This window comes from Microbacterium sp. SL75, from assembly GCF_026625865.1.
Classification (GTDB): domain Bacteria; phylum Actinomycetota; class Actinomycetes; order Actinomycetales; family Microbacteriaceae; genus Microbacterium.
In genome coordinates this window covers 1363397-1420152 of record NZ_CP113067.1, presented here as the reverse complement: position 1 = coordinate 1420152, position 56756 = coordinate 1363397, and the positions used below count along the sequence as shown (strand labels likewise).

The following is a 56756-nucleotide window of genomic DNA, read 5'->3' as shown; positions in this document are numbered from 1 at the left end:
CCACGACCACTCCGGCCTCCCCGCCGTCCACGAAGAAACCACCACGAAGGAGATCCGCTGATGAGCCTGTCCGAGCTGACCCCGATGACCAAGATCGAGGTGGTCGTCGCGAGCGACGACGTCGCCGAGGTGTCCGCCCTCATGCAGTCGTTGGGTGCCCGCGGCTACACCGCGATCACCGGCGTGGCCGGCGTGGGCCACCACGGCCCCCGCGGCGGCCGCCTGCTCTTCAACGACCACGACACCCTGACGCTGCTCGTCACCGTCGTGGCACCCGAGAAGGCAGACGCGATCGTCGCCGGCATCCGCCCCGTCCTCGACCACGCCTCCGGCGTGATGTTCGTCTCGCCGACCTCGGTCAGCCGCGCGGACTACTTCGCCTGATGTGCGCCGCGACGAGTCGAGCGGGGTCGCCGTACGTCGGCCACACGACCGCCATGGGAACCCTGCACGGGAAAGAGACCGCGTTCGCCCCGGCCTTCGCCCGGTGGCTCGGCGCGGGTGTCAGCCCGACGGTGCAGCTCGACACAGACTCCCTCGGCACGTTCACCCGAGACGTGCCGAGGGCGGGCACTCCCGAGCAGGCGGCCACGTCTAAGGCGCGGGCCGCCGCTCTCGAGCTCGGTACCTCCACGGGGCTGGCGACCGAAGCCTCGTACGCCCCAGCACTCGGGGGCTTCGGACCCATGGTGCACGAGGAGCTCGCCGTCTTCATCGACATCGAACGCGGCATTCGCGTGCGGCACGGCATCCGCCAGTACACGCACGTCGCCCCGGCACGTGTCGTGCGTACCGAGAGCGAGGTGCGGCGCTACCTCGCTCGCGCGGGCTTTCCCCATCAGGCCGTCGTCGCGCGCACCGACACCGCGATGCATAAAGGGATTCAGGATGCCGCGGTCATCGACGCTCTGCTGCGCCGCGGCCCCGTCGAGCTCGAGCCCGACCTGCGCGCGCACATGAACCCGACCCGGCGACGGGTGCTGCGACGCCTGTCGTGGCTGCTCGCGGCCCGGCTGAACCGCCTGTGTCCGGGGTGCGGATGCCCGGGCTTCGGCACGGTGGGCGTCGTTCGCGGACTGCGGTGCGGCGCGTGCGGCAACGCCACCTCGCAGGTGCGCATCGACGTCGACGGCTGCCCCGCGTGCGACGAGCAGCGCGAGCGCCGGCGACCCCAGCGTGAGGCCGACCCGGCCACGTGCGATAGGTGCAATCCGTGAGGGGGGCTTTGGAGCCGGTGCGGGAGGTGCGGCGCGCGGTTGACTCACCATTTCACCCGACGGTGAGTTGTCGATTTTCGGTCTGCACGGGCCGGACGCACCGAAGGGCGCCTGGCCCGCGATCACCGCCGGCCATTACGCGGCGACGCGCACGAATGGGCAGAGCGTTTTGAGCCGCCATCCTCGCCGAGCAATCAGGGGCTATCGAGCCGCCGCACCGTTCTCCGGGGCGAGCAAGACTCCGCGAGATCTGACCAGCCCACTACACCAAGCACTTGTTCGAGGTCGCCGGCCGCCGGCCGGACCCTCTCCCCCGAAACGCAGAAATGTTCGTTTTGCGAAAAGAACTCGTCGAACGCTACGTTCGCAGTGCCGGGGGGACCGGTGAGGCTCGAACGTTCCGGGGGGAACTTTGATCAGCAAACACTGGACCTGCCGTGCGGCAACTGCGACCATCACGATGATGCTTGCCTTGCTACCGACCGCCGCGAACGCCGATGACGGAGACCCGCCCCCGACGTTGGACACGCTTCAGTCGGTCACAAGCACCGCGGCCGAAACCGGCACTGCCGCGCAAGAGATTTTGAACGATGTTGCGGACGCCAGCACGGTCGAGACCGCCATCGACGGCAGCTTGTCGATGGACAGCGGTGACACAACGACCGTCATACCCGCCACGTCAGACGAACCGATCAAGATCGGCGACGTCGAGATCGAAATGCCGAGCCCTGGTGGCCCGATAGAGGGGGAGCGCGTAGCCGACGCTGTCGTCAGCTTCGAGAGCGACAACGGCTTCACCACCGTGCCGGTTCTGAAGGACGACGGTTCCGTTCAGATCACAACCATCATTAGCGACAAATCGGCACCGTCCAGCTACGCCTATCACCTGACTCTGCCCGCCACCGCGAGGCTCACTCTCGACGCATCGGGCTTTGTCAGCGCGACGATTGGCGACGAGCTTGCGCTCGGCGTCGCGCCGGCGTGGGCGGTCGACGCGGAAGGACGAGCGGTACCCACGCACTACGAGATTGACGGGTCGACGCTGCGTCAGGTGGTCGATCACAGCTCCAGCTCGTTCGCTTACCCGATCGTGGCCGACCCATGGGCTGGGCAACGGCTGTTCGACAGTGTCTGGATTTCCGGATACACGCGGGGCATCGCAAACGTCTCCTTGGTCACATCTCCCTGGGGCCGCATGATCCAGGCTGGGGTCCAGGGTTGGGGCCAGGGGCAGCTGATCCTCAACGGTGCTGGATGGGCCGAAGCCGTCAGTAAGGCGAAAGTCTTGGGCGGTAGGTCGACCTACTATCAGCAGTACCAGTGTCACGTTCTCGGCGCGTACACGCCCGCTAGTGGCGGACCTTCATGGGATCTCGAGGGCTATAGGGCGAACAGACTGAACTGGCGTATCGACGGCGGCGCCTTCCCCTACAAGTGCAACTGGCCGTGAATCGAGTCAGGTCACAGCGCGCCGCGCTGATTGCTACGGGTGTGACTGCTGGCGTAGCGATCACCGCGATGCTGGCCGTTCTCCTCGTCATGATGGCAACCCGGGACACCCGACAAGACATTAACCTCGGCGACTTCGCTCACTCCAGCTCGCAATTTCGCGCGCTGAACGGCTACGAGGAGGCGACCGAGAAGCTCTGCCGTGACGTTGCTGGGTGCGTTCAGGGCTACAGCGCGACGTATGCGTCGTACCGGAAGTTCAGCAGCATTGACGATGCGGTAGCGTTCGCCGCCACGTCGTCTGGCTCCTACCGGTCGAACTGGATCGTGATCGAGTACGTCGGGCATTCCCTCAGCGAAGGCGACAGAGCCGATGTGCAGGAATACTTCGACAGCACCGCTACGTCCGAGTAAGGCGCCTCCAACTTTCGTTGTGGGCAGCATGCCCGGAACTAGCCGACGGGCCGGGCGGAACGGCATCACGGCTCGCCTATACCGCTCCGCGACTCGCCGCACAATGTCCCCCATTCGGGGGACCTGGCCCCGGTTATGCTGGCCCGTATCGAGCGGCGATCGGCGAAGGCGCCGCGTCGATATGCGACACCTCCTCCTCTACGAGAGCCCGAAGGCGAGGCACCGTGCGAACCGATCTGAATCAGCAACCGGTCTGGACGGGTGCCGCAGCGGTGTTCCTCCTGTGGACCTCCGTGTTGGTCCTCGGCTTGTCAGGGCTCGCGATGCTCACCGTTCACGGCGATACCGGCGCCCTGCTCCTCATCGCCGCGCTCATCGCGGCGGCTCCGGCTGCCGCTCTGAGTCAGCGGCGCAGTTCGATCTGAGCAACGCAACGGCCCCTGCGAGACGACCGCAAGAGGCCGACCGCACCATCACGCGGCCGGTCGCCTCACAGGTGCCGCAGGTTCCCCTCTTCGTCCGCGGTGACGAGCACCAGGAAGTCGACGACGAGCTGTGCGACCGCGCCCGTCTCGTCGATCCCCCAGTACACCGGGTACTGACCGTCGCCGTACCCGGACTCCGCGACGATGCCCACGTCGGACGGCCCGAGACCGACCTCCTGGACGCTCGGCGAGGGCGCGTACATGTACTCGGTGAAGGCCGCGGCCTTGGCCCGCCGGCTCATGGTCGCGTACGCGGGAAGATCGACGATGCACGCGCAGCCCGCGTCGACGCCGAAGAAGTGCCCCGGGCCGGACGGCAGATCGGCGGGATGCCAGGTCACCGGCATCCGATCGCTGAAACGCACCCGCAGGGCGGCGTTGCGGCCGAAACCGGTCACTCTTTCGACCGGGTACGCCCCCGGGGCCACGCTGCGGGCCAGGGGTCGCGCGTCGTCGTTGTCGTATCCGAAGTCGAGCACGGCGAGCACACCCGACGTCGTCACCAGGGTTCCCGCGGGCGAGACGCGTACCTCCGACTCCTCTCCGCTGCGCCGGTGCACGACCGAGCGCTCGGTGAAGTTGCGCACCTCGTCGAGGGTTCGCTGTTCGTCGGGCACCTCGTCGAGAGAGGTGTCCGGTGCCGCCTCGGCGGCGAGCGCCCGGGCCTGTGCCGCATCGGCGAAGGGAGTGCGGGGGTCGTCGAAGTGCTGTTCGATGGCGCTGATCTTCCACCCGCGCCCTTCGCGCTCGAGAACGTACTCGTGCTTCTGCCGCGTCGGCGAGTCGATCATCTCGGTCAGGACGAACGCGCGATCGCCCTCGACCTCGGAACGCACGATCCGTTCCACCGCGACCCCGTAGCCCGGCGGCGTACCGAACGAGGAGTCCAAGCGAACGTGCTCCCCCACCACGTGATCACGCGTCAGCGGGACGACGAGTTCTCGCCACTCGGAGAATGCGTTGCGCCGTGTGGACCGATCCTCGAAGGCTGGCGCTGCACGCCGCCACTGCGCGTCGTAATCCTCGAGGAAGCGCTGCACGCGCTTGTCTGCCGCTTTCGCCCCGCGATCGCCCCACATGCCGCCAGCCTAAGTCGCCACCAGCTCCTCGAGAGGCCCGTCCGGCAGCACGACCCACCCCTCGCGCTGAGCGACGGGGAGCATTGCGGATGCCGGGCGCTCGAACGACCCGAGGGCTCCGGCGCGCGTGGCCAGGGCGGCGACGACGGCATCGAAGGCATCGGCCTTCGCGACGGCGAGGGGGCCGAATCCGCCGAGGTCGAGCCACGGGGCGCGCTCGGTCAGCGCGTCGAGCAGGATCGCCCGGCGGGCCGCATCGACTCGGTATCCGCTCGTGTCGAAGCCCCACAGGCGCAGCGATCCGCCGGGATACACCTCGAACAGGCGCCCCTCGGCCGCGCGGTCGACCGGGAACCCGGCCTCGGCCAACCGTCGCAAGAGGCCGGCGCCCCGCAGCGCCGTCACGCCCAGGCGGTCGGTCGAGACGCTCAGCGGCCAGCGCCCGATGCGCTCGCGCACCACGTGGTCGGTGTGGCGGTAGACGAGCGTGCGCCGCCAGTCCGCGCCTCCGTCGACCGGGCCGAGCGTCGGGGCCGCGCCGGCGTGGTGCGCCTGCACGAAGTCGACGAAGGCGTCGGGCCAGCCGAGCGGGCAGTCCACCCCGAGCCACACGTCGCCGGAGCGGACGGATGCCACGATGTCGGCATCCTGGATCCCGATCTCGAGCCGCGTGAGCCGGGCCGCGCCATCGGCCCAGTGCATCTCGGCGAGGGCCGTGCCGGGGGCTCCGGCGGCGAGGTCGACTCCGACGGTTCTCATCCCCTCGAGCCTAGACGCGGTCGCCCGCGGCGAGGCCCGTCAAGACCTCGCCGAAAAGCCTCACGACCTGGGAGGATCGAGACATGGCAGACGACGACCTCCCCGATTCGCTGGAACCGGCCGTCGACATCCCGCCGCGCGACGAGCCGCCCGCCCCTCCTGCGCCGAAGGGTGACCTGCGGGTCGTCTCCGTCGTCGCGATCGTCACCGGCGTGGTCGTCATCGCCTGGTACCTCTTCGTCGCCACGGCGAGCGCGATCGCCGACGTCGACAACCTGATGTGGATCCAGATCGGCATGTGGGTGCTGGCCCTGATCTCGTTCGTGTGCGGCATCTTTAGCCTGAATGCGCGCATGGCGCGCGAGCTCGCCGCGGCGGGGTTCATCGCGGGAGTGGCGGCGGGTCTTCTCTCTGTGACGATCGGGCTGTTCAGCGGGCTCGAACTGTTGGGCTGACGACGCTCGGAATAGCGCCGAGACGAGCGGGGTTGCCGCTCTCATGACCTCGCGTGCCGCGCTCGAGAGCGCTCTGTCGAACATCGACGTGCACCCCGGTCGTGCGTGGCGGCGGTCGTTGTCGATGGGCGAGAGCACGACGCTGGCGCAGGGCGAATCCGCGATCGTCTACGTGCGCTCCGGCGAGCTCACCGGCCTCAGCGCCGCGCGAGCGGGATGCTCGGTCAACGCGCCCTCCGGGGCGGCGACCGCGGTGGAGGGCGGACGTACGCTGCTCACGGGAGACGCCTTCATCTCGCTCGGATGCCACTCGCTCGAGCTGGCTTCGCAGTCCGGCGCCGAGGTGACCGTCGTTCCGCTCGAGGTGGTTCCGACGGTGCACACCCGCGCCCTACCGCCGGTCGTCTTCGTCAGCGGCTTCGCGCGCGCAGAACCCGCGGCTGCCGGCCTCGCCGCCCACCTGGGCATTCCCACCCCCGGTGCCGCGCTCGACCGCCAGGGCGACGAGACCATCTGCAAGCTCATGGTGACCACGGTGCTGTTGTCGGCGCTGCGTGCGTGGGCCGCGTCAGAGCACGAGACCTCGTGGCCGCCGCGCACCGCCGACCCGTTCCTCGCCCGTGTCGCGGCCGCCGTCGACGACGACCCCGGAAAGGAGTGGACGATCGATCAGCTCGCGGCCCTCGGCGCGATGTCGCGGTCGGTGTTCGCCGCCCGCTTCCGGGAGGTGTTCGGCACTTCACCCGCGTCGTATGTGACGGCGGTGCGGATGCGCCGAGCCGAAGACCTCCTCGACGCGGGGACGCCCGTCTCCGAGACCTCGCGCGCCCTGGGGTACGCCTCGGACGAGGGGTTCCGCCGCGCCTTCCGCCGTCACACCGGCGTGGCCCCGTCGGCCTGGCGCAGCGGTCGGCGCTCGCTGACGCCCTGAGGCCCCGCCGCATCTTCGGCGGGGCCGTCGCCGTCATCGCGCGCGAGGGCGCCGCCGCAGCGAGAGGCCGAACAGCACGGCACCGATCACGAGCAGCAGGATGCCGATGGCATCCACCGTCACGACCCCCGCGGCGTCCACGAGCAGGCCGCCGAGGCCGGCCGCGATCGTGATCGCAAGCTGGAAGCCGGTGACGACGAGGCTCCCGCCCGCCTCGAGACGGTCGGGCATGCGGTGACCGACCCAGGTGTTCACGATGATGAGCCACGACGAGAAGAAGAAGCCCCAGACGAGCACGGCGGCCGCGACCACCCCCACCGCCGAGGGGAGCAGGACCACGGTGGCCACGGCGAGCGCGATGACCAGCGGACCGACGACGGCCAGACGCGCGAAGGCGCGGTCGACGACGATGCCGACGAGGATGTTGCCCACGAAACCGCCGACCCCGAACAGGGCGAGCAGCAGCACGACGGTGCCCGCGTCGACGTCGGGGATGCGCTCGAACGACAGGCGCACGTACGTGTACGCGAGAAAGTGGCCGAGCACGACGAGCACGTGACCGACCATGCCGCCCGCCACCCCCCGGCGACGAAGAGTGTCGACCAGGATACCGAGGCTCGACGCCGCGGCCGGCGGAACGGGCGGCAGCACGGCGCGCACCGCGATGCCGACCGCCGCGGTCGCCACGGCGACGAGGAGGAACGCCAGCCGCCAATCGAGCGCTTCGCTGAGGGCGACGCCGAGGGGAACGCCCGCCACCGTCGCCAGCGACAGACCGGCAGAGCCGAACATGACGGCGCGGCCGATGCGTTCGGGGCTCGACAGGCGTGCCGCGACCGTGATCGACATCGACCAGAACGCGCTGATCGCGGCCCCCAGCAGGAACCGGGCGATGAGGATGGCCACCAGGCTCGGCACGATGGCGACGACGAGGCTCGACAGCGCGGCCGCGGCCGCCGCCAGCACGAGCAGCGTGCGGCGGTCGAGCCGGGGAAGCAGCAGCCCGACGGTCGGGGCGACGAGAAGCCCCGCCAGGGCGGTGACCGTGACGGTCTGGCCGGCTTGGCCCGGGGTGATGCCGAGCGAGGCGGCCATCTCGGTGAGCACGCCGTTGGGGAGGAACTCCGCTGTGACGAGCAGGAAGCTCAGCAGCATCACGACGATGAGGCCGCCGTACCGCATCGAGGGCGGGGCGGAGAGCGAGGTCGGAACGGGAGCGGTCGAGGTCATACTTCGATGCTGGTTCGGGGCCGCCGCCTGCGCCCGACCGATCGTCCGCGGCATCCGACCATTCGTCCGGGAGTCGCGTCTCGTGCCGAGGGCGGTCCTGCGAAGTCGAGTCGCGACAGGCCGGGTGCCCGCAGCGGAGTGCGGCGCATCGATCGTGCGACCCGTGGACCGGGATTCAGCCCGCGAGCACCGGCCCCACGTACCGCGCCGTGGGCCGGATGATCTTCGGGTCCCGCGCCTGCTCGAGCACGTGCGCGGTCCAGCCGATCGTGCGGGCGAGAGCGAAGGTGGGCGTGAACATCGCCCGCGGGATGCCGCACTGCTCCATCACCACGGCCGCGTAGAACTCGACGTTGGCGTGCAGCGGTCGCTCGGGCCGGCGCTGCGCGAGCTGCCGCTCGGCCTCTTCTTGGAACGCCAGCGCCTGGGTCACGCGGTCGCCGCCGAGCCCGCGTGCGACCTCGCGCAGCAGCTCCGAGCGCGGATCGGCAGTGCGGTACACCGCGTGCCCGAAGCCCATGAGCCGGCGCCCCGCGTCGAGCTCCCCCGCGATCCAGGCGGTGGGGTCGTCGACCGCGCGGTCGAGGCTGTCGAGGGCGCGGGCCGGAGCTCCCCCGTGCAACGGCCCCGAGAGCGCGCCGAGCGCGCCGGAGAGACAGGATGCCATGTCGGCCCCCGTCGACGCGATGACCCGGGCCGTGAAGGTCGAGGCGTTGAAGCCGTGGTCCATCGCCGCGACCAGGTAGGCCGACAGCGCCCGGACGTGGGCGTCGTCGGGAGCCGCCCCGGTCACGCGCTCGAGGTAGTCGGCCACCACGCCGCGACCGCCCGAGGACCCGGGCGCGAGAGCGAGCGGGGCCATGGCGGCGAAGGCGATCGCCTCGTCGAGCCGCGCGTCGGACTCGAGGTCGTAAAGCGCCGCGGACGAGCGGGCGGATGCCGCGAGCGTCCACACCGCGCGAAGTGCCGCGAGCGGCTGATCGGTGCGGGCCGTGACCGCGGCGATCAGCCCGGGCAGGGCGGGGTCGGCCTGCGCGGCCGAGACGCGCGCGGCGAAGGTGGCTCGGGTCGTGGCATCCGGCAGCTCTCCCGCCACCAGCAGCTGCCAGACGTCTTCGAAGGAACGCGTGCGGGCCAGCTCCACCGCCGAGAAGCCGCGGTAATGGTAGACGCCGGCTTCGCCGTCGACGTCGCTGATGGTCGTCTCGGCCGCGACGACGCCGTTCAGTCCGCGGGGCACATCGATCAGGTCGCTCATGCGCTCAGTGTGCGAACATGACGGTCTCAGCGTCAACGTTGATCGGATCAAGATGACCGCACCCCTCCCCCGTCTTTCCGCGGCCCAGGTCGCCGCGCGCCTCGGCGTGAAAGCCGAGACCGTGTACGCGTATGTCTCGCGCGGACTTCTCCGCCGCGAGCGCGAGGCCCGCGGCTCGACGTTCGACGCGCTCGAGGTGGAGGCCTTCGCCTCGGGCCGCCGACGCACGGCGCCGCGGACGCCGACGCACCCCACGACCGGCATGCCCCTCGGCATCGTGCAGACCGACATCGCCGACATCGAGGACGACGAACTGCTCTACCGCGGACGCCGCGCCCGCGACCTGATGAACCAGCCCTTCGCCGAGGTCGTGGCCTGGCTGTGGGACGCGGAGCGCGTGGACGCCCCCGACCCCGCGATCGGCAGCGCCCGCGCGATGGTCGAGGCCCTCCCCCTGCACGCCGGATCGATGGACCGCCTGCGCGCCGCGGTGACCGGCTTCGCCGCCGACGACCCGCTGCGCTACGACGCCTCGGCGGACACCGCCCACCGCATCGGCTGGTCGCTCATCACCGGGCTGCCCGTCGCCCTCGGCGGCCGCCCGCACGCCGATGTCGCGCGCTCGCTGGTGAGCGCGTGGGGCCCGCCGACCGATGCGGCGACCATCGCCGCCGTCAACGCCGCACTCGTCCTGCTGATCGACCACGACCTGGCGGTGTCGACCTTCGCCGCGCGGGTCGCGGCTTCGGCCCGTGCCGACGGCTACGCCGCTGTCAGTGCCGCCCTCGGCGCTGCCGATTCTCCGCTGCACATCTCGGCCGCGACCCGCACCGCCCGCTTGCTCACCCGCGTGCGGCGTGGCCAGGAACCCGAGAGGGCGCTGACCGACTCACTGCAAGAGGGCAACGGCATCCCGGGCTTCGGTCATCCGCTCTACGCCGGGGGCGACGATCGGGCCACGGCCCTGTTCCCGCTGCTGGCCGCACTGCCCGACGGGGAAGGGACGATGGATGCCGTGCGGCGACTGTCCGACGTCGTCGCCGACCGCGCGGGGTTGCGGCCCAACGTGGATCTGGCGCTCGCGGCGCTGGCATCCGGAGCCCGGCTCCCCGAGGACGCGGCGAGCACGATCTTCGTGCTGGGGCGGGTTGCAGGGTGGATCGCGCACATCGCCGCGGAGTACGCCGAGCCGGCGATGCGGCTGCGTCCCCGCGGGGAGTACGTGGGGCCGTGATCGCTCGCCTCAGCCCGTTTCACCCACCGAACGAAAGTCGATAGATGATGCGTCGATATCTGGCGATCGCTCTTCTCGCGGTCGCGGTCGCGAGCATGACGGGCTGCGCGCCCACCTCACAACACCCCAGGGGGAACGAAATGACGAGCGACTCGGCGGCGAAGCAGGGGGACGGCACCCTGCGCACCGATCTCGCGCCGATCGCGACGCGATACCCGCAGCTCGCGTCGGCGGAGTCGATCGAGTGGATGGGCGGCACGACCGGCACGTCCGACGTGGGGCCGACGACGTACTGGGTCGACGTTGTGGCGGTCATCCCACAGTCCGAGGTCGACGCTCTGCAGGCGGCGGGAGACCTCGGGTCCGTGCACCCGCACGAGGTCGTATCGGGGATGCGCACGAAACTGCCGGCCGGCCCCTTCGAGGGCAGCCCCGCGCTCGACGAGCTGTTCTCCGCCTCGGGCCACAGCGCAACCGTCGCCCTGGATCCTCGCGCGCGCACGATCGTGCTGTCGGGCCTCTTCGAGTGACACCGGCCGGCGACGCTCGCCGGGGTCACTCGGCTGGGCATCCGACCTCAGCGGCTCTCCCACTCGCGTGCCATTCGCACCACCGCCGCCACGGCGGCCTCGGTGTCGGCGGGTGAGCCGCCCGCTCGACCGGCGACGAGACCGGCGACGAATGCGCTGAGCGGCGCCGCCGGCCGGGCGACACCGTTGGCGACGTCGCGCGCGAGATCGAGGATCAGAGAGATGGGGATGTCGCCCTCGGCCAGGCCGAAGCGCTCCGCGAGAGCGGCGCTCCAGTCGTTCAGCGCTTCGGGGGGCAGCGTGCGGGACTCGGTCATGGTTCCTCCTCGGGCCGTGGGGAGATCGTCCCACGAGTACAGCCGATGAAGGTGGCATCCGGGTGCCAGGCGATCCGATCGCGCCGAGCGCCCCGTCGCTATCCGACGACGCGGGCTCCCGTGCGGGGCGCATCGATGCCGCGGCTCGTCACCTGGCGATGCGCGCGCACCACGAGGAGGAGCCCGATCGCCCAGAACGGCACCTGCACGAGCTCCGCCAGACGGAACGCGGCGAGCGAGAACTCTCCCCCACCGGCCTGCAGGGTGAGTACGGCGCCGATCGCCAGGACCACCAGGATGCTCGAGAGGAAACCCGCGCCGTTCACCACCCCTGTCGCCGTGCTCAGCCGCTCGGGCGGGTTGTGGTCGCGCACGATGTCGAACGCGATCATCGACGCGGGCCCCCCGACGCACATGGCGATAGCGAGCACGACGAGAAGGGGCAGCGGCGCCCGGTCGGGAAACACCAGAACCGCCGCCCACGACGCCGCTTGCGCGGCGACGAGAGCGATCACGAGGGCGGTCCGAGCACGGGGGAACCTCCCGGAGACGGCACCCACGAGCGGCCCGAAGACGATACCGCCGACGACGTAGACCGTGAACAGTCCGCCCGCGGTCGCGGCATCCAGGCCCTGACCGGCCACGAGGAAGGGGAAGCCCCAGAGGATCGCGAAGGCGTTGCCCGAGAACGAGGTGACGAAGTGCACCCAGAACGCCAGACGGGTGCCCGCCGCACGCCAGGCCGCGCGCACGGACCGGCCGACCGGCTCCCGTGCGACGGCGATCGACCCGCGCTCGTGGACGACGACCACGACCAGCACGCCCACCAGAGCCGTGACCCCGGCCACCGCGAGGAAGGCCGACGTCCACCCGGACAGACCGACGAGGGCCGCGAGCGGAACGACGCTGATGATCTGACCGAACTGCCCCAGAAGTCCGGTCACTTGCACGGCCGTCGGCGCGAGGCGTCGGGGGAAGCGCATTCCGATGACCCTCAGCAGGCCGGGGAAGATCGCGGCCTCGCCGGCGCCCATGAGCAGACGCGCGGCGATCGCCAGGCCCACGCCCGGGGCGATCGCGAGAAGCACCTGCGCCGCGGCCATCACGAACATGCCGACCGTGAGCACGGTGCGCGCGCCGAACCGGTCGAGGAGCAGCCCGACCGGCAGCTGCAGCGCGCCGTAGATGGCGAGCTGCACGACGGCCAGAAGCGACAGCGTCGCCGCGGTGATCGCGAACCGATCCGCCGCCTCGAGCCCGAGGGCCGACAGGGAGGTGCGATTCACGATGGAGACCACGTACGCGACGACCCCGACGAGCCACACGGCGAGCACGCCGATGCGCTGTCGCCAGGGGGCCGCCGGGGTCGCGCTCCGGGTCATCCGCGGGTCAGCCGCAGCGTCACGACCTGGAACGGCCGCAGCTCGAGCTGGATCTCGTCGCCCTCGTGCGCGAGCTGACGCGAACGCGCCATGTCGGCACCGAGCGGGCGCTCGAGCAGGTCGACCTCGGAGACGGATGCCACGGCGAACCCGGGCACCAGCGTCGTGGCCGCGCGACGACCCAGCGCCTCGTACGCACGCACGATCACATCGCCCGATCGGTCGTCGGCGAGCTTGACGGCTTCGATCCGGATGCCCTCGTTGGTCGAGCGCACGACGCTCCACGGCTGGACGGTGCCCTCCACGACGGGGCGGCGCAGCGGCAGGTTCTGCTCGTAACCGGATGCCACGACCGCGGCGATGTCGGCCCCGGGGTGCACCGCGTAGGCGAACGTGTGGTGGCCGGCATCCTGGATCGGGTCGGGCGAATTCGCCGCACGCACGAGGCTCAGGCGCACCTCGGTCTCGACTTCGCCCGAGGCCCCGACGGTGCGGGTGATGTCGTGGCCGTAGGTGGCGGCGTTGGTCACGCCGATGCCGTAGCCGGGCTCTTCGACGTGCACCCAGCGGTGCGCCATGACCTCGAACTTCGCGTCTTCCCACGAGGTGTTCGTGTGCGTCGCGCGGCGCACGTGCCCGTACTGGATCTCGGCGCTGTGGTGATGCGCGTGCACGACGAACGGCAACGACGCCTTCAGCAGCTTCTCGCGCTCGTTCCAGTCGAGGTCGACGGCGAAGTGCACGCGCACGTCGTCGGCCTGCACGGCGATCGTCTGCGTCAGTCGCGACGTGCCGAACGAGCGGGTCACGACGACCCGGGCCCGCAGGTCGCCGTCGACGACCAGCTCGACCGCGTCAGCGGCATCCAGGTCGTCGAAGGTGTAGCGGTAGTGCGCGTCGATGTCCCACGCGTCCCACGCGTTCGGCAGGTCCTGGTGCAGCTGCAGCAGGTTGGCGACGCGGCCGGCGGGCACGAGCTCGCGGTTCTCGGCGAGGTCGACGATCGAGGTGACGAGGCCGCGGGCGTCGACGGTCACCCGGACGAGACCGTTGTCGAGCACGATGTCCTCGCCGTCGCGGTGCGCGGTCACCGGGTGCGCCGGAACGACGGGAACGAGGGATGCCACGCCCAGCGCCGGCGCCTCCACCAGTGCGAGCGGGGTGCCCTCGGCATCCAGGGTCAGAGACCGACGCGCGTGGTCCGCCGAGTTGACGACCGCGGCCGACAGGCCCGCGGCCGCGAGCGCCTCGGCGATCGAGCGCTCCAGCTCGGCGAGCGCGGCGGCGTAGTCCTCTTCGTTCTGCTCGTGCACCCACTGGATCGACGAGCCGGGCAGGATGTCGTGGAACTGCTGCAGCAGCACGCCCTGCCACAGGCGGTCGAGCGCCTCGTAGGGGTACTCGGCGCCCGTGAGCGCCGCGGCGGTCCACCAGAGCTCCGCCTCGCGCAGGCGGTTCTCGGCCTCGCGGTTGCCGCGCTTCTCGCGGGCGTGCGAGGTGAAGGTGCCGCGGTGCAGCTCCAGGTACAGCTCGCCCACCCACACGGGGGCGTCGGGGTACTCGGCCTGGGCTGCGGCGAAGAAGTCGTCGGGGTGCTCGATCTCGACGCGGGGCGAGCCCTCGAGCGAGGCGACGCGGCGCTGGCGCTCCATCATCTCGCGGATGGGTCCGCCGCCGCCGTCGCCGTAGCCGAACGGCACGAGCGAGGTCGTCGCCCTCCCCTTGTCGCGGAACTGGCGCACGGCGTGGTGCAGCTCCTCGCCCTCGAGCGTGGAGTTGTAGGTGTCGATCGGCGGGAAGTGCGTGAAGATGCGCGAGCCGTCGATGCCCTCCCACCAGAAGGTGTGGTGGGGGAACTTGTTCGTCTGGCTCCACGAGATCTTCTGCGTGAGGAACCAGTCGAGGCCCGCGAGCTTCGCGATCTGCGGGAACGCGGCGGTGTAGCCGAACGAGTCGGGCAGCCAGATGCCGTGCGTCTCGACGCCCAGCTCGTCGCGGAAGAAACGCATGCCCTGCGTGATCTGGCGCACCATCGCCTCGCCGCTCGGCAGGTTGCCGTCGGGCTCGACCCACTGCGAGCCCACGACGATCCACTGGCCCGCGGCGATCGCGGCCTTGATGCCCTCCCACACGTGCGGGTAGCGCTCCTTCACCCACGCGTACTGCTGTGCCGACGACGCGGCGAAACGGAAGTCGGGGTACTGCTCGGCGAGGGCGAGCACGTTCGAGAACGTGCGGGCGGTCTTGCGCTTGGTCTCGCGGATGGGCCAGAGCCACGCGGTGTCGATGTGCGCGTGACCGATGCCCGAGAGGCGATGGGCCGAGGCGGATGCCGGGCGCGAGAGCACGTCGACCAGCTCGGCGCGGGCGGCCGCGGCGGTGCCGACGATGTCGTCGAGGCGCAGCACGTTCAGCGCCCGCTCGAGCGCGCGCATGACCTCGTGGCGGCGGGGCTCGGTCTCGGGCAGCTCCTTCATGAGCTGGTAGAGCACCTCGACGTCGAACTGCAGCCCCCACACCTCGGGCTCGAACACGGCCAGCTCGGCGGTACGGAACGTGTAGATGGGCGCCTCGGGCGCGGTCTTCTTCGAGCCGTACGGCGTCGGGACGAAGTCGTTCTTCAAGATGTCGGGGTTGGCCGCGGCCTCGACGAAGAAGTGCACCGGCTCACCGCCCGCGGCCTCGTCGGCCAAACGGACGTAGTGGTTGCGGGGGTGGATGCCCTTGACCTGCACGCCGTCGGGGGTGTGCACGAGCGCCTCGGCCTGGTTGCCTGGCCAGTCGCCCTGGAAGCCCGGGTCGAGCAGCAGCTCGACCGTGCGGCCGGCCCAGTCGGTGGGGATCTCGCCGGTGACCTCGAACCACCAGGTCGACCACGCGCGGCCCCAGCTGTCGCCGACGGCGAAGGGCGAGTAGTCGGCGGCGAGCGCCTCGGATGCCGGGACCGGCTCGTCGGGGACCATCCAGGCCTGCAACGCGACGGGCACGCGGGCCGAGTAGACGGCGGGCACGATGCGCTCGGTGAGAACGCGGTGGATGCGCTCTTCGACGAGCGTGAGGTTCTGGTGCACGGTGGTCTCCGATTCGAAGGCTGCGCGAGGTTCGGGGCTGCGCGGTTCGGGTTTCGTTCTGCGGGGCTGTGACGTGGTGCGGGGGTGCGGCGCCGTGGGGGGCGGAACCGCACCCCCGGGTCAGCGGAGGTACGACAGGTCGGCGAAGCTGGAGCCGGCGTCGTCCAGGAGGGCACGGGCCACCCGCACCGAGTCGATGAGCGGGTGGTGGGCGAGAGCGCGCAGCGCGGCGGCGCGCGAACCCGTGAGCGCGGCCTCGATGGTCTGCCGCTCGACGTACTTCACCGTGGTGACGAGACCGAGGCCGAAAGCAGGCACGGCCGCGCTCTCGATGGGCCGCGGGCCGTCGGCGCCGACGATGCACGGGACTTCCACCACGGCCTGGTCGTCGAGACCGGCGAGCACACCGCCGCCCGGCACGTTGAGGATCAGACGGGCCGACTGGTCGTAGGCGATCGCGCGCATCAGCGCGATCGCGACGTTCTCGTAGCCGCCCGAGACGAGGTCTTCCTCGTCACGGTCGCCCATGCCGGCGGAGTCGCGGTTGGTCGCCATGTAGGTGACCTCGCGCTCGTGGCGGCAGGCCTCCCACGCCGCGTGCGGGTGCGGGGCAGTCGCCGCGGCATCCCAGAACCCGGCCTGCTGGTCGAGCAGGTACCGCCCGCGGGTGGTCGCCGCGTACTGGTCGGCCTGCAGCACGTCGCGGCGGTACGAGTAGTAGTGCAGGTACTCGTTGGGCAGCGCGCCGAGCGTGCGGATCCAGTCGGCGCCGAACAGCGCACCCTCTTCGAACGACTCGATGCGCTCGGGAGAGGCCAGCAGCTCGGGCAGCAGGTCGACGCCGTCGCGGCGCAGGGCGGTGAGCCAGCCGAGGTGATTGAGACCCGCGTACTCGATCTCGACGTCAGCGGAGTCCCGGATGCCGAGAGCCCCGAGCGCGCGACGGGCCAGGCCGATCGGTGAGTCGCAGATACCGATCACGCGCTTGCCGAGCACACGACCCATGGCCTCGGTGACGACGCCGGCGGGGTTGGTGAAGTTGATGACCCACGCATCGGGGGCGACCCGCTGGATGAGCTCGGCGAGCCGCATGGCCACCGGCAGCGTGCGCAGCGCGTAAGAGATGCCGCCGAAGCCGACGGTCTCCTGACCGATGACCCCGTGCGAGAGGCCGATGCGCTCATCGGCCGCCCGACCTTCCATGCCGCCGACGCGGATGGCCGAGAACACGAAGTCGGCGCCGCGCAGGCCCTCCTCGGCATCCGTGTGCACGCTCACGTGCGGTGCGTCGGAGAAGTCGCGGGCCTGATCTTCGAGGATGCGGGCCATCGTGCGCAGCCGGGTGCCGTCGGTGTCGATGAGGGCGACCTCGTCGACGCGTCCGGGGTCGCGGTCCAGGAGGAGGGCGCGGTAGACCAGAGGGGTGCGGAATCCTCCGCCACCGATCATGGCAAGCTTCATGCGGTCACAATCTCGACATTCCGTCGGCCCAGGGACTCGACGATCGGGCCCTCGAGCGGCGCATCGGTGATGAGCCGCCGCAGGGCGAGGGGCAGGGCGATACGCCCGGCGCCGCTGCCGGGGAACTTGCTGTGGTCGGCGAGGACGGTCGCCGCGTCGCACGCGGCGAGCATGGCCTGCTTGATCGGGACCTGGGCGAGCGTGGTGTCGCGCAGGTCGCCCTCGGGAGACATACCGCTGACGCCGAGGAACGCGTGGTCGGCACGGATCAGACGCAGCGACTCGGTCGTGAGGTGGCCGGCGACGCTGCGGTAGACCGGATCGTAATCGCCCGGGAGCATCACGAGGTGCGTTTCGCGTTCGTCGCGCAGCACGTCGTAGATCGCCAGGTTGTTCGTGATGACGGTGACCGCGCGGCCGCGCAAGAGACGGGCGAGCTGCAGCGTCGTCGTTCCGACGTCGAGGATGACGGCCTGACCGTCACGGATGGTCGCGGCCGCAGCCCGCGCGATGCGCTCTTTGCCCTCGCGGTTGACGGGCTCGACGGTCGCGAACGGGGCGTCGCCCTCGCTCATCACCGCACCGCCGTGGGTGCGCCGGAGGAGCCCCGCGTCGTCGAGGCGCTGCAGATCGCGGCGGATCGTGGCGATGCTCGAGCCGGTGGCCTCGGCGAGCTCCGCGACCGTGGCCGCTCGGGCGGAACGAAGGTGCTGGAGGATCTCGCGATCTCTGACGTCTTTCATGGTTCGATCACCATAGCGCTCAAAATCGCTCAGTAACAAAATGTTTACACGCAAAAATTTGCGCGTTCATGATTGCTCGGTGCTATAAACGGTGCAACGCCCCCGGTCGTCACCGAAGAGAGGAGGGGCCGATGACAGTTGCATCCGGTCCCACCCCTCGCCTTCTGACGGCGGGGCAGCTCTTTCTCGATCTGGTCTTCGCCGACCTCGCCTCAGCCCCGCGCCTCGGTGAGGAGCACTGGACACCGGCTTTCGGCTGGGGTCCCGGTGGCATCGCGAACTACGCGATCGCCGCCGCCCGTCTCGGCGTCGACACCATGCTCTGCGCCGACGCCGGCGCCGACCCGATGTCTCGACTCGTGCGCGACCGTCTGGCCGACGAGGGCATCATCGACGGCGTCCGCGCGCGCACCGATTGGAACCTGCCCGTCACCGCCGCGATGAACTACGACGGCGACCGCGCTCTGGTCACGGGCGGTCGTCCCGCCGCCCCCCTGGCATCCCTCCTGCAGGATGCCCCCGTCACTCCCGTGGCAGCCCTGCACATCGACGACTCGGTATCGGAGTGGGTACGTGAGCGCGCTACGGCCGGCACCAAAGTGTTCGCCGACATCGGCTGGGATGCCGACGAGCGGTGGGATGCCACGGCCCTCGACGTGCTCGACGGCTGCCACGCGTTCCTCCCGAACGAGGCCGAGGCCCGCGCCTACACCCGCGCCCACGACGCCCGCACGGCCGCCCGCGCCCTCGCCGAGCGCGTCCCCCTCGCCGTCGTCACCCGCGGCGGCCACGGTGCCATCGCCGTCGACGCGGCGGCGGGCGACGAGGTCGAGATCGACGCCGTCGCCATCGACTTCGTCGATGCCACGGGCGCCGGCGACGTCTTCGGTGGGGCCCTCGCCGCCGCCGAGCTCACGGCCTGGTCACTGCGCGAGCGCGTGGAGTTCGCCACGCTCGTCGCCGCCATCACCGTGTCGCGCCCGGGCGGCGCGGCCGCTGCTCCCCGACTCGACGAGCTGCTCCCCTGGCTCGACGCTCACCCGGCGGCCGCCGACCCGGCGCGCTTCGCCTTCCTTCGCGCCGCGCTGCACGACGGCGCATCGCCCTTCGACGCCCCGCCCTCACACCGCACCCGAATCAAGGAGTGACCCACCCATGATGACCCTCACCCCGCGCCACCGACGCGCGCTCGGCGCCGTCGCCGTCGCCGCCGTCGCCGCCGTGTCCCTCTCGGCCTGCTCTGGCGGCGCCGGCGGCTCGTCCGACGGCCCGATGACCCTCTGGACCTGGCCCGGCGGCCTCGGCGAGAGCGTCGTCGACTCGGCCAAGGCCCAGTTCCCCGACGCCAAGCTCGAGGTCACGACCATCGGCGACGACGTGAAGCAGAAGCTCGTGACCGTGTTCACCGGCCGCAGCGGCATCCCCTCGATCACCGGGATCAAGGGCGAGGACATGCCCTACTTCCTGCAGCAGGCCGACCTCTTCACCGATCTCAAGACGCTCGGTATCGACGACAAGCTCGCCGACTTCCCCGCTTGGAAGCTCGCCGAGGCCACGACTCCCGACGGCAAGCTCATCGGCCTGCCCACCGACATCGGTCCCACCGCGTTGTACTACCGCACCGACGTGCTTGCCGCGGCGGGCCTTCCCACCGACCCGGCCGCCGTCGCCGCCGCCACCAAGACCTGGGACGACTACTTCGCCTTCGGTAAGAAGCTCAAGGCCGCCACCGGCGCGTACCTCGAGGTCTCGATGGAAGACGTGTTCACGAAGGTCATGGGTCAGGGCGAGACGAAGATGGTCTCGCAGGACGGCGAGTTCCTCGGCGACAGTGCCCAGGTCAAGAAGGCCTGGGACACCGCGATCGAGGCGAACGAGCTCGGCCTGGTCGCCGGCATCCAGGACGGCAGCCCCGACTGGGCCGCCGCGGTCAACAACGGCTCGCTCCCGACCCTGCTCGGCGCCGCCTGGTACCAGGGCGACATGAAGAGCAACGCCCCCGACACCTCGGGCAAGTGGAATGTCACCGCGATGCCGGGCGGCCCGGCCAACATCGGCGGCTCGTTCCTGACCATTCCCGCCGCCACCGGCAACAAGGACGAAGCGATCAAGATCATCGACTACCTCCTCGACGCCGAGAACCAGGCCACCACGTACACCGAAGTGGGCAACTTCCCGTCCTCGACCGCGGCACTGAGCCAGCCTGCCCTGCAGCAGCCCGACCCGTTCTTCGGCGACCAGGTGACCACCGACGTCTTCAAGACGGCCTCCGAGAACATGCCGATCAGCTACACCAGCCCGATCGACAACGAGCTGCAGGCCCCCTTCATCACCGAGCTGACGAACGTGCAGTCGCAGGGCAAGGACCCGAAGCAGGCCTGGAACGACGCTCTGACCGCCGCCCAGCAGGTCTGGGAGCGCTCTAAGTGACATCCGCCACGCGCGTCATGACGGCCTCGGGGGTGCGCCCCAGCGCGCGCCCCCGAGGCCGGGGCCTGATCCGGCACTGGCCGATGTACGTGGCCATCGCCCCCTTCTTCCTGCTCTTCCTGGGCTTCGGCCTCTTCCCCACCGCCTACTCGCTCGTCCTGTCGTTCCAGGACTGGAACGGGCTGGGGGCTGCGAAGTGGACGGGCATCGACAACTACACCCGCCTTTTCACCGACCCCACGTTCTGGCTGTCGGTGCGCAACACCTTCGTCATCTTCGTCCTGTCGACGTTCCCGATGCTCATCATCGCGGTCGCCGTCGCCGCCATGCTGAACAACGCCGTGCGCTTCAGCACGGCCTTCCGCATCGCCTACTTCGTGCCGAACATCACCTCGGTCGTGGCGATGGCGGTGCTGTTCGGCTCGATCTTCGGCGAGAACTTCGGCCTCGCCAACTCCTTCCTGCACGCCCTCGGGCTTCCCGGGGTGCAATGGCTGTCGACGCCCTTCGGCATCCAGTTGACGATCTCGATCCTCATCACGTATCAGTGGACCGGGTACAACGCGATCATCTTCCTCGCCGGCATGCAGTCCATCGGGGGAGAGGTCTACGAGGCCGCCAAGCTCGACGGCGCCGGCCCCATCCGCAGCTTCTTCTCGATCACGCTGCCGCTTCTGCGCCCGACGATCATCTTCGTGCTCGTCGTCTCGACCGTGACCGGCATGCAGAGCTTCACCGAGGCCCAGGTGCTGACGGCCAGCTCGAGCACCACCAACCCGAACAGCGGCGGTGCGGGCCAGGGCGGTCTGACGATGGTCCTGTACTTCTACCAGCAGGCCTTCAGCTACAACCGCTTCGGGTATGGCGCCGCGATCGCGTGGGGCGTGTTCCTCATCGTCGTGATCTTCACCATCATCAGCTGGCGCTTCACCGCCGGCAAGAAGGAAGACAAGGCCCGCGCATGACCGTCACCACGCCTCCGCCCGCGACGATCACCGAGCACATCACGACCGCCGGCGTGCCGCTTCGCCGTCGTCGCAAGGTGACCCCGAGCCGTGTGCTCCTCTACGGCGTGCTCAGCGCCGGCGCGTTCATCTCGCTCTTCCCGCTGTACTGGCTCGTGGTCATGGCCAGCAACTCCACGAGCGACATCTACACCACGCCGCCGACGTTCGTCCCCGGGCCCCGCCTGTTCGACAACATCGGGGCGGTGTTCACCCGGATCGACTTCGCGGGCTCGCTCCTGAACACGGTGATCGTGGCATGCAGCGTGACGTTCCTCGTGCTGGTGTTCGACTCGCTCGCCGCCTTCGCGTTCGCCAAGTTCGAGTTTCCGCTGCGCCGCACGCTGTTCACGATCACGCTCGTGACGTTCATGCTGCCGATGCAGCTCGCCGTCATCCCGCAGTTCATCACCATGACCAACCTCGGCTGGGTCGGTCAGCTGCAGGCGCTGATCGTGCCCGCGGCCGCCAACGCGTTCGGCATCTTCTGGCTGCGCCAGTACATGGTGTCGTCGATCCCCGACGAGCTGATGGATGCCTCGGTGCTCGACGGCGCGGGCTTCTTCCGTCAGTGGTTCACCGTGTGCCTGCCGCTGATCCGCCCGGGCCTGGGCTTCCTCGGCATCTTCACGTTCATCGCCGCGTGGAACGATTACCTGTGGCCGCTCGTCGTGCTGACCAACCCCAACCAGGTGACGCTGCAGGTCGCGATGGCCCAGCTGAACACCGCGTTCGGCCAGGACTACGGCATGGTCATGGCGGGAGCCCTGCTCGCGGTGCTGCCACTGCTCATCGTGTTCCTCATCGGTGCCCGCCAGTTCATCGGCGACATCGCCAAGGGCGCGATCAAGTGAGCGTGACCCTTCGTCCCGACCTGGTCCCCGTCTCCCCGTCCACGCGCGTCGTCACGTGCGCGGCCGACGAGATCGGCGAGGTCGCGGCGGACGTCGTGGCGACCATCGCCTCCGACGGTGTGCTCGGCGTGGCCACCGGGTCGTCGCCGCTCGCGCTCTACGCCGCGCTCGTCCGTCGCCGCGCCGAGGGGCTCCGCACCGAGGGGTTGCGCCTGTTCGCCCTCGACGAGTACGTGGGGCTGAGCACCGACGACCCCCGCTCGTACGCCGCGTACGTGCGGTCCGTGATCGCCGAGCCGCTCGGCATCCCGGCCGAGAACGTGCGGGTGCCCCGCGGCTCGACCGACGCCGAAGGCGCTGCCTACGAGCGCGCGATCGCCGAGGCCGGCGGCGTCGACGTGCAGGTCGTGGGCATCGGCCGCAACGGCCACATCGGCTTCAACGAGCCGGGTTCGGATGCCGAGACCCGTACGCGCGTGGTCGAGCTCGACGAGAGCACGCGTCGCGCCAACGCCGAGCACTTCGACGGCGACCTCACCCAGGTGCCGACGCACGCTCTCACCCAGGGCGTCGCGACGATCCTCTCGGCGCGGCGTATCGTGCTCGTGGCCGCGGGCTCTGCGAAGGCCGCCGCCCTGCGATCCGCCCTCACCGGCCCCGTCACCGCCGACAACCCCGCCTCGTTCCTGCAACGGCATCCCGACGTCACCGTCGTGGCCGACCCCGACGCCCTCCGAGAAAACCGATGACCCACCTCGGCGACACCGCCCCCGGATCCGACAGCCGCCTGCCCCCGCGCGCCTGGCTGCGATCCGACGCCCCGGTCCAGAGCCTCGACGGCGACTGGGCCTTCCTGCTGCACGACGCCGACCCGGGCGACGACCTCGACGGTACGCCCCCGTTCGCGGCCGTCGACGCCGACGTCGCGGCGTGGGATCGCCTTCCCGTGCCCTCGCACTGGGGTCTGCACGGTCACGGCCACCCGACGTACACGAACATCCGGTACCCGTTCCCGCTCGATCCCCCGCACGTGCCCGACGCGAACCCCACGGGCGATCACCGCCGCACTTTCGAGTGGCATCCCTCGTTCTGCCCCGGCGGCCGCACCTTGCTGCGCTTCGAGGGCGTCGAGTCACTCGCGACCGTATGGGTGAACGGCACCGAGATCGGCTGGTTCACCGGCAGCCGGCTCATGACCGAGTTCGACGTGACCGACCATCTCGTCGACGGCGAGAACGTGCTCGCCGTCCGCGTGCACCAGTGGTCGGCCGCCAGCTACCTCGAAGACCAGGACCAGTGGTGGCTCCCCGGTATCTTCCGCAGCGTCTCGCTCCAGGGCCGGCCCGCGAACGGCCTCGACGACGTCTTCGTGCGCGGTGACCGCGACCCCGCCACCGGCGCCGGCATCCTCGACGTGCGCCCCCGCGGCGGCTGGCCCGTGAGCGTGCGGGTGCCCGAGCTCGGCGTCGATGAGACGTGGGCCTCGGAGGACGCGGTGGCCCCCCTCCCGATCCCCGCGGTCGACGCGTGGACGGCCGAGACCCCCCGCCTGTACGACGTCGAGGTGTCGACGGATGCCGAGACGGTGCGCCTGCGCGTCGGCTTCCGCCGCGTCGAGATCGTCGGCGACCGGCTGCTCGCCGACGGTCGCCCGCTGATCTTCCGCGGCGTGAACCGTCATGAGACCGACCCCGATCGCGGCCGCGTGTTCGACGAGGACTACGTGCGCGGCGAGCTCGCGCTCATGCGCCGGCACAACATCACCGCGATCCGCACCGCGCACCAGCCGCCGCACCCGCGCGTGCTGGAGCTGGCCGACGAGCTGGGCTTCTGGGTCGTGTTGGAGTGCGACCTCGAGACCCATGGCTTCTGGGACGTCGAGTGGACGGGCAACCCCGCCGACGACCCCGCCTGGCGCGCGGCGTGCCTCGACCGCGTGCGCCGCACCGTCGAGCGCGACAAGAACCACGCGAGCGTCGTGATGTGGTCGCTCGGCAACGAATCGGGCACCGGGCGCAACCTCGCCGAGATGGCCGGGTGGATCCGCGAGCGCGACGACTCGCGCCCCATCCACTACGAGGGCGACTACGGCGGGGCCTACACCGACGTGTACTCGCGCATGTATCCGACTCTGGAGGAGATCGCCTCGGTCTGCGGAGAGCAGACCATGCCCGTGCATGAGATCGGCCCCGCCGAGGGCGCCCGCCAGCGGGCGAAGCCCTTCGTGCTGTGTGAGTTCGCGCACGCCATGGGCAACGGCCCCGGTTCGCTCGCCGACTACGAGTCGCTCGTGGAGCTGTACCCGCGCCTGCACGGCGGGTTCGTGTGGGAGTGGCGCGACCACGGCATCCGCACCCGCACCGCCGACGGCGTCGAGTTCTTCGCCTACGGCGGGGACTTCGGCGAGCCCGTGCACGACGGCGTCTACCTGATGGACGGCCTCGTGCTCTCGGACGGCACGCCCTCTCCCGGCCTCGGCGAGCTCGCCGCGGTGTGGGCCCCGGTCACGCTCGAGCACCTCGGCGAGCGCTCCTGGCGCGTACGGAACCGGCAGCACACGCTCGGCACCGGGCACCTCGAGTTGCGGTGGCGCGTCGAGGACGACGGCATCCGGGTCGCCTCGGGCTCCCTCGACCTGCCGACGCTGGCCCCCGGCGCCGAGAGCATCATCGAAGTGCCCGAGATTCCAGATGCCACGACAGAGCGCTGGATGACCCTCGAGGTCGCGCTGCGCGAGGAATGCGCATGGGCCCCGGCGGGGCACGTCGTCTCGCGCGCGCAGGCGCAGATGCTTGCCGCTCCCCTGCGCCTGGCACAGGCGTCGACCGGCGGCTGGCGCGGCGACGCGCTCGGCGACGCGGTCTTCGACCGCCGCGGCGGCCTCGTGCGCTGGCGCGACCTGGAGGTGTCGGGGCCACTCCCCGAACTGTGGCGCGCCCCCACCGAGAACGACCAGCTCGACGGTCAGGGCTCGTACGAGACCGCCGACCCGGCGCTCACCGACGGTCGCGGCGATGAGAGCACCCCGGCGTCGTCGGTGCGGTGGCTCGAACGCGGCCTCGACCGTCTGCAGCATCGCGTGTTGTCGGTCGAGCGCACTGATCAGGGTCTCGTGCAGCGCGTGCGGTCGATGGCCGCGCATAGCGCGCAAGGCATCGAGACGACGTTCGCGTGGCGCCTCGACGGCGACGGGCTGCGGCTGCACACCGACATCCGCCCGTTCGGCCCGTGGGACTGCACCTGGCCGCGCGTCGGCGCACGCATCGGCCTGCCGGGCGCCCTCGCCGACGAGCGGGTGCGCTGGTTCGGCACGGGACCGACGGAGTCGTACAGCGATAGCGCCGAGGCCGCGTACGTCGGCCGCTTCGAGGCCGCCGTCGACGAGCTCGGCGTCGCGTACGGCCGCCCGCAGGAGACCGGGCACCGCCCCGGCCTGCGCGCGCTCGATCTCGGTCCCCTGCGCCTGCGCGCGGTCGCGTCGGGTTCGACCGGCCTGCCCGGGTTCCAGCTCGACCGCCACACCGCCCAGGAGCGCACCGGCGTCGCGCACGCGCACGAACTGCCGCCGTCGAGGGGGCTCTGGTTGTACCTCGACGCCGCCCAGCACGGTCTCGGCTCGCGGGCGTGCGGCCCCGATGTGCTGCCGCGCCACGCGCTGTGGCCGCGGGCGGTGTCGTGGACGGTGGTGTTCGAATAGCCCGACAGGGGCGCCGTGGTGCGCGTTTCTCGTCCCCGGCAGTGCACCAGCGGGTGGCCGACGGCATGCCGTCGGGGGTGACGACGACCGGTCGGGGCCCGGGCCACGCTCGACAGCGCAGCCCGGGCCGGTCGGCGTTACGCCGCGAGCGCCTTCGACAGGAAGGCGACGGCCTGAGCGATCGCCGCCTGCGCCGCATACGTGTCGTGCAGCGCGTTGACCATCACGAAGTCGTGCACGATGCCCTGGTAACGGACGGCGGTGGTGGGCACGCCCGCCTGACGGAGCTTGGCGGCATAAGCCTCGCCCTCGTCGCGGAGCACGTCGGCCTCGGCCGTGATGACGAGCGCCTGCGGAAGTCCCGCGAGCTGATCGAGCGTGGCACGCAGCGGCGACGCCGTGATCTGGGCGCGGTCGTCTTCGCTGGTCGTGTACTGATCCCAGAACCACTTCATGCCGTCGCGCGAGAGGAAGTAGCCCTCCGCGAAGCGGTGGTACGACTCGGTGTCGAAGGCCGCGTCGGTCACCGGGTAGAACAGCACCTGCGCGGCGAGGTCGACGCCGCCGCGCTCCTTCGCGAGCAGGGTGAGCGCCGCGGACATGTTGCCGCCCACCGAGTCGCCCGCGACGGCGATGCGCGCCGCGTCGAGGCCCTTCGACTCCCCTTCGGCGACGATCCACTGGGCGGTCGCCCACACCTGCTCGATCGCGTGGGGGTACCGCACCTCGGGCGAGCGGTCGTATTCGGGGAAGACGACTGCGGCTCCGGTTCCCACCGCGAGGTCGCGCACGAGACGATCGTGCGTGTGCGCGTCGCCGAAGACCCAGCCCGCGCCGTGGATGTAGATCACGACGGGCAGCACTCCGATCGCGCCCTTCGGGCGGACGATGCGGACTTTCACCGAGCCGCTCGGGCCACCCGGCACCTCGATCCACTCCTCGTCGATCTCGGGCTTGAAGATGGGGTCGTCCTGAACGCCGTCGACGGCGGCGCGTCCCTCGGCCGGCGGCAGCTGGTACAGGAAGGGCGGTTCGCTGGTGGCATCCACGAACTGCTGTGCGGCGGGTTCGAGGGCGATCTCGTGCGGGTTTCCGGACATGGTCGGGGCTCCTTCTTGACGACGGTTCTGCGAAGCGGGTGTGCGAGAACGATCGTTCTCACTCTCTGCTCCGACCGTAGAGAACGACCGTTCTCATGTCAAGTAGACTGCACACATGACCGAGACCCGCGACCGCATCGTCGATGCCGCCGACGCCCTGTACTACACACGCGGCATCGGCCAGGTGGGGATGGATAGCGTTCGAGACACCGCCGGGGTTTCCCTCCGAGCCCTTTACAAGGAGTTCCCCGCCAAAGACGACCTGATCGTCGCGGTCCTCGACAAACGCCACGGCATGTGGACCGACGGGGTGACCGACGCCGTCGAGCGCATCGACGACCCCCGCGAACGGCTGCTGGCCGTCTACGACTACCTCGCGCATTGGTTCGACGAGGCGGACTTCCGAGGCTGCGGCTTCATCAACGCCTTCGGCGAACTGGGAGCCGCCAACCCGGGCGTCGCCCGCGCGGTGCGCGCGCACAAGGCCGATTTTCAGCGCTATGTCGGGCAATTGGTCGAGGCGGCGGGCGCTCCGGCCTTCCTCGCACCCCAGCTCGCCATCCTCGCCGAGGGCGCCCAGACCACCGCCGCGATCGCTGGAACATCCGAGGCCGCCGGTGCCGCGCGCGCGGCCGCGTCGACGCTCATCGACGCCGCCTTCGCACACGGCGGCCGCTGACGACGGCGGCCGTCAGGTCGACGAGAACCCGTCCGGTGCGACCTTCCGCAGGTCTTCCCAGGTGTCGATGTCGCGCGTCAGCGCGGGGTCGGCCCGCACCGACTCCACCCTCAGCCCGCCCAGGAGCGCCCGCATGGACGCGTCGCGCCCGCCCTCCGAGACACCGGATGCCGCCGCCCGCAGCGCGGCCGTCCGGTACCGGCCGATGAGCCACTGGTGCCGACCGTCGTCGAGAAACGAGCCGTCCGCATTGTCGGGGACCGGACCGGAGAGAAGCGCCACCGCCGGACCGGCCGTCGGAAGATCGCAGGCGAGGACGAAGACCTCCTCGGCATCCACGTCACCGAGAGCGGCGACGATCGCGGCGACGGGGCCGCCGAACGGCGGATCTTCTCGCGTCCAGGTCACCTCGAGCGCATCGTCGAGAACCGGGGCGACGACGACGACGCGTCGAGCACCGGCCGCTCGGACCGCGTCCACCGCCGTATGCAGCAACGTCCGCCCGCCCACGCGCAGCATCGGCTTCGTCGCCCCGTCCAGTCGTGAAGCCCGTCCCCCGGCCAAGAGGATGGCGTCGACGCTCACCATCGCGTGACCGTGACCAGCTCGCCCGCGACGAGGTCGCGCTCGCTCGGCGGGATGACCGCGAGCCCGTCGGCATCACCGAGGCCGCGCGTTCCGTGCGCGGTCGGCATGGCCGTCCATCGCGCGGCGTCGGAGCGGTCGAGGCGCACCGGCACGTACTGCACACGGCCCGGCCGCGCCCGGCGCCCTCGGCGAGCGCGACACGCAGCGTCTCACGACCGAGATCGGCGTCGCCCTCGAGGGCGCGCAGTGCCGGGCGCACGAACAGCTCGAACGACACCGCGGCGCTCACGGGATTGCCGGGCAGACCGAACAGCAGCGTGCCCGAGGGGGTGCGTCCGAAGCCCTGGGGCTTTCCCGGCTGCATGCGCACGCGGTCGAAGCGCATGAGGTCGCCGAGGGTGTTCTTCACGACCTCGTACGCGCCGGCGCTCACTCCCCCCGAGAACACCACGATGTCGGCTCCGGCCGCCTCGGCGGCGGCGATGGCCTGACGCGGCCCGTCGCCCTCGTCACCGACGCTCGTGCGCAGGACGATCTCGGCACCCGATTCCTCGGCGAGGCCTGCCAGCAGCACGCTGTTCGACTCGGGGATCTGACCGCGGCGGAGCGGGTCGCCCGCGGGTCGCAACTCCGAGCCCGTCGACACGATCGCGATCTTCGGCGCACGCGAGACCGAGACCGTCCCCACTCCCGCGGCAGCGATCGCGCCGAGCCGGGCGGCGTTCAGGCGCACCCCCTCGGAGACGACCAGTTCCCCCGCCCGCACGTCCGAGCCGCGGCGACGGATGTGCGCCCCGGGCTCGCGCGGAGCGGCGAGCACCGTGACCGCGTCCAGCCCCCCGGCGAGCCCGCGCGCGGTGTCCTCGAACGGAACGACCGCCGTGGCGTCGGTCGGTACGGGCGCTCCCGTCATGATGCGCGCGGCCTCGCCGGCATCCAATCGCGGATCCAGCTCGGTGCCCGCGGGCAGATCGGCGACCACGCGCAGAGTGGCGGACACGGTGAGGTCGCGCACGGCGAATCCGTCCATCGCCGAGCTGTCGAAGCCGGGCACGTCGACGTTCGCGAACACGGGATGCCGCAGCACTCTGCCGCGGGCAGCGGCCACCGCCCGCGCTTCGGGCGCGAGCGGAACGACCTGCTCGAGAACCGCGACGAGGTGCTCGGCGACGTCGATCACGCGGCCGACCCGCAGAGGGAGAAAAGCATGCCCTCAGCGTAGGCGCGGGTCAGAGGTCGAAGCGGTGGGGGATCGCTTCGTCGCCGTCGCGGTAGGGCACGAATCCCATCGCGGCGTAGTACGCCAGCGCGGGTGCGTTGTCGGCACCGATGGTCGCGTCGATGTGGCGAAGACCCGCGGCTTCGGCGGCGGCGCGCGAACGGGCGAAGAGACTTCGGCCGATTCCGCTGCGCCCCACCTCGGGGTCGATGTGGGTGCCGATGATGCCCCATCCCTGCTCGACCCCGTAGGGGTTGCCGGGCCAGGCGCGCTTCAGGGACTGGAAGCCGACCACCGCCCCGTCGCGGTCGGCCACGGTGCAGGCGATCGAGTGCTCGGCGTCGAAGTACCGCTCCTCGACCAACGCCGCGTCGGACTCCCCCGACCGCAAGCCAGCGCGGTAGATCGCGTTCTGCACCTCGACCATCGCGTCGATGTCGGACGGGCGCGCCTCGCGGAACTCGATCATGCGGCCATCCTCTCAGCCCCCTCCGACACCGGCGGGCTCTGCAACCCCAGCCGGCGAGGGATCCCACCCGGATACCGTGGCCCCATGGACGAGGTGACGTACGACGAGGTCGGCGCGACCGCGGGCGACATGCCGCCGGGCTACCACCACGTTCGCGCGCGGCGCGTGATCGGCAGGGGCCCGGACGACTTCGCAGCGGCCGCCGACGCCCTGCTCGCCGGCGAAGCGCAGCGACGGGCGGGGGCCCGGGTCGAGGTGTCCGAGACGCCGATGCGGCTGGGCTCGCACGTGACGATGCGCCTGGGGCTCGGCATCCTGAGCGTGCGCATTCCGTGCCTGGTGGTCTGGGCCGAGCGGACCGAAACCACGGCGGGCTTCGCCTACGGCACGCTGCCGGGACATCCCGAACGGGGTGAGGAACGCTTCACCCTCACGCTCATGCCCTCCGGCGAGGTGGTTTTCGCCATCGCCGCGTTCTCGTCACCGGGGCGCTGGTTCACGCGCCTCGGCGCTCCGGTCGGTCGGCGGGTGCAGTCCTGGATGACGCAGCGCTACCTGCGCGCGCTCGACGCCCGCTGACCCCGCGCTCGGTCCGCCGTATACGCGCCGAAGGCCCCGCCGAAGCGGGGCCCGTGGCTCTCCGGCCGGGGTCAGGAGCGAGGACGCTCGCCGTCGGCGACCGACCGCACGCTGTCCGTCGCCGGGGTCTGCTCGCCGGCACGCACCTCGTCAGCGGCGACCGCGATGTCGATCGCGGCGTCTTCGAGAGCCTCGGCGACGACGTCGCTCACGTCCGTGCGATCTCCGACGGATGCGCCGGGACGCTCGGGCTCGAGGCCCTCGGTCACGCGATCCGCGGCGACGACGTCGGACTCCGCGTCGGCCGCGACGACGCGCTCGCGCGCTTGGCGGGCCGTCTCGCCCACGGCGGCCGCGGCTCCCGCGGCGACGTCCTTCGTCTGCGATACGGCGGCGTCGATGGTCTCGGAGGCACTGGCTGCGAGGTCCTTCGATTTCTCGCGTGCGGCGTCGACGGCCGCCGACGCGCGACCCGCGACATCCTTCGCCCTGGCCTTCGCGTCATCGACTGCTTCCGAAGTGCGGGCGGCGACGGCATCCGCCCGCTCTTCCGCTTCCTCGACGACGTCGCGATCGAACGGCCCGAAGACCCCGGTCACGACGACGTCGACGGCGATGGTGCCGCGACCGAGCGGCTCAAGGGCCGACTTCACCGCGGTGCGCACGGCACCTGCGACGTCTCGCAGTTTGTGCGGGTAGTCGATGACGAGCGAGATGGTCGCGGTGACCGAGTCGCCACGACCGGTGTCGATCTTCACCCCCGGAGCGGCGCTGGCGAGACCGACCCGCTCACGAACGGCATCCGAAGCTCGTCCGACCAGGCTGCCGAGCGAGTGAACCCCCGGAACCGCGCCTGCGGCGGTCGCCGCCAGGGTCGCCGCAGCATCCAGGTCGGGCGGGTCGATGGTCGCATCGATGGTGGTCATGACGGCTCCTCGTGGGGTGTCAATGAACGCGAGTGTTGTCGCGTGCGAGCCGAGCGCGAAGGCCCGAGTGGATGGAGATGTAGGCGCGCAGATTCTGGCCCGTGATCGCGGCCAGGTTCGTGACCAACGTGTCGACGTGCTCGGCGACCTCGCGCGGCGAGGTGTTCTGGCGCGGCGTCACGGCCACGTGCAGAACGGACTGCTTGCCGACCTCGCCAGCGGTGATGCGGGACGAGAGGATCTCGTCGCGTTCGCCCAGCGCGTTCTTCAGCGCTTCGGAGGCGAACCCATCGGTGACCGTGATGCGTCCCTCGTCGCTCGCGCTGCCGGTGGACTGCAACGGTGCGTGGCGGCGACCGCGCACGGCGGCCGAAGCGATCAGGACGAGCAGGATCACCAGCACCACGATCGCGGCGACGGCGCCCCAGCCCGCGGACTCACGGCCCAGCGACTCGAGCCAGCCCTGGAATCCGCCCATGACCGAGGTCCAGGTGCCCGTGCCGCCCGGGAGCAGCCCGACGGCGAGGGCGAGAGCGGCCAGGCCCAGCAGCACGACGGCGACCAGGAAGAGAAGGAAGCGGTTCAGACCGCGTCGCGTCGCGTTCATCGGGACTCCTCGGTGTCGGGTCGGTGCACGCGCAGGTGCGTGCGCACGGCGGGCGAGAGCTTGTACGAGGTGACTTCTTCGTCGACGATGCGCTGCAGTTGCGCCTCGTCGACCGGGATGCCGACCGGGGGACGAACCGTCACGTCGACGGAGCGGTGGGCGACGCCCACGACGATGTCCTCCCGGGCGATGCCCGACTCGTTGCTGAGGTGCTGGGCGAGGGCGGATGCCACGACGCCGTTGTCGACGACGACGGCACGTTCTCCCCATGACATCTCGTGGCGCGAGAGGCGGCCGGGCTTGAGCGCGAGGACGAGAACGATCAGGCCCACGACGGCGAGAACGACCCCGCCGACGATGAAGGCGACCGGCATGAGCGCGGTCGGTGCCGCGACGACGGCGTTCAGCGCTTCACCGGGGGCGACCAGCAGGGGCTGGGCACCGGAGAGGCTGAGGATGATCTCGACCGCGGCGTACGCGAGGGCGACGATCAACAGCGCGACCACGACGAGCATGGCGGTGGTGCGGGGCGAGTGGGTCTCGCGACGCACGACGGTGCGGAGCACGGTGTCAGTCATCACAGCACTCGCTTTCGCTGAGGGGTGGAGGCACCCGAGATGGTGAGGTCGACGCGCGAGATCTCGCGCCCGAACAGGTGGGCCAGACGCGAGCGCAGCTCGGTCTGGGCGACGCGCGCGGCCTCCAGCACCGGAGTCGCGGCGCGCACGGCCTCGGTGTCGTCGAGGCGGGGGACGGGGAACGGGGTCGTCACGCGCACCGCCGCGGTGTCGCGGGCCGAGACGATCTCGACGCGGACGCTCTTGGCATCCACTCCGACGATGTCGGCGGCGGCCCGCTCGGCCGTCTTCTGCAGTACGCGGTCCGAGATGGTCACCCGACCGGCGGGGAGGCCGGGGCCGGCAACCGCGGTACGGTTGCCGACCCCGGGGGAAGCGGTGACGGTGGTCACGATGTGCTCCGACCCTTGAAGGCGTTGACGATGTTGCCGAAGTCGAGTTCACCCGCCGTGATGCGAGCGACGACCACGCCGATCGCCATGAAGAGGGCGACGAGGATGAAGCCCCAGAAGCCGAAGATCAGAGCGCTGAGGGCCAGTACCAGGCCGGCGAGAGCGCCCTTGGTGGAGGCGCTCACTGGACGCGCTTTTCGTTGCTGTCGTCGTCGTTGTTGTCGTCGCCCGGGATGTGGACGTCGTTCACGTCGACGTTGACTTCGACGACCTCGAGGCCGACGAGGCGGGTGATGGCACCGGCGACGCGGGTACGGACCTGGTCGGCGACCTCCTGGATCGGGGCGCCGTACTCGACGACGATCGTGATGTCGGCGGCGGCCTGCGTCTCGCCCACCTCGACCTTGACGCCCTGCGTCAGGTCGGTGGCGTTGATCGCGTCACGGATGGCGCCGAGCGCGCGGGCTCCGCCGCCACCCAGGGCGTACACACCGGCGACCTCACGGGTCGCGATGCCGGCGACCTTGGCGACGACGCCCTCGGCGATCGAGGTCTTGCCCTCGACGGGAGTGTCCTGGCCGCGGCCGTTGAGCGGACGGTTCACGCGCGACGCCGACTGGGGGACGTTCTGCGCAGCGGGGGTGGTGGGGGCGTTCTCAGCCATGTCCGTGCCTTTCGAATGTCTGGACCCGGGTGTCCGGGGTGGGCGCTTCGGCCTACATGACTAAGACGTACCGGGTCGGGGAATCGTCACGTCGGACTTGAAAAAGTTCCGCGATTCTGTATTCGAGTGAATACGGATAGCCGGAAACCGCATGATTTCAAGGGTGTGCACGCTCTCATGGCAGCCGGGGGGGGTGGCATCCCTTCGACCGGTTGATTCGTCGCGAAAGAGCCCCCGCGGTGTCGGAGGCCCGGCGTACGCTCGACCCATGTCCCCCTCCAGCTCTCCGGTTCGGTCCTGACATGGGCCGCCTGACCGCCTCGCGTCGCGTGACGCGCCTCACGCTCGACGGCGTGAACAGACAGAGACCGGATGCCGTGGCCGTCGAGGAACCGCTCGAGATCCGTGTCGCCGGCACGCCCCTGTCGGTGACGATGCGCACGCCCGGGCACGACGTCGAGCTCGCGGCCGGTTTCCTCGTCTCGGAGGGCGTGATCAGCCGGGGCGAGGACTTCGCCCGCGCGATCCACTGCGGCGGGCCGGGCACCGGGGGCGCCGACGGCAACACCTACAACGTCCTCGATCTCACCCTCGCACCGGGTGTGGCCCTGCCTTCCCCCGACATCGCGCGCTCCTTCTATACGACGAGCTCGTGCGGGGTGTGCGGCACCGCCTCGATCGAGGCGGTCGAGAAAGTGTCGACGTACGACGTGTCCACCGACCCCTTGTCCGTCTCGGCACACGAGGTCGCCGCGTTCCCCGATCGCCTGCGCGAGCAGCAGAAGACCTTCGACAAGACCGGCGGCCTGCACGGTGCGGCCTTGTTCGAGGCGACCACCGGAGAGCTGCTGGTCGCCCGCGAAGACGTCGGTCGCCACAACGCCGTCGACAAAGTCGTGGGCTGGGCCGTACTCCACGATCGGCTCCCGTTGCGCGAAACGGTGCTGCAGGTCTCGGGCCGCGTCAGCTTCGAGCTCGTGCAGAAAGCCGTCATGGCCGGCATCCCGATGCTCTCCGCCGTCTCGGCGCCGTCGTCTCTCGCGATCGAACTCGCCGAGCGCGCCGGGCTGACCCTCGCCGCCTTCGTGCGCGGCAACAGTATGAACCTCTACACGCGCGCCGACCGTGTCCGTGTACCCGAGCCCGCGGCGTCCACAACCCCCTCCACCCAGAAGGTGGCGAGCGTACGCTGACGACCAGCGCTCGGTGTGTAGATGCCACCGACTCGGCGCCGAGATCCACGGAGGGTGAACATGGGTGAATCGTTCGGACTGATGACCGAGGAACCGCGCCAGGGCGGCCTCGGCCCGCGCATCGACGGCGAGTGGTCGAGCACCGGTCCCTACGAGCACCCCGCGGCCGGCTGGGGCGCGGCGCTGACCGTCGGCAAGGTGCTGTTCGAACAGCGCCAGCCGGTCGCCGGCACCAAGGCCATGTTCACCATGAACCACCCCAAGAGCGGCTTCGACTGCCCCGGGTGCGCGTGGCCCGACGACAAGGGCGTCACTCTCGACATCTGCGAGAACGGCATCAAGCACGTCACGTGGGAGATGACCCATAAGCGCGTCGGCAAGGAGTTCTTCGCCGAGCACTCGGTGAGCGAGCTGTCGCAGTGGAGCGACTTCGAGCTCGAGGACGCCGGTCGCCTCGTCGGCCCCATGGTCTACGACGCCGAGACCGACCACTATGTGCCCATCTCGTGGAACGACGCGTTCCGCATGATCGCCCACGAGATCACCGCACTGGACTCCCCCGACCAGGCCGCGTTCTACACCTCCGGCCGCCTGAGCAACGAGGCGTCCTTCCTCTACCAGCTGTTCGCGCGCGAACTGGGCACGAACAACCTCCCCGACTGCTCGAACATGTGCCACGAGGGGTCTGGCCGCGGGCTCACGGCATCCCTCGCCACGGGCAAGGGCACCGCCGACCTCGAGGACTGGGAGAACGCTGACGCACTGTTCATCCTCGGCGTGAACGCCGCCTCGAACGCCCCGCGCATGCTCACGAGCCTCGCCGAGGCGATCGACCGCGGCGCGCAGATCGTGCACGTCAATCCGCTGCGCGAGGTCGCCGGCACCCGCACGATCGTTCCGCACGAGATCGTCGACATGGCGACGTTCCACAGCACACCGACCAGCACGATGAACCTTCAGGTGCGCCCGGGCGGCGACCTCGCGCTGATCCGCGGCATGGCCAAGGTCGTGTTCGAGGCGTCCGAGACCGACCCCACCGCCCTCGACCAGGCGTTCCTCGATCAGTACACGACCGGGCTCGATGCCTACCGCGCACTCGTCGAGGCGACGAGCTGGGACGAACTGGTCGAGCAGGCCGGTCTGACGGAGGCCGAGATCCGCGCAGCCGCCGACGTCTACCTCGCCTCGAGGGCCTGTGTCATCAGCTGGTGCCTGGGCGTGAGCCAACACCAGCACGGCGTCGACACCGTGCGCGAGATCGTCAACCTCCTCCTGCTGCGCGGCAACGTCGGCCGCAAGGGCACCGGTCCCTCCCCCGTGCGCGGCCACAGCAATGTGCAGGGCAACCGCACGTGCGGCATCAACCACAAGCCCACCGAGGACTGGCTCGCCAAGCTCGACGAGGTGTGCGGCATCACCTCACCCCGCGAGCCCGGCCTCGACACGGTGCACACGGTGGCGGCTCTGCACCGCGGCGACCTCAAGGTCTTCCTCGGCATGGGCGGCAACTTCGTCCGCGCCGCTCCCGACACCACGCTCACCGCCGAGGGCATGAGTCGGTGCGAGTTGACCGCGCACGTGAGCACCAAGCTCAACCGCAGCCACCTCACGCACGGCAAGAAGGCGCTGATCCTCCCGTGCCTCGGCCGCACCGAGCGCGACGAGCAAGAGACGGGGCCCCAGTCGATCTCGACCGAAGACGCCATGAGCTCCGTCATGCTCTCGCTCGGGTCCCGCAAGCCCGCGTCGCCGCACCTGCTGAGTGAGCCCGAGATCATCGCGCGCATCGCGCGAGCGACCATGCCCGATTCGGCGACGCCGTGGGAGTGGTACGTCGGCGACTACGACCGCATCCGCGACACGATGGCCAAAGTCCTGCCCGGGTTCGAGGGGTTCAACGAGCTCGTGCGCCAGCACTACGGCTTCCGAATCCCCCAGCCGGCTCGCGAGCGCGACTTCCAGACGCCGTCCGGCAAGGCGGAGTTCTCGGATGCCGAGCTGCCCAATGTCATCCCCGAAGAGGCCGATGTGCTGGTGCTGCAGACCATGCGCTCGCACGACCAGTGGAACACCACCATCTACTCGGCCGACGATCGCTACCGGGGCGTCCGCAACATCCGTGAACTGGTGTTCATGAACCGACGCGACATGAAGGAGCGCGGCATCGCCGAGGGCGACCTCGTCGACATCGTCGCCACCTCTCGCGACGGCTCGGTCCGCAGTGTGACGGCGTTCCGCGCGCTGGAGTACGACACCCCGCGCGGCAGCGCCGCCGGGTACTTCCCCGAGTTGAACGTGCTGCTCGGCCCGGACGACTACAGCCGTCAGAGCGACCAGCCGCTGATGAAAGACATCCGGGTGCGGATCGCGAAGACCGGAGGCTGACGCGGGGTTCGCTCGACAGAATCGGAGCGGTGCCCGAGAGTCATCCGGTTTCGGCAGTGGCCTACGACGCAGACGCGTCGATCCGCTACCGGGACCACCGGGTCGCGGGCCCGCAGCGACGACTCAGAGGTCGAGTTGCCAGAGGGCTTGCGTCGTCGTGACGCGCAGTGCGTCGGCAGGGTCGGTGAGGGCGTGCTCGGCGCCGACGACCTCGCTCATCGAGAAGACCCGCGAGCCGGCGGCATCCGCGGCGACGACCCCCGCGATGACGATGGCCGGCACCCGGTGGCGCGCGGCGACCGAGAGCACGTGCCCCGGCCCCTTGCCTGCGATGCTCGTCGCGTCGAACGTGCCCTCCCCGGTGAGGGCGAGATCCGACTCGGCGAGCGCTTCGCTCAGCTCGAGCGCCTGCGCGACGTAGGCCGCACCGTCGACGACCTCTGCACCGGCCGCGAGCAGAGCACCCGACAGACCACCGGCGGCCCCCGACCTCGGCACGATCGAAACGTCCAGTCCGAAGCGCTCGGCCCAGTCCGCGGCATCCGCCCGCAATCGCTCCGTCAGGCGCTCGACGAGTGCCGCGTCGGCGCCCTTCTGCGGACCGAACACCTTGGCCGCGTGGACGAACGTCGTGGTCGTGTCGGTGAGCACCGTCACCTGCCCGGGAGCGAACGGCACGTGGTCGCCCAGCGCCTCGATCGCGCCGCGGCCGCCGTCGGTCGCGGCGACACCGCCGGTCCCCACCACGATCCGAATCGACCCCGAGTCGAGGGCGAGCCTGATGAGCTCGCCGACGCCCCGTGTCGTCGCGCCCCAGGAGTCGTTGGCCTCCGCTCCCCCGGCGAGGACGAGCCCGGATGCCGCCGCCGACTCGATCACGGCGGCTCGGCCGTCGAGCCGCCAGGCGGCACGCACGGGTTCGCCGAGCGGTCCGGTCACCTTGTCGGAGACGTTCGCCCCGCCCAGGGCGTCGAGAGTGCCGTCTCCGCCGTCGGCCATCGGCACGATCGCGATCTCGGCGCCGGGCCACCGCTCGCGCACGGCCAGGGCCATGGCATCCGCCGCCTCACGCGCAGTCAGCGTGCCCTTGAACTTGTCGGGGGCGATGACGATGCGCATGGTCTTTCCTCCGCTGACTGCGGACGGTGCAGCCCCGTCTATCTTGCCCGAGCCACCTCCACACCTCGGCGATCCGCACATCCTCAGCCCGAATGCGGGGAACCCGGCTGACTTTCCGCGGATCGCTGAGGTTATGCCCCCGGCTGCCGTCGACCCCGGGCATGTCGGTGGACCCAACTAGACTGACTCCCGTCCGGCCCCTGCGATCTTGGAGCTCAGCCGCGTGACCACCCCGAACCCCGCCGCCCGTACCGCCCTCGCCGATACGGTTGAGAACGCGATCGCCACGCCCGAGAAAGAGCAGCCGTACGGCGCCCTCGGCCTCAAGAGCGACGAGTACGCCCAGATCCGCGAGATCCTGGGCCGTCGCCCCACGAGCGGTGAGCTGGCGATGTACTCGGTCATGTGGAGCGAGCACTGCTCCTACAAGTCGAGCAAGATCTATCTCCGTCAGTTCGGCCAGAAGGTCAGCGACGAGATGAAGACGCGCCTCATGGTCGGCATGGGCCAGAACGCCGGCGTGGTCGACGTGGGTGACGGCTGGGCGGTCACCTTCAAGGTCGAGTCGCACAACCACCCCAGCTACATCGAACCCTTCCAGGGTGCGGCCACCGGCGTGGGCGGCATCGTCCGCGACATCATCTCGATGGGCGCGCGCCCCGTCGCCGTCATGGACCAGCTGCGCTTCGGCGCCATCGACCACCCCGACACCCCGCGCGTCGTGCACGGCGTGACCAGCGGTATCTCGTTCTACGGCAACTGCCTCGGCCTGCCCAACATCGGCGGCGAGACGGTGTTCGACGCCGTCTACCAGGGCAACCCGCTCGTCAACGCCCTCGCGGTCGGCGTCATGCGCCACGAAGACATCAAGCTCGCCAACGCCACCGGCGTCGGCAACAAGGTCGTGCTGTTCGGTGCCCGCACCGGCGGCGACGGCATCGGCGGCGCCAGCATCCTGGCATCCGACACCTTTGCCGACGGCGGACCCACCAAGCGTCCCGCGGTGCAGGTGGGCGACCCGTTCGCCGAGAAGGTGCTCATCGAGTGCTGCCTCGAGCTCTACCGCGACGACCTGGTCGAGGCCATTCAAGACCTCGGTGCCGCGGGCATCTCGTGCGCGACGAGCGAGCTGGCCGCCAACGGCGACAGCGGCATGAAGGTCGAACTCTCGAAGGTGCTGCTGCGCGACCCCTCGCTGACTCCCGAAGAGATCCTCATGTCGGAGTCGCAGGAGCGCATGATGGCGATCGTCGCGCCTGAGAAGCTCGACGCGTTCCTCGCCGTCGTCGGCAAGTGGGACGTCGAGACCAGTGTTCTCGGCGAGGTCACCGGCGACGGCCGCCTCGTCATCGACTGGTACGGCGAGCGCATCGTCGACGTCGACCCCTCGACCGTCGCGGTCGATGGCCCCGTCTACGAGCGCCCGGTCGCCTACCCCACCTGGATCGACGCCCTGCAGGCAGATTCCGCCGCGAAGCTCTCACGGGCGACGGATGCCGAGACCCTTCGCGACCAGTTCACGACCTTGGTGGCGAGCCCCAACCTCGCCGACACCTCGTGGATCACAAACCAGTACGACTACTACGTGCTGGGCAACACGGCGCTGAGCTTCCCCGACGACGCCGGCATGATCCGCGTCGACGAAGAGACCGGCCTCGGCTTCGCGATCGCCACCGACTGCAACGGCCGCTACAACCAGCTCGATCCGTACAACGGTGCGAAGCTGGCGCTGGCCGAGGCGTACCGCAACGTCGCCGTCACGGGAGCTGTGCCCACCGCCGTCACCGACTGCCTCAACTTCGGCAGCCCCGAGAACCCCGAGGTCATGTGGCAGTTCAGCCAGGCCGTCGAGGGTCTGAGCGACGGCTGCCTCGAGCTCGGCATCCCGGTCACGGGCGGCAACGTCTCGTTCTACAACCAGACCGGTGACCAGCCCATCCACCCGACCCCCGTGGTCGGCGTCCTCGGCATCATCGACGACGTCGCCGCGCGCATCCCGAGCGGCTGGCAGGACGCCGGCGAGAACCTCTACCTGCTGGGTGTCACCGCCGATGAGCTCGACGGTTCGCAGTGGGCCGGCACGATCCACGACCACCTCGGCGGACGCCCGCCGAAGGTCGATCTGGCACAGGAGCGCAAGCTCGCCGAACTGCTGCAGGCAGCGGGCTCCCAGTCGCTCGTCTCCAGCGCACACGACCTGTCTTCGGGCGGCCTCGCGCAGGCCCTCGCCGAGGGCGTCATGCGCTTCGGCGTCGGCGCACGCGTGTGGCTCACCGAGCTCATGGAACGTGACGGCGTGGATGCCACCGCAGCCCTGTTCAGCGAGTCGACCGGCCGCGTGCTGGTCAGCGTCCCACGCGAGGAAGACGTGAAGTTCCGGGGCCTGTGCGACGGCCGCGGCTACCCGGTGCTGCGCATCGGCGTGACCGACGTCGAGCCGGGCACCGAGGCGACCCTGGAGATCCAGGACGTCTTCACCGTCCCCGTGTCGGAGCTGCGCCGCCTGTCGACCGAGACGCTGCCCGCCGTCTTCGGCCCGACCGTCTCGGAGCCGGTGGCCTGAGGCCTCCCGCCCCCGCCCCGGCACCTCGAGAGGAGACGCGCGATGACCGATGACGACGACGACATGACCGTGTTCAGCGACCAGCGTCAGAAGCGCGTCAAGATCACCGCGTGGATCGTGATCGGCGCGCTGATCCTCACCGGCGGCGGTGCGACGGTGATCTCGCTCATCCTCGGCTGAGGCCGTACCGCCCCCGCGCGAGGTGCCTTTGGTGGGGCCTGGAGCGATCCCGGGCGATACGAAACGACTCTCACCCGTCGGCGAGCTGGGCCTCGCGCTGCGCATTCCGGCACGACGCCCAGCCCGCTGTCGGAGGCCCGGCATAGCATGGGCACTGTGGAACCGCTGATGGCCCTTCTGGTCGACTGGTGGTGGATCGGCCCCGCGGCGGCCGGTGCGGGCACCGTCGGCTGGCTCGGCGTGCGTCGTTCCCGCCGTCATGCGCTTGCCTCGGGGTCGACGACCACGACCGACCGGGCGGTCCGCGCCTGGTCCACGCGCCCCCTCGGCAAGACCGCCGCGCGCCGCCTCGAACTCGACGCCGCCGTGCTCGACCTCCAGGTCGCGCGCCACGCCGTCACCCGGGGTCGCGTCGACGTGAAGGTCGCCGACGCCGAGGTCGTTCGCGCCCAGGCCGAGCGGGCGGCATCCCGGGCCTCCGCCGATGCTGTCTCTGCGGCCCGCGGCCGCCTGACCGATGCGCAGCGCGACCTGCGGGCCGCGTTGGCCGAGGTGCGCGCCCGTCGCGCCGGTGTGAAAGCCGCGAAGGCGATGCTCCCGGCGATCCGCTCGGGCAGTGCCCCGCTTCCCGTCGCTCGTCTGCTGGCCGAACACGACGCGATCCTCGCTCGATGGATGGCGTACGAGACCGACCCCGGCCTCGCCATCGACTACCCGCAGATGAGCGACTCCCGCTCTCCCCTGCTCGCCGATTTTCTGCGCGCGCACGAGAAGGCGCAGTGGCTGCGTCCCGCCTCGGTCCAGACGCGTCTCGAGCCGGCCGACTTCCTCGCCTACCGCGACGCCGTGCGCCGCACGGCTCACGCTTTCGACCGCGCCGAGCGCGCCGCCCGCCGTGGTGACCGCGAGCAGCCGAACGCCGAGGGGAACGACGCGTGGAGCCGCGTGGCATCCGATCTGGCTGAGACGGCCCAGCGCGCCCTCGCCCGCTCGATGGAGTCGATGGGTCGCGCGGCCGCCCGCAATTGGAACGAGCGCGGCGCCAGACGCGCGCAGAAGAAGGCACCGGATGCCGGTGGCCCTGCGCCGCGGAACGGCCCGGTGTGGCCGCCTCCCGCACGTGATCGGCCGCCGACGCCCCCTTCCTGAGAACCGCTGGGACGACGGGCGTAGCATGACGCTGTGACGGAGCTGTTGAACTTCCTCGGCCACTATTGGTGGCTGGCCTTCCCCGTGTTCGGGATGACGATGGGAGCCGTCAATGCGCGCGTGAAACACCGCGAAGTCACCGCTCGACGCCGCCACCGCGAGCAGCTCGAACTCATCCGCGCACAGGGCGGCTCAGCCGCCCCCGCGCCCACGGGCAGCGTCGCTCTCCCGGCGCCCTCCGACGGACAGCAGCGTGTCGTCGCGGCGCAGGACGCCGTCACTCACCGCTGGCTCGAGTACGAGCTCGACGCGACGAAGCTCATCAGCTACCCCGCGATGAGCGACGGTCGCCAGCCGCTGACGGCCGCGTTCCTGCGCGCCAAGAAGGTCGCCGACAAACTTCGTCCGACTGAGGGCGAGACCCTCTCGGCAGCACAGCTGCGCGAGTACCGCGACGCCGTCACCGACTACGAGGTGGCTTTCGACGTGGCCGAGCGCGACGCGCGCCGCGTGAAGGACGCCGCCTTCACCCCCGACGAGCGCAAACGCCTCGATACCGCCAAGCAGCTGCTCACGGTCGCCACCGACCAGGCCGCCACGCCCAACGAACGCCAGCTCGCCTACAAGCGCGTCCGCGAGGAGCTCGACGGGCTGATCCTTCTGTCCGACGAGGCCGTGGACGTACTCGAGAAGAAGGTCGCCCTCGAACTCCCGCGCGGAGCGACCGCGCCCCCGGCGGCGACAGCGCCCGGCTCCGCAGGCTGATCGCCCCGCAGAATCGGATGCCGCGCCCGCTGGCATCCGATTCCGGTGGAGATTCCCTCCTCCACGACGCTCAGAGCACCCGTCTCCGCGTGCTCGGGCCAGACCGTCGCACGAGCCCCACCCGGAGCACAGACGCCGTCAGCGTGCGCGACGGATCCGCACCGGACCCCGCGCCGTGGTCACGTCGACGACCTCACCCCGCTGCGTCACCTCGACCTCGCCGAGCCCCACCAACTCACGCGCCGCATCGCGTGCGGGCTGCATGAGGTCGCGCCAGTCGTCGCCGCCGACCGCGCGGGCGGCCTCCGACGGGCAGATCGTCTTGCTAGCGTCGCGCGCCGCGAGCAGTTCGCGGATGGATGCCACGAGCCGAGGATCTGCACCAGATGACGGGGCCATCTGTCCAGTGTCCCTCCGCGCCGGGGCGGCAGGGCCAGAATGACCCGGTGACCACCGAGCGCCACTCCCCCGACCTGCCCGGACGCGCCGTCATCGCGCAGCGCTGGAACCGCGCCGTCTTCGTGCACTGGCGCATCGATCCGGCCGAGGTCGTCCCGCTCCTGCCGCCGGGTACCCGCCCCGACGTGCACGACGGTTCCGCGTGGGTGGGTCTCGTGCCGTTCGTGCTGAGCGAGTTCCGGTTCCTCCCGCTGCCGCCGGTGCCGCTTCTCGGGACCTTCACCGAGATCAACGTCCGCACCTACGCCGTCGACGATCACGGCCGCCGCGGGGTCGTGTTCCGCACACTCGAGGCCGAGCACCTCGCTCCCGTCCTCGCCGCGCGCGCCCTGTTCGGCCTGCCGTACCGCTGGGCCCGGACGGGGGTGCGCACCGAGGACTCGCGCATCGAGTTCCGGTCTCGGCGCCACGGGGCACGGCATCCGGCGACCCGGGTGCGGGCGACCCTCGGCACGGACACGGTCGACACCCCCTTGTCGCGTTTCCTCACCGCCCGCTGGGGCTTCCACGAGCGACACCTCGGCCGCACGATCTGGGCCGCGAACGCGCACGAACCCTGGCCGCTCGTCAGCGCCGAGCTCGACGTGCTCGACGACGACCTCGTCGCCGATTCCGGCTTTCCCCAGCTCGCTGGACGCACGCCCGATTCGGTGCTGGCGATGCCCGCCGACCACCCCGGCTTCATCACGCGTTTCACGAGGGCTCACGCGATCGGGTGAACCCGCGGCCAACGGGCCCCTCCGACGAAGCCCCCACGACGACGCCCCCTTCACCTCGAGGGCGAAGGGGGCGTCGTGGAGCGAGAGGTCAGTCGCGCTGCGTCGAGAACGCCGAGGGGTTCTTCTCGAGCCAGGCGTCCACGGCCTCGGCCTCGCGGCCCTCGCCGTACTCGTTGACCACGAGGTCTTCGAGCGAGCCGTACTGCTCGTCGTCGAGCTGGATGCCCTTGATCAACTCAGCGGCATCCGGGTACTTCTCTTCGAAGCCCGAGGTGCCGAGGAAGTGGAGGGCCTCGGGTGCGCCCATGAGGCCCTGCGGGTCTTCGAGGTCCTTGACGTCGTAGGCGTCGTTGGCCCAGAACGGACGCCACAGCGTCACGGCGATGTCCTTCTTCGCCGCGATCGCGTTGTCGAGCTCGGTGAGCATCGCCGCGGTCGAGGAGGTCACCAGCTCGAACTCGCCGTCGAGACCGTAGCCGGGAAGCATGGTCTCCTGCGTTTGGGTGGTGAGGCCGGCGCCCGGTTCGATGCCGTAGATGCGGCCGTCGAAGCGCACGGCGTTGCCCTTGAGCTGGTCGATCGAGTCGATGTCGACGTAGCTCGGCACCGCGATCGTGAGCTTGGCGTTGTCGTAGTACGCGCCGAGGTCCTCGATCTTGTCGCCATAGCGGTCCATGTACGACTTGTGCGTGAGCTCGGGCCAGGCCGACGGGTAGATGTCGACGTCGCCCTGGGCGAGACCGGTGTAGAGCGGGCCCGCCTCGGTGAGGGTCTGCATCTCGACCTTGTAGCCGAGCTTGCCGAGCTGGTCTTCCAGCAGGTACGCCGTGCTGAGACCGTCGGTCCACGAGGGCAGGAAGCCGAGCGTGATCGTGCCCTTCTCTCCGCCGTCGCCCGAGCCGCCTTCGGCCATGTTCCCGCTGGCGCAGCCGCCGAGCAGCAGGGCGCCCGCGGCGCCGAGGGCGAGAGCAGAGGTGAGGTGTCGCTTGTTCATTGCTGTGTTCTCTTCCGTTTCGTATGTGATTCCGTGGGTGCTTCCCCGGGTGAGGGGTCGTTCGCTGTCGCCGAGAGCTCGCCTGTGCGACGGAAATCGACCCCTCGCGCCGGAGAACGAGGGAGGGATGCCGGGACTCAGCGCCCCGACGACACCGGCGCGCGACGCGGCGAGGCCTTCTCGCGCTCGGCCTCGCTCGCGGCATCCGCGGAGGTGGTGTCGACGTGCGACGCCGCAGTGGCTCCGGCGGTGACGGCCGCGGCGGAACGCGCGGCCCGGCGCCGAGCCAGCACGCCCAGCAGCGAACCGCGGTTGTCGGCCCGGTTGCCGAGGGCCGCGGTGAGCCGGTCGAGGTACACGGCGAGGACGACGACGCTCAGGCCCGCCTCGACGCCCTTGGGCAGGTTGACCGTCGAGATCGACTGCACGACCTCTTTACCCAGGCCGTCGGCCCCGACGATGCCGGCCACGACCGCCATCGACAGCGCGAGCATGATGACCTGGTTGACGCCCGCCATGATCGTGGGCATCGCGAGCGGGAGCTGGATGCCGCGGAGGATCTGCCCGGGGGTGGCTCCGAACGCGTGTCCCGCCTCGACGGTCTCGGAGTCGACCCCGCGGATGCCGAGCTCGGTCAGACGCACCCCCGGGGGCAGAGCGAAGATGACGGTGGAGACCACGCCGGGTACGACACCGATGCTGAAGAACGTGATCGCCGGGATCAGGTAGACGAAGGCGGGCATCGTCTGCATGAAGTCGAGGATCGGCTTGAGCACCGCGCGGACGGTGGCGTTGCGTGCCGACCAGATCCCCAACGGCACCGAGATCGCCACGGCCACGATGGTGGCCACGAGAACGAGCGCCAGCGTCTGCATCGCCGTGACCCACTGGCCCATCGCGAGGATCAGGGCGAAGCCGATCACGGTCCCGAGAGCGAGCTTCCACGAGCGCAGGAGCCACGCGAGAGCCGCCGCGACGATGATGACCACGACGATGGGAGCGGCGAGCAGCACGTCGCTGAGCCCGCCGACGAGGAAGCGCACGATGAGGGCGACGACGTCGAACAGGCCCGAGAGGTTGTCGCGGACCCAGTCCACACCGGCATCCACCCATGAGCCGACCGGAATGCGGAAACCATCCATCAGCGCACCTCCTCGGTCTCGGATGCCGTGACCCCGGCATCGACGGGGGTCCCGTCGAGCGCCGCGTCGATCTCGGCGGAGGGAAGGGGCTGGGGCAGCACGGTGATCTCCTCGGTGGCGGTGGGACCGGGGCCGAGAGCGGCGAGCAGCGTCACGCGCGGGATGACTCCCGCGAGGCGACCGTCGGCGTCGAGGACGGCCAGGGGAAGGGGCGATTCGACCGACGGCACGAACAGGTTCATCAGCACGTCGTCGACGCCAACGCTCTGCGGCAGCGGCTTGAGCTTGCCGAGCAGCGAGTTCTCGCCGGCACGCACGAGCTTGATGGCATCCCGGTCGGTGATGATGCCGAGCGGCTTGCGATCGCGATCGGTGACGTAGACGGCAGACATGTAGGCGTCGCGCATCTGCCGAAGCGCCGTGCGAGGGCCCGCGGAGGCATCGACACGGGGGCGCGGGCGCTCCATGACGTTGCCGGCGGTGAGCACGCGAGCGCGGTCGACGTCCTGCACGAACTGCTCGACGTAGTCGTTCGCCGGGTCGGTGAGGATGTCCTCGGGCGTGCCGATCTGGACGATGCGCCCGTCGCGCATGACGGCGATGCGGTCACCGAGGAACATCGCCTCGTTGAGGTCATGGGTGATGAAGACGATGGTCTTCTTCAGCGTCCGCTGCAGCTCGAGCAGCTGCTCCTGCATCTCGCGGCGGATGAGGGGATCCAAGGCGCTGAACGCCTCGTCCATCAGCAGGATGTCGGTGTCGGCGGCGAGAGCGCGGGCGATGCCGACGCGCTGCTGCATCCCGCCGGACAGAGCGGAGGGCAGCTTGTCGCCCCAGCCCTCGAGGCCGACGAGCGCGAGGATCTCGTTCGCCTTCGCGAGGCGCTCGGCCTTGCCCACGCCCCGGAGCTCGAGGGGGTACGCGACATTCGCCGCGACCGTCCGGTGCGGCAGGAGCGCGAAGTGCTGGAAGACCATCGCGAGGCGGTCGCGTCGAAGCGAACGCAGGCGCGAGGCGCCGACGCCGGTGAGGGCGTCGCCCTTCACCTCGACGGTGCCGGCGGTGGCCTCGTGCAGGCCGTTCAGCATGCGGATGATCGTGGACTTGCCGGAGCCGGAGAGACCCATGATGACGAAGATCTCGCCGGGGAGCACCTCGAAGCTGGCGTCGATGACGGCGGCGGTCCCGTCATCGGCCACATCTTCGCGACGGGCGCCGGAGCGGAGCTTGTCGACGGCGGCCTGAGGGGCGCGTCCGAAGACCTTGAAGAGGTTCTTGGCGGCGAGAGCGGGCGCCGCGGCGGCAGGCGGATGGGTCACTGTGTGCACCTCAGCGGCCTCGGGTGGCCGCAGCGGTCACGCCCGGGTGGCAGCCGTCGGCGCTCTCCGGGGGGTGGAGCACGTCAGCGTCGGATATCGGATCCGACGCTCAGGCCGCCGACCGTACGCTCGCCGAGCCGACTCCCCCGAGTCGTCACCGGCGACCGCGGACTGGTCTGGTGGGCGGTCCGAAATCGGACCTCCACCAACGTTTCACGGTGATGGAATCCCTGGCAAATCGCCCGTGAGCTTGCGGTCTCGGTTGCCCTGTGGCACGCGTGCGCGTGTGGGGGAGACGCTGATGGCACCCACGACGGCCGACGCCGCGATGCGGGCCCGGGCGTGTCGCCGACCCCCTGCGCGCCTCCGCGGCGAGGGAGGACGCGTCAGTCGGCGTCCGGCTGCGCCGCGGCCGACCGGTGGTGACGGATGACCTCGGCCACGACGAAGTTGAACCACTTCTCCGCGAACGCGGGATCGAGGTCGGCCTGCTCGGCCAACTGCATGAGCCGCGCGATCTGCTGCTCTTCGCGAGAGGGGTCGGATGCCGGCATCCCGTGCTTCGCCTTGAGCACGCCGACCTGCTTGGTGCAGCGGAAACGCTCCGCGAGCAGGAAGATCAGGGCGGCGTCGATGTTGTCGATGCTGCCGCGGAGCCCCTGCAGAATCGTCGAAGGATCGGCCTCGGTCATGTGTCCTCCTCAATCGCTCCGACCCTACCGGTCGGCGCCCACCCCCGAGGACGACTCTCAGGGAGTCCTACAGTGTGAGGATGAGCCGATCCACTCGCCCTGACCCCACCGCCGAAGGCGCAGACGCCGGGGCCACCACGTCGCGCGACAAGCCGGTCTGGTCAGCCCTCTCGCGCCCCTACGCGGCCGGGTTCTTCCTCACCCTCGGCGGGCTGACGGCGATCCTTCTCGCGCTCGCGCTGTCGAACCTGTCGACCGTGCTCATCTACATCGCGATCGCGCTGTTCGTGGCTCTGGCCCTCGACCCGCTCGTGCGTCTCCTCGTGCGCCGCGGCCTCTCGCGCGCGTGGTCGATCGTGATCGTGTTCGGCGGGCTCGCGGTGATCCTCGCCGGTGCCCTGTGGTTGCTCATCCCCCCGGTGGTGCGGCAGGTCGAGCAGTTCGTCGGCGACATTCCCACCTTCGTGAACGACCTCATCGACAGCGACGCCGTTCGCTGGGTCGAGAGCAACTTCGGCGACAGCCTGGGCGACGTCCTCAAAGAGGTGCAGGGCTTCGTCACGAACCCCGCCAACATCGCCGCGATCGGCGGCGGCCTGCTCCAGGTGGGTATCAGCATCGGCACGTTCATCTCGGGGGCGATCATCGTCCTGGTGCTGAGCCTGTACTTCTTGGCATCGCTGCCGAGGATGAAGAACGCGCTCGTGCGCCTCACTCCCGCCCGCAGCCGCGAGACGGTCGCCGATATGACGGGTCAGATCACCGACTCCGTCGGTGGCTACCTCGCCGGGATGGTCGTGCTGGCCCTGTGCAACGCGGTCTTCGCCTTCATCGTCCTGACGATCCTCGGGCAGCCCTTCGCCGCGTTGCTCGCGGCGCTCGCCTTCGGCATCACGCTCATTCCGCTCGTCGGCTCGGTGCTGTTCTGGGCGACGGCGACGGTCTTCACGCTCATCGTCAGTCCGACCTCCGGACTCATCTTCGCCATCGTCTATCTGGTGTACATGCAGATCGAGGCATATCTCCTCACGCCCCGCGTGATGAACCGAACGATCTCGATCCCGGGAGCCCTCGTCGTGATCGGCGCCCTCGTCGGTGGCACGCTGCTCGGCTTGCTCGGAGCGCTCGTGGCGATCCCCGTGACCGCCTCGGTCCTGCTGATCGTCAAGCAGATCGTCATCCCGCGACAGGATGCCAAGAAGTAGAGCGGCGCGGCGCCGCCGCCACGCAGAAACGCTCTCCGCGCGCAGAAACACGCCGCCCTCGCGTTTCCGAGCGCTGATCGGGTTGATGCGTGTCGGTGGCGCGAAACCCGGTGCGCCCCGGATGCCGGGCCCTGCCGCACAGCGGGGGCACTCCCCCACGCAGAAACGCCGTCCGCGCGCAGAAACACGCCGTCCTCGCGTTTCCGAGCGCGGATCGCGTTTATGCGTGCTCGACGCGCGTGATGGGCAGCGCCGCTGGACCCTCGCCGCGCCCCGGATGCCGAGCCGTGCCGCCCAGCGGTACCCCCCCCCCACGCAGAAACGCTCTCCGCGCGCAGAAACACGCCGTCCTCGCGTTTCCGGGCGCTGATCGCGTTTATGCGTGCTCGACGCGCGTGATGGGCAGCGCCGGCGGCCCCTCGCCGCGCCCCGGATGCCGGACCGTGCCGCCCAGCGGCGCCGCTCCACCACGCAGAAACGCTCGCCGCGCGCAGAAACACGCCGTGCTCGCGTTTCCGGGCGCGGATCGCGTTTATGCGTGCTCGACGCGCGTGATGGGACCGCCGCCGGACCCTCGCCGCGTGACGCCCCACGCAGAGACGCCGCGCTCGTGAACGCCGAACCCCCGCGCAGACGGGCGCGGAGCGCATTCGCGCGCGGCCCGCACGCACCCGCTCAGCGCATCGGCAGCAGGCGCGTCGGCGACGGCGACGGGGTGCGGTGGCGAACCCGGCCCGGGATGCCGGTGCGGGTGTCGAGCGGCAGCGACACGATCTCGTGCGCCAGCTGGCCCGCCACGAGCAGGGTGTCGTCGACGACCACGTGATGTCGGGGCCAGTGCGTCCCCGTCTCGGCGAGGGCGAGCAGCTGCAGTTCCTCACCGTGGCCGCGGACCGACAGCACACCCACTGTGTCGCTGCCGCGGACCCCGGCGTAGATCGTGGCCCCGTCACGGCTGGCCGAGAGCTCGGCGGCCGTGTCGGTGTCGAGGGTGCCGAGAAGGGGCTGACCCGAGAGCACGTGCCAGCGCCCGGCGCGGTCGGCCCCCAGGACGAAGACCTCGCAGCTGAGCTCGGTCACGACGTACAGATGACCCGAAGGATGCCAGAGCCCGTGCCGCGGGCCGCTGCCCTTCGGGAGGACGACCTCTTGCACGAGACGCAGGCCGTCGTCGACCTGACGCCAGAACCGCACGAGGTCGAATCCCATGTCGGTCGTCGCGATGAGACCTCCGGGAAGGAACACCGCCTGGTGGGCTCGCGAGACGCGTGCCCCGGCGGCAGCCTCTTCGGACTCCGCGTCGGTGAGGGGAACGTCGTCGTAGTCCGGGACGAGGTGGGAGTACTCGTCGCCCGCGGCCTCTCGGAGCGCGCGAGCGGCCGCCGCGAGGTCGGGGACGACGGCACCCGACACCCGGGCACCGGTGGAGATGCTGCCCTGCTCGGACGAAGAGCCGTGGGGATCGGCAGCTTCGGCGCAGATCACCGGGCCCGACGGTCGGCCCTGTGCGTCCAGCGCCATGCGGACGATGCGTCCGTCGCCCCAGCAGCTCGCGATCAAGAACGACGCGTCGGGCGAGACTGCGACGTGGCAGACCGCACCGCCGGCCTCGACGGGCGGGCCGAGGGGCGCCAACCGCGTATCGCTCGTACGGCGGAATGCCTGGACAGTACCGTCGAACTCGACGGCGGCGTACACGATGTCGTCGTTGGAGGGGTGGGCGGCCACCCACGACGGCGACCCGGGTACCTCGGCCGCGGTCGCGACCATGCCGAGGGGGCCACCGGCACCGAGCGCGTCGCGCTCCCCCGCCTGCAGGATGCCGATGCCCTCCGCCGACCCGGTGTCGGGGGCGTAGGCGCCGACCCAGAAACGCATCAGTCGATCAGGTCGTGACGCACGATCACCTGGTCGCGGGCCGGGCCCACGCCGATGACGGAGATGCGCGTGCCGCTCATCTTCTCGAGCGCCAGCACGTAGTCCTGCGCGTTCTGCGGCAGGTCGTCGAACGTGCGGGCGGTGGAGATGTCTTCACTCCAACCGGGGTAGTACTCGAGGATCGGCTTCGCGTGGTGGAAGTCGGTCTGGTTCACCGGCAGGTCGTCGAACCGCTCGCCGTCGACGTCATAGGCGACGCACACCGGGATCTGCTCGAGACCGCCGAGGATGTCGAGCTTGGTCAGCACGAGGTCGGTGATGCCGTTGATGCGCGTCGCGTACCGCGTGATGGGGGCGTCGTACCAGCCGACCCGGCGCGGGCGACCCGTGGTCGTGCCGAACTCGAAGCCCCGTGAGCGCAGCCAGTCGCCGCTCTCGTCGAACAGCTCGGTCGGGAACGGACCCGAGCCGACGCGGGTCGTGTAGGCCTTGACGATGCCGACGATCCGGTCGAGCCTGTTGGGGCCCACTCCGGAACCCGTCGATGCCCCGCCGGCCGTCGCCGACGACGAGGTGACGAAGGGGTAGGTGCCGTGGTCGACGTCGAGCATGGTCGCCTGCCCGCCCTCGAAGACGACGACGTCGCCCGCTTCGAGCGCGTCGTTGAGAAGCAGTGACGTGTCGGCGACCATGGGACGCACGCGCTCGGCGTACGCCAACAGGTCTTCGACGATCTCGTCGGCCGTGATCGAACGACGGTTGAAGATCTTCACCAGCAGGTGGTTCTTCTGGTCGAGTGCCCCTTCGACCTTCTGCCGCAGGATGTTCTCGTCGAAGAGATCCTGCACGCGGATGCCGACGCGGTTGATCTTGTCGGCGTAGGCCGGGCCGATGCCGCGCCCGGTGGTGCCGATCATGCGCTTTCCGAGGAAGCGCTCGGTGACCTTGTCGAGCGTGCGGTGGTACTGCGTGATGATGTGCGCGTTGGCGCTGATCTTGAGGCGGCTCGTGTCGAGGCCACGGGCGTTGAGGGCCTCGAGCTCGTTGAAGAGCACCTCGAGGTCGACCACGACGCCGTTGCCGATCACGGGGGTGACCCCGGGAGACAGGATGCCGCTGGGCAGCAGGTGCAGCGCGTACTTCTCGTCGCCGATGACGACGGTGTGCCCGGCGTTGTTTCCGCCGTTGAACTTCACCACCCAGTCGGTGCGCTCACCGAGCAAGTCGGTGGCCTTGCCCTTGCCTTCGTCGCCCCACTGGACGCCGACGATCACGATTCCGGGCATGTGCGCTCCTCGCGTCTGATTCCGGCGGTACACCCCATCCTATCGAGCGGGTCCGACACGGCCCTTCGGTAACGAACCGGTAAAACAGGTGCGCCCCCCTCCCGAGAAGACGTCATACGTATTACGCTGCAACGGAGTGCCCGCAAAGCCGCGGGCGCCCCCCACTCGAAGAGGAGAACCCGTGCCGCGTCATACGACACGCATGCTGGCCGCGATGGCCGTCACCAGCGCCCTCGTCGCCACCGGACTGGCCGTCGCGACGACCGCCACCGCCGCGACGACCGAGACGATCTACGTCTCACCGTCGGGCAGCGACACCGCCTCCGGCACCAGTGCCGGATCGGCGTTCCAGACACTCGCCCGCGCCCAAGAGGCCGTGCGCGCGGCGAACTCCTCGTCCGACGTGACCGTCGTCGTCGGCGACGGCACCTACGTGTTGAGCGAGACCCTGGACTTCCGCACGGCCGACGGCGGTCGCAACGGCCACTCGGTGACGTGGAAGGCCGCCGATGGCGCGAAGCCCGTGATCTCCGGCGGCAAGAGCGTCACCGGATGGTCGGATGCCAACGGTGACGGCATCTGGGAGGCGCCTCTCGACAGCGCCATCGACTTCCGCCAGCTCTACGTGGACGGCGGGCAGGCGCTGCGCTCACGTATGTGGGTGGACTACGGCAAGTTCTCGTTCAGCCGCTCCGGCTTCACGGTCGATGCGAACTACGCCTCGAACAACATCGCAACGGCCTGGAACGCGCTGAAGGCGCTCCCGGCCTCGCAGCAGAAGCGGGTCGAGCTGCGCAGCCGCGCCTCGTTCACCGACCGCTTCGCGCCCTTCGACGCCATCTCGAACAACGTCGTGACGATGCGCCAGCCGTCGTGGGACAACCAGACGTGGGGCTGGGACACGATCAACAAGCCCCTGCACACCCCCGCGTTCTCGCTCCGCAACGCGCTCGCGTTCGTCGACGAGGATAACGAGTGGTTCTACGACACGGATGCCGAGAAGCTGTACTACAAGCCGGCCTCGGGGCAGAACCCCAACGCGAAGTCGATCGTCGCCCCGCAGCTCGAGAAGCTCGTCACCATCAGCGGCGACTCCGCCGACGCCCCGATCACCAATCTCGCTTTCCAGGGCCTGTCGTTCCAGTACTCCAGCGACACGGCGGCGAACAGCGACGACGGCTACGCCAGCCAGCAGAACGGTTCCGTCCTGAAGGGGTACCTCTACGCCCTCACCGACCCGACCACGCAGGATCTGCCGACGTCGGACCAGCGCACGTTCGACCCGTCGCAAGACCAGGCGCCGTTGGTGCGGCTGATCGAGAAGGGATCCGACGACACGTACCGTTACCTCGATGACGCGAGCGCCGTCGCAGCGGCCGATCTGCCCCGCCTGATCCGCCTGCGGGACTACCCCACCATGCCGCTGAACAACACGCAGCTGGCGCAGTGGAACGCGGCCCACCCGAACGCCCCGAAGCAGGCGTGCGCGCAGGGCGCCTACTCGATCGACTGCCTGACCTTCGAGTCGAACCGCTACATGTTCCGGCAGACCCCGGCGAGCATCCAGGTGTCCGCCGCCAAGGACGTCTCGTTCACGCTGAACGAGTTCGCCCACCTGGGCAGCAAGGGACTCGGCATCGGCATGAACGACGAGGCGCATGCGTCGGGCGTCGGACTCGGGGCACAGCACGTGTCGGTCGTCGGCAACACCTTCTTCGACACGGCGGGATCGGCGATCGTCGCCGGTGGAACGAACGCCGAGGCGGCACGACCGAGCGGCGATTCTCGCGCGAACCGCAACCTCACGATCACGAACAACCGCGTGAAGAAGATGGGTCAGGACTACTTCGAGTCCTCGGCGGTCCTCGCGACCTGGTGGGACGGGGCGGAGATCTCGCACAACGAGCTCAGCGACGGCCCGTACGACGTCATCGACACCGGGTGGGGCTGGGGTGTGCCGGATGCCGGCGGAAACGCGGTCTACCAGGGACGGGGCGCGTACATCTTCAACACGCGCTTCGCTGAAGACAACCCGACGTTCAGCCGCAACATCCACGTCGCCAAGAACGTGATGTGGGACTTCAAGAAAGAAGGCAACGACGGCGGCGTGCTTTACCACCTGGGCGCGGCGCCCGGCAGCAGCTGGGACAGCAACTACCTGCGCGGCGGCGACGGTACCAAGCTCTACTTCGACGAGGGCACCCGCTACTTGACCGCGAAGAACAACGCCCTCGACGGCACCTACTACCAGGCGTTCGCGAACGGCTTCAACGAGAACCAGGGCACCCCGGCGGACAACGTGGGAAACTCCACGCGCGACAACACCATCGACGGAACGTGGTGGCTGGGCGGCGGTGTCAACGCCGGCCCCTGGTGCGCCGACTCGGCCAAGTGCGACGAGCGTGGCCGTTACTACAACAACCGCATCACCAACCAGTCGCAGCTGGGCATCAACGAGTACCCTCTCGCTGCCCAGAAGGTCATCGCCGAGGCCGGGATCTCGGCGCAGTACCGTAAGGCGGGTGACTGGGTCGGGCAGTCGCGCGGTCTCGACCTTTCGATCGGCCGAGACGCCTCGGGCGCTCAGGTGCTCACCGCCACGGTGGCCAACCTCGGGTCCACTCTGCTCAGCGACATCGCACTGCAGATCAGCGCCTCCGACAAGGTGACGCTCACCCCCCTTACGACCGCGCCGACGACGCTCCCACCCGGACAGACGGCGACGGCCACGTGGCGCATCACCGTTAGCGACTCCGTCACGAGCGGAAGCGTCTCGGCGAATGCCGCGATGACGCGCGACGAGATCGGCGGCACCAGTCGGGAAACCGTCTCGAAGTCGCTCTCGGTCGTTCTCGGCGGTGCCGTGTCCGGGGATCTCCTGACCGCCGCACCGTCGCTGTACGCCGAGAACCAGGCCGTCCAGTCCGGCGGCAGCTTCGCGCTCCAGAACAAGGGCCGCGACATCGGAGAAGGCGGCGACGAATACACGTCCATCTACAAGAAAGACATCCTCGGCACCACGGGATCGGTGTCGGTGAAGTTCGACGGAGGCAACACGGGCTGGTATCGAGCGGGGCTGTCGGTCCGCAACGACCTGTCGCGCATGGCCGACCGCAGCGTCGCCGAGAAGTCTCTCGGTTACGCGCACCTCGCGATCGAGCCCAACTACGTCGCCCTGCGGTACGACGCCGACGGCGACGGCGTCATCGACTCGCAGGCCAACGCCGTCGCCACCACCGCACGACCGTTGTGGGTCAAGCTCACACGCGACAGCAACACGGTCACGGCGTCATATTCGACCGACGGAACCACGTTCTCGACGGTGGGACAGGCTCCCCTCACCGGGGCCGACGCCACCCTCGACGCGGGCGTGGTGCAGTCCAGTGCCGGTCGCAGCGGGAACTCCGGCGAGCTCGGAACCTCGACGGCGCGCTACAGCGAACTCCGGTTCAACGGGGAGTCGGTGTCACCCGATTCGGCGGAAGCGCAGCAGCAGATCCTGGATCGCAAGACGGCGCTGCGAAACGCCGAGACCACCATCGATTCGATGAGCGCGATGGGCAACGGCGCACAGGAGTCGGCCAGGAACCTGCAGCAGGTGCGCTCCAACAGCGGCACGTGGAAGGGACTGGGCTACCGCGACGCGGACAAGTCCGCTGGCTCGTTCTTCCAGTACGAGATGAACGTCGACCCGACGGCACCGAAGAACTACCTGGGCGTGAAGTACAACGGCGGCGACGCCGGACGCTCCTTCGACGTGCTGCTTAACGGCGTGAAGCTGAAGACCGAGACGATCAGCAGCGAGCACGGTGACACGTTCTTCACCGAGTGGGACGAGATCCCGGCATCCATCATGGAGAGCATCGCGGCGAGCGACAGCTACAAGAAGGACAGCTCGGGCGCCTAC

Annotated in this window: 54 protein-coding genes and 1 pseudogene (2 of these 55 running past the window's edge); 27 read left to right on the top strand and 28 right to left on the bottom strand. The window is 70.2% G+C overall.

The features are described from left to right. From OVA17_RS06570 to OVA17_RS06545, 6 genes are all read left to right on the top strand, one after another. A protein-coding gene (locus OVA17_RS06570) for a DUF2309 domain-containing protein (protein WP_267788989.1) crosses the window boundary here: on the top strand, positions 1–61 show its 3' portion. Its footprint begins 2489 nt before the window's first position; only the last 61 of its 2550 coding nucleotides appear in the window; the start codon falls outside the window, past its left edge; it ends in the stop codon at positions 59–61. Continuing rightward, positions 61–384, top strand: coding sequence for a P-II family nitrogen regulator (locus tag OVA17_RS06565; protein WP_210075779.1), 324 nt, complete (start codon positions 61–63; stop codon positions 382–384). Before OVA17_RS06570 ends, OVA17_RS06565 begins: the two co-directional genes overlap by 1 nt. 53 nt (positions 385–437) lie before the next feature. Beyond that, a complete protein-coding gene (locus OVA17_RS06560) occupies positions 438–1217 on the top strand; it encodes a DUF6671 family protein (protein WP_267788988.1) in 780 nt (259 codons plus the stop codon). Positions 1218–1629: 412 nt separating this feature from the next. Beyond that, positions 1630–2667, top strand: a complete 1038-nt coding sequence (locus tag OVA17_RS06555; RefSeq protein ID WP_210111727.1) for a hypothetical protein — start codon at positions 1630–1632, stop codon at positions 2665–2667. Then, positions 2652–3080 carry a hypothetical protein gene (locus tag OVA17_RS06550; protein ID WP_267788984.1) on the top strand — a complete coding sequence of 143 codons (429 nt, stop codon included), beginning with the start codon at positions 2652–2654 and terminating at the stop codon, positions 3078–3080. The genes OVA17_RS06555 and OVA17_RS06550 overlap by 16 nt, the downstream gene beginning before the upstream one ends. A gap of 224 nt (positions 3081–3304) precedes the next feature. Beyond that, complete coding sequence (locus OVA17_RS06545) at positions 3305–3505, top strand: hypothetical protein (protein ID WP_267788982.1); 201 nt, start codon at positions 3305–3307, stop codon at positions 3503–3505. 65 nt (positions 3506–3570) lie between these two features. Here the strand turns inward: OVA17_RS06545 and OVA17_RS06540 are convergent, their stop codons facing one another. Together OVA17_RS06540 and OVA17_RS06535 are read right to left on the bottom strand one after the other, a co-directional pair. Then, positions 3571–4644: a DUF4241 domain-containing protein gene (locus OVA17_RS06540; RefSeq protein WP_267788980.1), complete on the bottom strand. Its 1074-nt coding sequence runs from the start codon at positions 4642–4644 to the stop codon at positions 3571–3573. Positions 4645–4653: 9 nt separating this feature from the next. Further along, on the bottom strand, positions 4654–5403 hold the full coding sequence (locus OVA17_RS06535) for a DUF429 domain-containing protein (protein WP_267788978.1): 750 nt from the start codon (positions 5401–5403) through the stop codon (positions 4654–4656). A gap of 83 nt (positions 5404–5486) precedes the next feature. Between OVA17_RS06535 and OVA17_RS06530 the strand changes: the two genes are divergently transcribed. Together OVA17_RS06530 and OVA17_RS06525 are read left to right on the top strand one after the other, a co-directional pair. Further along, a complete protein-coding gene (locus OVA17_RS06530; RefSeq protein WP_267788977.1) occupies positions 5487–5858 on the top strand; it encodes a hypothetical protein in 372 nt (123 codons plus the stop codon). Between the two features lie 43 nt (positions 5859–5901). Further along, entirely contained in the window at positions 5902–6789 is an 888-nt protein-coding gene (locus OVA17_RS06525; RefSeq protein ID WP_267788976.1) for a helix-turn-helix transcriptional regulator, read from the top strand. A 33-nt stretch (positions 6790–6822) separates the two neighbouring features. Here the strand turns inward: OVA17_RS06525 and OVA17_RS06520 are convergent, their stop codons facing one another. Further along, positions 6823–8019 (bottom strand): MFS transporter, encoded by a 1197-nt coding sequence (locus OVA17_RS06520; RefSeq protein ID WP_267788975.1) that lies wholly within the window; start codon positions 8017–8019, stop codon positions 6823–6825. A 175-nt stretch (positions 8020–8194) separates the two neighbouring features. Continuing rightward, positions 8195–9277 (bottom strand): citrate synthase, encoded by a 1083-nt coding sequence (locus OVA17_RS06515; RefSeq protein ID WP_267788973.1) that lies wholly within the window; start codon positions 9275–9277, stop codon positions 8195–8197. A 52-nt stretch (positions 9278–9329) separates the two neighbouring features. Here OVA17_RS06515 and OVA17_RS06510 point away from each other — a divergent pair, with 52 nt between their 5' ends. Together OVA17_RS06510 and OVA17_RS06505 are read left to right on the top strand one after the other, a co-directional pair. Then, positions 9330–10511: a citrate synthase gene (locus OVA17_RS06510; RefSeq protein WP_267788972.1), complete on the top strand. Its 1182-nt coding sequence runs from the start codon at positions 9330–9332 to the stop codon at positions 10509–10511. Between the two features lie 140 nt (positions 10512–10651). Beyond that, a complete protein-coding gene (locus OVA17_RS06505) occupies positions 10652–11041 on the top strand; it encodes a hypothetical protein (RefSeq protein WP_267788971.1) in 390 nt (129 codons plus the stop codon). Positions 11042–11088: 47 nt separating this feature from the next. Here OVA17_RS06505 and OVA17_RS06500 read toward each other — a convergent pair whose 3' ends face one another. The 5 genes from OVA17_RS06500 to OVA17_RS06480 all read right to left on the bottom strand — a co-directional run bounded on the left by OVA17_RS06500 (position 11089) and on the right by OVA17_RS06480 (position 18015). Continuing rightward, positions 11089–11358: a DUF6457 domain-containing protein gene (locus tag OVA17_RS06500; protein WP_267788969.1), complete on the bottom strand. Its 270-nt coding sequence runs from the start codon at positions 11356–11358 to the stop codon at positions 11089–11091. A gap of 98 nt (positions 11359–11456) precedes the next feature. Next, entirely contained in the window at positions 11457–12740 is a 1284-nt protein-coding gene (locus OVA17_RS06495) for an MFS transporter (RefSeq protein ID WP_267788967.1), read from the bottom strand. After that, positions 12737–15811, bottom strand: a complete 3075-nt coding sequence (locus OVA17_RS06490) for an alpha-mannosidase (protein WP_267788966.1) — start codon at positions 15809–15811, stop codon at positions 12737–12739. The genes OVA17_RS06495 and OVA17_RS06490 overlap by 4 nt, the downstream gene beginning before the upstream one ends. A gap of 120 nt (positions 15812–15931) precedes the next feature. Next, on the bottom strand, positions 15932–17272 hold the full coding sequence (locus OVA17_RS06485; RefSeq protein WP_267788965.1) for a 6-phospho-beta-glucosidase: 1341 nt from the start codon (positions 17270–17272) through the stop codon (positions 15932–15934). After that, complete coding sequence (locus OVA17_RS06480) at positions 17269–18015, bottom strand: DeoR/GlpR family DNA-binding transcription regulator (RefSeq protein WP_210075753.1); 747 nt, start codon at positions 18013–18015, stop codon at positions 17269–17271. Before OVA17_RS06480 ends, OVA17_RS06485 begins: the two co-directional genes overlap by 4 nt. Positions 18016–18146: 131 nt before the next feature. Here OVA17_RS06480 and OVA17_RS06475 point away from each other — a divergent pair, with 131 nt between their 5' ends. From OVA17_RS06475 to OVA17_RS06450, 6 genes are read left to right on the top strand one after another with little or no spacing between them, the layout of a single operon-like run. After that, entirely contained in the window at positions 18147–19163 is a 1017-nt protein-coding gene (locus OVA17_RS06475) for a carbohydrate kinase family protein (RefSeq protein ID WP_267788963.1), read from the top strand. A gap of 7 nt (positions 19164–19170) precedes the next feature. After that, positions 19171–20445, top strand: a complete 1275-nt coding sequence (locus tag OVA17_RS06470) for an extracellular solute-binding protein (RefSeq protein WP_267788962.1) — start codon at positions 19171–19173, stop codon at positions 20443–20445. After that, on the top strand, positions 20442–21410 hold the full coding sequence (locus tag OVA17_RS06465) for a carbohydrate ABC transporter permease (protein ID WP_267788961.1): 969 nt from the start codon (positions 20442–20444) through the stop codon (positions 21408–21410). Before OVA17_RS06470 ends, OVA17_RS06465 begins: the two co-directional genes overlap by 4 nt. Further along, complete coding sequence (locus OVA17_RS06460) at positions 21407–22303, top strand: carbohydrate ABC transporter permease (RefSeq protein WP_210075749.1); 897 nt, start codon at positions 21407–21409, stop codon at positions 22301–22303. Before OVA17_RS06465 ends, OVA17_RS06460 begins: the two co-directional genes overlap by 4 nt. A gap of 2 nt (positions 22304–22305) precedes the next feature. Beyond that, the gene (locus OVA17_RS06455) at positions 22306–23052 is read left to right on the top strand and encodes a glucosamine-6-phosphate deaminase (protein ID WP_267788959.1); all 747 of its coding nucleotides are present in this window, start codon (positions 22306–22308) and stop codon (positions 23050–23052) included. After that, entirely contained in the window at positions 23049–26000 is a 2952-nt protein-coding gene (locus OVA17_RS06450; RefSeq protein WP_267788958.1) for a glycoside hydrolase family 2 TIM barrel-domain containing protein, read from the top strand. The genes OVA17_RS06455 and OVA17_RS06450 overlap by 4 nt, the downstream gene beginning before the upstream one ends. Positions 26001–26137: 137 nt before the next feature. On the opposite strand, the gene OVA17_RS06445 is transcribed toward OVA17_RS06450, so the two are convergent. Continuing rightward, positions 26138–27100 (bottom strand): alpha/beta hydrolase, encoded by a 963-nt coding sequence (locus tag OVA17_RS06445; protein WP_267788957.1) that lies wholly within the window; start codon positions 27098–27100, stop codon positions 26138–26140. A 115-nt stretch (positions 27101–27215) separates the two neighbouring features. On the opposite strand from OVA17_RS06445, the gene OVA17_RS06440 reads away from it, so the two are divergent. After that, entirely contained in the window at positions 27216–27779 is a 564-nt protein-coding gene (locus OVA17_RS06440) for a TetR/AcrR family transcriptional regulator (protein ID WP_267788956.1), read from the top strand. 12 nt (positions 27780–27791) lie between these two features. Here the strand turns inward: OVA17_RS06440 and mobA are convergent, their stop codons facing one another. The 4 genes and pseudogenes from mobA to OVA17_RS06420 form a co-directional block, all read right to left on the bottom strand. Continuing rightward, a complete protein-coding gene (gene mobA, locus OVA17_RS06435) occupies positions 27792–28298 on the bottom strand; it encodes a molybdenum cofactor guanylyltransferase (RefSeq protein WP_267788954.1) in 507 nt (168 codons plus the stop codon). Between the two features lie 62 nt (positions 28299–28360). After that, positions 28361–28513, bottom strand: a complete 153-nt coding sequence (locus OVA17_RS06430) for a hypothetical protein (protein ID WP_267789362.1) — start codon at positions 28511–28513, stop codon at positions 28361–28363. Between the two features lie 92 nt (positions 28514–28605). Next, positions 28606–29547 (bottom strand): annotated as a pseudogene (gene glp / locus OVA17_RS06425) (gephyrin-like molybdotransferase Glp); the annotation flags it as partial. 49 nt (positions 29548–29596) lie between these two features. Further along, on the bottom strand, positions 29597–30055 hold the full coding sequence (locus OVA17_RS06420) for a GNAT family N-acetyltransferase (protein ID WP_267788952.1): 459 nt from the start codon (positions 30053–30055) through the stop codon (positions 29597–29599). Between the two features lie 84 nt (positions 30056–30139). Here OVA17_RS06420 and OVA17_RS06415 point away from each other — a divergent pair, with 84 nt between their 5' ends. After that, entirely contained in the window at positions 30140–30634 is a 495-nt protein-coding gene (locus tag OVA17_RS06415) for a DUF1990 family protein (protein ID WP_267788951.1), read from the top strand. A 71-nt stretch (positions 30635–30705) separates the two neighbouring features. Here OVA17_RS06415 and OVA17_RS06410 read toward each other — a convergent pair whose 3' ends face one another. The 6 genes from OVA17_RS06410 to OVA17_RS06385 are packed head-to-tail and all read right to left on the bottom strand — an operon-like array spanning position 30706 to position 33801. Next, positions 30706–31560 (bottom strand): Asp23/Gls24 family envelope stress response protein, encoded by an 855-nt coding sequence (locus tag OVA17_RS06410; RefSeq protein ID WP_267788949.1) that lies wholly within the window; start codon positions 31558–31560, stop codon positions 30706–30708. A gap of 19 nt (positions 31561–31579) precedes the next feature. Further along, positions 31580–32167 (bottom strand): hypothetical protein, encoded by a 588-nt coding sequence (locus OVA17_RS06405; RefSeq protein WP_267788947.1) that lies wholly within the window; start codon positions 32165–32167, stop codon positions 31580–31582. Beyond that, positions 32164–32745, bottom strand: coding sequence for a DUF6286 domain-containing protein (locus OVA17_RS06400; RefSeq protein ID WP_267788946.1), 582 nt, complete (start codon positions 32743–32745; stop codon positions 32164–32166). The genes OVA17_RS06405 and OVA17_RS06400 overlap by 4 nt, the downstream gene beginning before the upstream one ends. Continuing rightward, positions 32745–33137 (bottom strand): hypothetical protein, encoded by a 393-nt coding sequence (locus OVA17_RS06395; protein WP_267788945.1) that lies wholly within the window; start codon positions 33135–33137, stop codon positions 32745–32747. The genes OVA17_RS06400 and OVA17_RS06395 overlap by 1 nt, the downstream gene beginning before the upstream one ends. Next, on the bottom strand, positions 33134–33322 hold the full coding sequence (locus OVA17_RS06390; RefSeq protein WP_103207258.1) for a DUF2273 domain-containing protein: 189 nt from the start codon (positions 33320–33322) through the stop codon (positions 33134–33136). Before OVA17_RS06390 ends, OVA17_RS06395 begins: the two co-directional genes overlap by 4 nt. Continuing rightward, on the bottom strand, positions 33319–33801 hold the full coding sequence (locus OVA17_RS06385) for an Asp23/Gls24 family envelope stress response protein (protein WP_267788943.1): 483 nt from the start codon (positions 33799–33801) through the stop codon (positions 33319–33321). The genes OVA17_RS06390 and OVA17_RS06385 overlap by 4 nt, the downstream gene beginning before the upstream one ends. 302 nt (positions 33802–34103) lie before the next feature. On the opposite strand from OVA17_RS06385, the gene fdhD reads away from it, so the two are divergent. Next, on the top strand, positions 34104–34994 hold the full coding sequence (gene fdhD, locus OVA17_RS06380; protein WP_267788942.1) for a formate dehydrogenase accessory sulfurtransferase FdhD: 891 nt from the start codon (positions 34104–34106) through the stop codon (positions 34992–34994). A 60-nt stretch (positions 34995–35054) separates the two neighbouring features. Beyond that, on the top strand, positions 35055–37379 hold the full coding sequence (locus OVA17_RS06375) for an FdhF/YdeP family oxidoreductase (protein ID WP_267788940.1): 2325 nt from the start codon (positions 35055–35057) through the stop codon (positions 37377–37379). Positions 37380–37502: 123 nt separating this feature from the next. Here OVA17_RS06375 and OVA17_RS06370 read toward each other — a convergent pair whose 3' ends face one another. Further along, positions 37503–38498: a glycerate kinase gene (locus OVA17_RS06370; protein WP_267788938.1), complete on the bottom strand. Its 996-nt coding sequence runs from the start codon at positions 38496–38498 to the stop codon at positions 37503–37505. 223 nt (positions 38499–38721) lie between these two features. Here OVA17_RS06370 and purL point away from each other — a divergent pair, with 223 nt between their 5' ends. From purL to OVA17_RS06350, 4 genes are all read left to right on the top strand, one after another. Further along, positions 38722–41061: a phosphoribosylformylglycinamidine synthase subunit PurL gene (purL, locus tag OVA17_RS06365; protein WP_267788936.1), complete on the top strand. Its 2340-nt coding sequence runs from the start codon at positions 38722–38724 to the stop codon at positions 41059–41061. A 42-nt stretch (positions 41062–41103) separates the two neighbouring features. After that, on the top strand, positions 41104–41241 hold the full coding sequence (locus OVA17_RS06360) for a hypothetical protein (protein WP_210075712.1): 138 nt from the start codon (positions 41104–41106) through the stop codon (positions 41239–41241). Positions 41242–41397: 156 nt separating this feature from the next. Continuing rightward, a complete protein-coding gene (locus OVA17_RS06355; protein WP_267788934.1) occupies positions 41398–42390 on the top strand; it encodes a hypothetical protein in 993 nt (330 codons plus the stop codon). Between the two features lie 33 nt (positions 42391–42423). Then, positions 42424–43155, top strand: coding sequence for a hypothetical protein (locus tag OVA17_RS06350; protein WP_267788932.1), 732 nt, complete (start codon positions 42424–42426; stop codon positions 43153–43155). Positions 43156–43293: 138 nt separating this feature from the next. Here OVA17_RS06350 and OVA17_RS06345 read toward each other — a convergent pair whose 3' ends face one another. Further along, positions 43294–43554 (bottom strand): DUF3253 domain-containing protein, encoded by a 261-nt coding sequence (locus OVA17_RS06345; RefSeq protein WP_267788931.1) that lies wholly within the window; start codon positions 43552–43554, stop codon positions 43294–43296. Positions 43555–43601: 47 nt separating this feature from the next. Between OVA17_RS06345 and OVA17_RS06340 the strand changes: the two genes are divergently transcribed. Continuing rightward, a complete protein-coding gene (locus tag OVA17_RS06340) occupies positions 43602–44333 on the top strand; it encodes a YqjF family protein (RefSeq protein WP_267788929.1) in 732 nt (243 codons plus the stop codon). Between the two features lie 88 nt (positions 44334–44421). Here OVA17_RS06340 and OVA17_RS06335 read toward each other — a convergent pair whose 3' ends face one another. The 4 genes from OVA17_RS06335 to OVA17_RS06320 all read right to left on the bottom strand — a co-directional run bounded on the left by OVA17_RS06335 (position 44422) and on the right by OVA17_RS06320 (position 48480). Next, complete coding sequence (locus tag OVA17_RS06335; protein ID WP_267788927.1) at positions 44422–45327, bottom strand: glycine betaine ABC transporter substrate-binding protein; 906 nt, start codon at positions 45325–45327, stop codon at positions 44422–44424. A gap of 137 nt (positions 45328–45464) precedes the next feature. Further along, complete coding sequence (locus tag OVA17_RS06330; RefSeq protein WP_210075688.1) at positions 45465–46469, bottom strand: ABC transporter permease; 1005 nt, start codon at positions 46467–46469, stop codon at positions 45465–45467. Further along, a complete protein-coding gene (locus OVA17_RS06325) occupies positions 46469–47788 on the bottom strand; it encodes a quaternary amine ABC transporter ATP-binding protein (protein ID WP_267788926.1) in 1320 nt (439 codons plus the stop codon). The genes OVA17_RS06330 and OVA17_RS06325 overlap by 1 nt, the downstream gene beginning before the upstream one ends. Before the next feature lie 386 nt (positions 47789–48174). Continuing rightward, complete coding sequence (locus OVA17_RS06320) at positions 48175–48480, bottom strand: chorismate mutase (protein WP_210075684.1); 306 nt, start codon at positions 48478–48480, stop codon at positions 48175–48177. An 80-nt stretch (positions 48481–48560) separates the two neighbouring features. On the opposite strand from OVA17_RS06320, the gene OVA17_RS06315 reads away from it, so the two are divergent. Continuing rightward, the gene (locus OVA17_RS06315) at positions 48561–49685 is read left to right on the top strand and encodes an AI-2E family transporter (protein WP_267788924.1); all 1125 of its coding nucleotides are present in this window, start codon (positions 48561–48563) and stop codon (positions 49683–49685) included. A gap of 675 nt (positions 49686–50360) precedes the next feature. On the opposite strand, the gene OVA17_RS06310 is transcribed toward OVA17_RS06315, so the two are convergent. Next, on the bottom strand, positions 50361–51563 hold the full coding sequence (locus OVA17_RS06310) for a lactonase family protein (protein ID WP_267788922.1): 1203 nt from the start codon (positions 51561–51563) through the stop codon (positions 50361–50363). Next, entirely contained in the window at positions 51563–52849 is a 1287-nt protein-coding gene (locus OVA17_RS06305) for an adenylosuccinate synthase (protein WP_267788921.1), read from the bottom strand. The genes OVA17_RS06310 and OVA17_RS06305 overlap by 1 nt, the downstream gene beginning before the upstream one ends. A gap of 181 nt (positions 52850–53030) precedes the next feature. Between OVA17_RS06305 and OVA17_RS06300 the strand changes: the two genes are divergently transcribed. Beyond that, on the top strand, positions 53031–56756 hold the 5' portion of the coding sequence (locus tag OVA17_RS06300) for a DUF6805 domain-containing protein (protein ID WP_267788919.1). Its footprint extends 942 nt past the window's final position; the window shows 3726 of its 4668 coding nt (coding positions 1–3726); its start codon is at positions 53031–53033; its stop codon lies beyond the right edge, outside the window.

Coding starts and splice junctions, on each gene's coding strand:
- OVA17_RS06565 (WP_210075779.1), top strand. CDS start 61: ATGAGCCTGTCCGAGCTGACCCCGATGACCAAGATCGAGGTGGTCGTC.
- OVA17_RS06560 (WP_267788988.1), top strand. CDS start 438: ATGGGAACCCTGCACGGGAAAGAGACCGCGTTCGCCCCGGCCTTCGCC.
- OVA17_RS06540 (WP_267788980.1), bottom strand. CDS start 4,644: ATGTGGGGCGATCGCGGGGCGAAAGCGGCAGACAAGCGCGTGCAGCGC.
- OVA17_RS06535 (WP_267788978.1), bottom strand. CDS start 5,403: ATGAGAACCGTCGGAGTCGACCTCGCCGCCGGAGCCCCCGGCACGGCC.
- OVA17_RS06530 (WP_267788977.1), top strand. CDS start 5,487: ATGGCAGACGACGACCTCCCCGATTCGCTGGAACCGGCCGTCGACATC.
- OVA17_RS06525 (WP_267788976.1), top strand. CDS start 5,902: ATGACCTCGCGTGCCGCGCTCGAGAGCGCTCTGTCGAACATCGACGTG.
- OVA17_RS06520 (WP_267788975.1), bottom strand. CDS start 8,019: ATGACCTCGACCGCTCCCGTTCCGACCTCGCTCTCCGCCCCGCCCTCG.
- OVA17_RS06515 (WP_267788973.1), bottom strand. CDS start 9,277: ATGAGCGACCTGATCGATGTGCCCCGCGGACTGAACGGCGTCGTCGCG.
- OVA17_RS06510 (WP_267788972.1), top strand. CDS start 9,330: ATGACCGCACCCCTCCCCCGTCTTTCCGCGGCCCAGGTCGCCGCGCGC.
- OVA17_RS06505 (WP_267788971.1), top strand. CDS start 10,652: ATGACGAGCGACTCGGCGGCGAAGCAGGGGGACGGCACCCTGCGCACC.
- OVA17_RS06500 (WP_267788969.1), bottom strand. CDS start 11,358: ATGACCGAGTCCCGCACGCTGCCCCCCGAAGCGCTGAACGACTGGAGC.
- OVA17_RS06495 (WP_267788967.1), bottom strand. CDS start 12,740: ATGACCCGGAGCGCGACCCCGGCGGCCCCCTGGCGACAGCGCATCGGC.
- OVA17_RS06485 (WP_267788965.1), bottom strand. CDS start 17,272: ATGAAGCTTGCCATGATCGGTGGCGGAGGATTCCGCACCCCTCTGGTC.
- OVA17_RS06480 (WP_210075753.1), bottom strand. CDS start 18,015: ATGAAAGACGTCAGAGATCGCGAGATCCTCCAGCACCTTCGTTCCGCC.
- OVA17_RS06475 (WP_267788963.1), top strand. CDS start 18,147: ATGACAGTTGCATCCGGTCCCACCCCTCGCCTTCTGACGGCGGGGCAG.
- OVA17_RS06470 (WP_267788962.1), top strand. CDS start 19,171: ATGATGACCCTCACCCCGCGCCACCGACGCGCGCTCGGCGCCGTCGCC.
- OVA17_RS06460 (WP_210075749.1), top strand. CDS start 21,407: ATGACCGTCACCACGCCTCCGCCCGCGACGATCACCGAGCACATCACG.
- OVA17_RS06450 (WP_267788958.1), top strand. CDS start 23,049: ATGACCCACCTCGGCGACACCGCCCCCGGATCCGACAGCCGCCTGCCC.
- OVA17_RS06445 (WP_267788957.1), bottom strand. CDS start 27,100: ATGTCCGGAAACCCGCACGAGATCGCCCTCGAACCCGCCGCACAGCAG.
- OVA17_RS06440 (WP_267788956.1), top strand. CDS start 27,216: ATGACCGAGACCCGCGACCGCATCGTCGATGCCGCCGACGCCCTGTAC.
- mobA (WP_267788954.1), bottom strand. CDS start 28,298: ATGCTGCGCGTGGGCGGGCGGACGTTGCTGCATACGGCGGTGGACGCG.
- OVA17_RS06420 (WP_267788952.1), bottom strand. CDS start 30,055: ATGATCGAGTTCCGCGAGGCGCGCCCGTCCGACATCGACGCGATGGTC.
- OVA17_RS06415 (WP_267788951.1), top strand. CDS start 30,140: ATGGACGAGGTGACGTACGACGAGGTCGGCGCGACCGCGGGCGACATG.
- OVA17_RS06410 (WP_267788949.1), bottom strand. CDS start 31,560: ATGACCACCATCGATGCGACCATCGACCCGCCCGACCTGGATGCTGCG.
- OVA17_RS06405 (WP_267788947.1), bottom strand. CDS start 32,167: ATGAACGCGACGCGACGCGGTCTGAACCGCTTCCTTCTCTTCCTGGTC.
- OVA17_RS06400 (WP_267788946.1), bottom strand. CDS start 32,745: ATGACTGACACCGTGCTCCGCACCGTCGTGCGTCGCGAGACCCACTCG.
- OVA17_RS06385 (WP_267788943.1), bottom strand. CDS start 33,801: ATGGCTGAGAACGCCCCCACCACCCCCGCTGCGCAGAACGTCCCCCAG.
- fdhD (WP_267788942.1), top strand. CDS start 34,104: ATGGGCCGCCTGACCGCCTCGCGTCGCGTGACGCGCCTCACGCTCGAC.
- OVA17_RS06375 (WP_267788940.1), top strand. CDS start 35,055: ATGGGTGAATCGTTCGGACTGATGACCGAGGAACCGCGCCAGGGCGGC.
- OVA17_RS06370 (WP_267788938.1), bottom strand. CDS start 38,498: ATGCGCATCGTCATCGCCCCCGACAAGTTCAAGGGCACGCTGACTGCG.
- OVA17_RS06360 (WP_210075712.1), top strand. CDS start 41,104: ATGACCGATGACGACGACGACATGACCGTGTTCAGCGACCAGCGTCAG.
- OVA17_RS06345 (WP_267788931.1), bottom strand. CDS start 43,554: ATGGCCCCGTCATCTGGTGCAGATCCTCGGCTCGTGGCATCCATCCGC.
- OVA17_RS06335 (WP_267788927.1), bottom strand. CDS start 45,327: ATGAACAAGCGACACCTCACCTCTGCTCTCGCCCTCGGCGCCGCGGGC.
- OVA17_RS06330 (WP_210075688.1), bottom strand. CDS start 46,469: ATGGATGGTTTCCGCATTCCGGTCGGCTCATGGGTGGATGCCGGTGTG.
- OVA17_RS06320 (WP_210075684.1), bottom strand. CDS start 48,480: ATGACCGAGGCCGATCCTTCGACGATTCTGCAGGGGCTCCGCGGCAGC.
- OVA17_RS06315 (WP_267788924.1), top strand. CDS start 48,561: ATGAGCCGATCCACTCGCCCTGACCCCACCGCCGAAGGCGCAGACGCC.
- OVA17_RS06310 (WP_267788922.1), bottom strand. CDS start 51,563: ATGCGTTTCTGGGTCGGCGCCTACGCCCCCGACACCGGGTCGGCGGAG.
- OVA17_RS06305 (WP_267788921.1), bottom strand. CDS start 52,849: ATGCCCGGAATCGTGATCGTCGGCGTCCAGTGGGGCGACGAAGGCAAG.